Source organism: Xylanivirga thermophila (assembly GCF_004138105.1).
Taxonomy (GTDB): domain Bacteria; phylum Bacillota; class Clostridia; order Caldicoprobacterales; family Xylanivirgaceae; genus Xylanivirga; species Xylanivirga thermophila.
Genome location: NZ_RXHQ01000024.1, coordinates 1 through 42,634, shown reverse-complemented (window position 1 = coordinate 42,634; position 42,634 = coordinate 1). Strand labels below are relative to the sequence as shown.

Below are 42,634 nucleotides of genomic sequence, written 5' to 3'. Positions count from 1 at the left end.
GTCAAGGTTGGGTAGTATTTTCTCGTATACACTCGAAAATCTCCACCCTCCCCTTGACAAGAGGAAGTAAATGGATAAGTATGATTTTCTCAAAAAGTGTTGCATTTAATATTGCAATTTAGAAATATAACTTAACCTTTCATGTGAAGTATTTATTAACCACGGCTTAGAATTTTTTATAAAGCATAAATCCTCCGGTAGGTTGGGTTGAAGCCACTCATGCAAGGAATTTGATGCTTGCTTTAGTATTTTTTTAGCGTTGTTATCAGTATTGTAATAGTATACTAATGCTGGTTGTTCACATAAAGTTATTGTTCCAGGCCATTCGAACTGTTCTTTTACTTCTTTTAAAAATGGCTTTAATTTTTCGAGAACACTATCTATATTGTCTGATATATCTATATCACGTCTTACTACTAAAATGAATTCATCACAGATATCAAAAGCCAAATCAATTAAATCTCTATAGACTTTATTCTCAGGGTTATTCTCTATAAACATAAATATTCTCCCATAATAGTGATATATTCAATTATCCAGCATAGCAATAAAGGCAACCATGCCCGCAACTCTGCCCACTATATGCTCCAATATCTTTTGACCTGGTACATCCGCATTCTTTTCTTTGCCCTGCATCTTTTGCATGGGATGCTCTTTTACCGAACAATGCTTCAAGGTAGGCCCCGTCTATACAATGCCCCTTCTTCACCCCAGGTACTCCTTCAATGATGGGGCTGCTGCATGTATAAATTGTGACCCCGTATTTGTCTGCAATCTCCACTAATTGGCTTACTAATTCAATCTGTTGTTGCTGTGAAGGAAGTAAACAGGCAAACTTCGATTCTTTCATTCTTTGTTCTACTTTTTTATATAGGCAAAGGAAACTGATGGTACAGCGATTAACTCCAAAGGAAGAAATATCCCTGCATAAAGCCTCAAACACCTTCAGCCTTGCTCTTTCAAAGTTATCTGGTGTCGGTTCCTTCTCTCCCCTGATACTAAGAATAATAGGGTCAAATCTCCAGTTTATTTGCTGCGGTGAGTACCTTCGAGCCAGTTGCTCCATCTGTCTTAGTGCTACATTTGTATCAACAACATTTGGCTCCAGAAACCTAGAATACCCTGTGATTGTAAACTGAAAGTACAGATTATACAGCGACAAATATCCAGGGTTCTTAAGTACATTGGCAAACGACTTTGACCACAGGCATATGGAATGCACCCTTTCAGGAGACAGGTCCACCATGTATGTTGACTTATTGTAAGGATTTTTTACCATTACATATTTATTTTTCAAACTTTCCTGAAGCCAATCATAATAAAACGCAGGAATATCCGTTCTTCTGCTGCAACTTATTATCTCAAGCATCGGTTTTGAATAATGCCTCCATAAAAAATTTGTGTTAACGATGTGTGTAAAATATTTAATACTATTTTATATATCCGCCATGAAAAGACAATCTATATATTTCAATACCATCAAAGTATATTGCCTCATTCCCATTAAACTCAGAGATATCTCCCTGCCATGAACATTTATAAACAAACCCATCCTGTTCAAATAAAGCAGGTCCTCTGAATGGTTTTTCAACAGGAACTGCCTTTAATGCACTTTTCAAGCATTTACTGAATCCTGATGGAATTTCGTCAACGAGCATCTTCCCATAGTAATTCATTCCCCATATGGGCTTTTGATTTTCAAATACCACTTCTTCGCCAATGAAATCAGCACTCCCGAAGTAAGAGTCTATGTATAGTAAATCCCCTTCACTATAGTGTAAATCCTTTGAGTTCGGCCTTGAAGACGTAGAAAGAATCCCATCTCCAGCATATGTATTTATCTTTGCTCTGACCAGAAATTCTTTCAAAGCCAATTCTGTGCAGTTCATTGTTTTCATCACCCTTCCTGTTTATTCTCACTCTTTCTTATATAATTATGTATTTAGTAAATTCCCTTAACCTCCTGAAACTACTGCATTCATATAGATTTTAATGCGACAAAAACTAGTTTAGGTATTAGGCAAAAGGTACATAGGCTAAGGATTAATAATGTATTATATAGCCCCTTAACCCTTTTACCTTTCAAGGATTACTTTACAAAAATTCTAGCATTAAAATTTGACTTTCGCCTAACACTCCGTATAATTTGGAAAAATCTATTATTTGAAAGGATGAATTTTATGAGTAAAAGTTTAGTAATAAAGGATTTTAGGACGCTTAAAGTTTGGCAGAAGGCGAATGCTCTTGAACAAGAAATAGAAGCATTGGTTAAAGCATTTCCAAGCCATGAGCAGTATCGGCTTACTGACCAAATCATTAGAAGCAGTCGAAGTATTTCCGCAAACATAGCCGAAGGAAATACCCAACTGTTTATAAAGCGGGAATTATTCCATGCCAACGCTGCTCTTGGCAGTTGTGGCGAAACGAGAAACCATTTACTTACCGCATATCAGAACAACTATATAAGTGAAGAACAATACAAAATTTTAGATGAGAAATTCCTTGAAGTAATAAAAATGCTGTATGGCTATATAAAGATGTTAAAATCTTGTTTAGATAATGAATCAGTTACAATTGACCTCTAAATCTTTACATCCTCCATAATATTTTTCACCTGCAAACCTTTATTCCCTTGTATCATCACTAAAGGATATCGTAAAATGACTTACCAATATCGTCTAATTCTTTTCAAAAATATCTGCTGTCTTTTTCCTCCACTAATTCCCTATAAAATTCCCTGATAGACCTTTCTTATGAGACATCTAACTAGTTCGACATAACAAATATATTATAAAATTTATGATAATTCTGTCTCTAGAGATTCACTTTTAAAATCTGTATATATCAAGTTATCAGTCAGATTTTTGTCATATGAACTTCCAATTGAAAAAACTATATTATTACTTTGAATTGCATTGCTCAATCCTAATAAATACATGAAACATAATATTAAGTGTCCTTATATTTTTTTAGCAGACAAATACAATAGAAATTCTTTTATGTTTTGTCTTATATTAATATCATTATTATTATCCATACCTATTTAATCCTCACTATAATCTGGAAATTCGTCTCCAAATATTTCTGCCCACTTTTTTATGGCTTTCTTGTGATTCTTTTCATTTGTTTCTGCTGCAATTGCTTCATTCGCCTTGTCATAATCACTTTTTGCTTTGTTTGAAATTTTCAATTTTTCATCATAAGTAAGAGTGTTTAAATCTCCTTGAATTTCTTTTGGGTCATCAATAGAATACCAAATGTTATCTTTTATATATAATAAGATGTCTCTAAATCTTAAATCAATAAATTTACTTACGCTATCCACACTCTCAAAATATTGTAATAATAAGCATTCTAATACATATGATGGCATCAATGGCATTGTAGGTCTTCTATTCCAATACTTTACCAATCTTATAGTTTCCAACATTAAACCATTATGTTTTTGATTCAAAGTAGATACTTTATCTTTATCTTTACGTGGGTCTGTTTTTTGCCAGTTTCCTTTTCCATCTGGTATTATGTAATAATTTCGTCCATTGGATTCTACAGTTGTTATAAAACATGGTACAATATCAAAATTCCATTCATAAGATTTTAATTGAAGAGTGGCTGCTGCACCGCTCTTATGGGTTTCTGCTTTTTTATAATCGCTTAAATTTTTAAGTTCTTTAATAAATTTATTAATGACTTTTGTTGAATTTAGTACATTAGTATTTTCATTGCAACAACTCTTTTGGGGAGAATTATCATCATTCACATAAATTTTAATCACATTTCCAAAATCATCATAAGTACTGCCATCACCTTTTATTCCAATCATAATATCAATGTCATCTAAAGGTCTAATTTTTGTTTTTCTAGCAAATGAACCAAATGCAATATCAATGTCATGATATAAATTGAAAAAATCTTCATTAGAACCCAAACTATGTATATTATCTATAAGATTATCCCTGCTTTTTCTTGCAGTTTTGGTTTTGTCTGAATCCAAGTTGACCTTATCCCGAATAAACTCTTCAAATGCATTATTTACCGTGGTCGCCATATTTTCACCTCTTAAAATAGAAATAATACCATTATGTTCCATTCAACAATATTATACAATATTCACGTTTAATGTTCATCATTTTATTCATTTTTTACTGCATTTATTAGACATATCTTCTAATTTTATCTTTTTACTCATGTGTCTTAAATTTATTAACAACTTTTAATAAAATACGAGTCAGTCCTCTGTAATAATTGCTTTTTTATACTTATCTAAAATTTCGCCTTTTAACATTTCAATGAATTGTGTTGATTCTTTTTGATACTTTTTTCTTAAAAAGTAATATAAAAAATCTGGTATAGAAATATTGGTTTTTCTATAGTCAAATATTTTTCTTTGGATAACAATTGATTCTTTATAAAGATACTGATTATCTATATCATTTAGTTCCTTGGAAATATATGTATAAACCCTATTTATTCTGTCTTCCAATTCATCACAAATTTTTATTATTTCATTATTATGCTTAATTAACTTCATAATTTCAATGCTTACCGGTATAGCATATATTAGGTTAAAAATTGCATATCCAGAATAATACTTTACTAACATATAAACATACATACTTATTGCAGTGATAATAAGAAAATACAATACCTTATTATAATCTCTTCTAAGTTTACTTTCCCAGTGGCAGTTTTCATTTTGACAAAAGAGCCTAGCAATTTCAATAGGTAGATTTGATACATCACTATACCAATTATAAATAGTTCCTTTAGTATTAGGTTTAATTTTTTCATTAAATTCTTTATTATGCTTTATCTTTAAATCTATTGCGTATCTTTTCAACTTGTCTAGATTACTTATAATATCATCGTTAATTGGAAAGTCGAACAAACTTCTATCAATATATTCTTGATATTCTGCAGCCATTAACTTAATTGATGCACTTCTATCATTAAGAATTTGAGATATAACTATCCATATAACAGTTGCTAAATTATAATGATAATCAAAATTATTTTTAACAGCAGGTAAAAGTCCTAATATATAAATTGCAACTCCTATCCAAAATAGCAGAAGATTAATTATTTTTGCATTTGAATATAATTTTCTTTGAGCAAAAAAATACAATAAAAATTCTTCCTCATTTTGTTTTTTATTAATATCATTCAAACATATCACCAACCATTTACTTATTTCTTAAAAAAGCATCGACATCAGTTGCTAATGTGGTACTCTCCTCATCTAAATCAAGAAATCGTTCTTTAATTCTATTTAATTTTTGCAAGCAGGCATCGTAGTTAATGTTCGATATGAGATTTATGCTGCTATCCCTCATATCCGGAATTTTTTTGTTTTGTACAAGCGTTATAAAATGATTCAAAATGTTGATAAAATCATACTTATAATTATCATAAAAATAGTATTTCCTCTCAAAATCTATATGTGCTGATTCAACCGCATAAGATGATATCTTCACATTATAACTTTCTTTAAAAATATATTTAAATAATCTAATGCTATTTTTGAATTGTTCATACTTTGAACCAGTTTCATTAACAATTTCCTTATCAATTCGTGGATTTGTTATAATCCAGCCCCCATCTGCATCCCCCTTTGGTATAGTGTAAAATATCTCATTAGAACCAACTTTTCTAAAAATGCTTCCAGGTACAAAATCAATATATATATCTTTACTTTTAATATGTGCTGTAACAGCCTGTCCATCTTTTTCGCCAGGTTCACAATCATAAGGTTCTAAAACTTCATCAATAATACCCTTTAACCAATTCATTATCTTCCTTGGACTTACAGATTCAGGGTCGTTGTCTTTCTTATATTTATCAAAGTATTTAGGGTTAGGGTCAATAATACCAATTCCTTCGCCTATTTGAACTCCTCCTTGCTTAAACACCCCACCATTCGAATCAATAATAAGCATAATATCAAATTCATCCACATCAGATACTTTGGTCCCTTTAAAATAACTACCAAATGTTATATATTCTTGGCCATTTTCCTTATATAATTGAGGGCTATCTATTTTTTCTTTTATCTTCTGAATTACTCTATCTATAAGCCATTCTCTACTTTTAACTCTTGAACTAATATCCTTTAGTGACAAAGCCAAATTTTCTCTTATAAATCTATTAAACTCATTATTAATAGACATGTACTTATCACCCTTAAACAGAATTGTAAACGTTTCACTATATGAAAAAGACTGAACGTTTATAAAAAAGGTGTTCAGCCTTCATCAAAATATAAATCTTATCTCAAATGAATTCTCTAATCTATTTCAATGTTTCCTCATGTTCTTTCAAAATTCAGCCATCCTTCATCATCTAACTTTTATCTCTTTCCTTAACTCCTAATTATTCCAATATTCAAACTAATCTTGAAAATGTAATATTTCTATCTCCACAACGTTTTAGACAATTAATTATTAAAATATAATATAGTTTATCCTTCATGACATAGCGGACAACAAATTGCGCATCCATCAGCGTCGCTGTAAATCTCTTTTGCTTTCTTCTTAGCACCTACACAATTAGGAAAATAACCTAGATATGTTTTGTTTGAGATTTTCAGTTCATTTGCATGTTCCTCAGTATGTACTTCATGATGTAGACCCGGATTTCTGGTTTGGTCGTTATTAACATAATAGTATGGCATTATTCTGCCTCCTTTCTAAAAATTAATATATCCACATGAAGCAAACGAAAGTGAATCCACATATATGTCGTTAAGAATGTATATTCTACAATTTACTATATATCACAAGTATAAATTTGTCAATAAATCCATAATTTTATTTTTTCTTGGCTAAATTTCTACCACTTTTAGAGCAAACTATATATTCCCATGCTAAATTTCAATAATGTACTCTATTCCCTTTCTCCTTGTTCCTTAATCCTGCCTTCTGTGTAAACATCAAATAAACTCGTTCCATTGCAAATAAAGTCGTTCCGCTGAAAATAAAGATGTTCCTTCGGAACAGGATTAAGTGAATAGGTTTAAGGGATAAGGATGTTATCCAATAAAATAAATCAATCCTTCATAATCCACTTATCATGCGGATTACGAAGGATTTTATCTTTTTCTCCTTATCCCTTTCCCCTTATTCCTTATCCCTTCTACGGAACGCCTTTATTTACTTTTTTCTCTTCCAATTTTACCATTTAATTCTATCTAATCATCTATTTTATGGAACATCTTTATTTGCATCCATTTTATCCCATACACCAACCATGCGGGTTTGCGGAGTTGGGGAGGGAATGAGTTTATTTTATATTCACATGATGTTGTCAACATCAAATAAACCCTTTCCCCAGCAAATAAAGTTGTTCCCCGGCAAATAAAGTTGTTCTCTGGAACAGGGTCAGGAAGTAAGGTTTAAAGGTTTTTCTTCTTTTATTTTTTCTTATTTTAAAATCTTTCTATCCCTCTAATATGAGGCCTTTAGCCCCCTTTTCTTTCTCTTGTTTCCCTTAAATTTTCCCCTAAATCCTGCCCTTACGGAACGACTTTATTTTCTTTATTCCCTCCCATATTTTCCAGATTATGTATTAAAAAACGTCTTTTCAGGAAGCGACTTTATTTTCTTGTAGTTTATTACAATTCAGGTTCAAGGGCAGTAGTATCAAGGGGTTGAGGGGTATGATCTTGAGGGAACGACTTTATTTGATGGTCACAGATGTTGTCAACACCAAATAAACTCGTTCCAAAACGAAAATAATGTTGTTCTAAAGCCCTGTTTTTTGCAACTTTGGAAAGACTCTATTTGCAAAAAGGAAAGTTTTGCTTGGTTTGTATGTGTTGGAGTGCTTTAAGAAGAATATTATTTATAATGATTATGGTTTGTGTATAATGCGCTTAAATATTATTTCTGCTGCTTCTTTGGCAGAAATCTTGCTTACATCAATTTTCTCTGTATCCATTTCAACATAATTTTTTAATCTTGGTATACTTCTGTTAATAACGTCTTTAGTCCTTATTCCCAGTTCTACATCCTTTGTAATTCGTGAAATTAATGATTGTTCTGAACATACTAGAGAAAACTTATATAATATAGAATCGCGTTTGTCTAATCTAGATAATACATCATCAAGAACACCTTGTTTATGCATTACATATACCAACCCTTATAGATGTAATTAAGAGAGAGGCATCATCAAGAACACCTTGTTTATGCATTACCCAACAAAAAATAACATTTTCATACACCGAACATGAAATAAAATTATTTAAGAGATAACTAATATTATCTACTACCATCTTTTTGGTTTCATCATTCACGATAAAAGGTGACATATCCCAACACCAATCACCATCAAGAAAGACACAATTTGGCAATAGTTTTTGCAATTCTCTGCTTGTTGCTGTCTTTCCTACGCCCATAGTTCCATTTATAAAAATTAGATTTTTCATTTTCCACTCTCCAACACTTAAATAATCTCTAGTACACAATAAAATACTAATAGGTCATAATAATTTATAATACAGTTTAATTTTTATATAAGTACTCTTTGTGAGGTTACGGCTCACTTACTATCTCTTCAACTATATCCTTATTATCCTTTTCAGAAAATATCGTTTCTATATATGTAGATAAATGTCCCATTATAAGTGATATTTTCCAAGCCCAATCTTTAATAAGGTCTATTATAAAAAAGTTCATTATATAATTAAATGCAAAAACAAAAAATATAGAAGCATAGCAAGAAAATCACGTATAAGTTTTTGATGAAAAAATCAAATACAGTGGGATGCTTGCTATGACTAATTCTAATTAGTAATACAGGTACACGCAAATTTGAACATCTAAATTCCTATAAATACAGAAAAATATACGCTTGTTAGTTGTCAAGTCGAATAGCCCTTTTCCATTCTTTCAATTTTGAATAAGACTCTCTAGGTAAAATACCTATGATAATAAAACATACTGCCAGCCCTTGCAAAAATCCTAAAAATAATTCAGGTGCATTAAAAAAACGACTTAAAACAATGTAAATTGCTTGTGCAAAAATCCCTATGAATAGCTCTTTTCTCATATCAACATCTCCTTAAAATTGAATAAATTTATTTCCTTTCCTCCTTTCTTCCCTCAATATGGAATAATAAGCCAAAAGTTAATGATCTTCCTTGTATCCTCTATGCTTTTATGTGCTCTCCAAGTTACATATTTAGTAACCTCGTTATCGCTTGCCCAATTATTAAACATATCCTCAGCATCACTTATGGCTATCTTTCTTAAAATAAGTCTTTTTGTTTCAATATTTTGGGTACCTATACTATTCATTATTTTTTCTCATTCTATAATAGAATACTTTTACCTGGCAAATTTAACAGTCGTTCTTCTGAAACTGTTTATGTATCATCTGCCCTAATATGGCCTTTTTAAACTTTACAATAATACTCATCCCAAAAATTCACATTATATTACTAATATATACCATGCACCTTTATTTTACACCATATTATCTATAAAATCATCTGCTTTTTACAACTTACTACTTTTTAGCCAAATCTCTCGTTTTACAGCAAACAATTAAAGCCCTGCACCCCTATGAACTAGGGAGCAAGGCTTCTACCTATAAAGTGATTACCAAACTTTAATATAATTATTACCTTTTGTCATAATAGCAATCGGTCCTATGGGGCCTTTTTCAGGGCTTTTTTTATCTAGAAAATCAATGTCTAAGATTAAATCACTACCATCGGGATTTTCAAACTCAGCGTCCACAATACGTACCCGTTCCAGTGTCTTTGTTGAATGGATTTCTCCGATAATCTCCTCAAAACTATCCGGTAATTGGCATGAGAGATAAACCTCTTCACCTTTATCGATAATACGAAACTCTGGATCAAATTCTCTATCAACCAGCTTGTCTTTCTCTCTTTCGAAGGGCTCTGCTCCATTGAAGTATGCATTTTTGTTAATATACACAGGTTGCTCAACTAACTCAAATTCTTCAAGGTCACCATGTTTTTTATTAACATTTTCGATATACTCTTCTAGAGAAGTGGTATAATTTTTATAATGTGAGGTTCCAACATCTTCTAATCCATCTGCTCCTATAAAAATATTATTGTAGAAACGATCATCCCCACCATAAACAAATGCAAAGCCTGCAACTTTTGTACTGTGTGGAAGATGATATTGTGTAGAACGATTTAAGACTTTTTGCTGGTTCATCTTTCCAGCAATTAAATTATTTATATATGCTCCACCTTGTGATATATTATCTATTGCATATTCCGAAGCCATGATATTATGATCCACCATATATGGTCCATGGCTTACTTCCACAAATAAATCCCTGTTATTATTATAAAATAGGTTTTTGCTAACTCTTGTACCCTGTGCCTGCCAATCCAACCATAAACCTAATGAACAATCATGAATACGATTATTATGAATCTGTACATCAATAGCCGCATGCAATTTTATACCTGCTATTTCATGGCCATAGAACTCACGTTTTAGAGCAATGTTATAAATATGATTGTTATAGATTTCACTAAATACACATCCTAAATGGCCGACAATTGCATTTTGACCACAATCAGAAATAATATTATTTCTGATAATATGGGAACCAATCTTTTCCTTGGACCAACCATTACGCTCGGCACTAAAAACAGCTTCCAACTGATATTGATATCCAGGTTTATCCTTCCGAATGGAACGATAGTTGTGTCCCGTTGAACCTTCTTTACCAATACTTATAGCACTACATTTTGCATCATGAATGATATTATCTTCAATTATCCAACCTTTACTCCAATTTGCACCAATCAATCCCGGTTGATTAGCTGTAGGAGGTGCCCATGGTGTTGCTGCTTGTGCCATCTCAAAGCCCTTCACGGTAATATAATCTATACCTGTTTCCGTGGGATAAAAACAAGATCTGCGCACATTTATTTCAACAAATTCTTCATTGGGATTAGTACCTTGAAAATTTGCATAAATTGTTGTATTCTCAGCATCTACTTCTGCAAACCATACATATTTTGTCTGTTCAGGATTGTGGACAGGAACAATTTTTTGTGTCCAATGATCTAGCACTTCTGTCCTAACCTGTGGGTCAATCAATTCCTCATAACAACTAACCTCATAAAATGACATACCATTTAGATACACATCCCCTAAATGTTTCTTTTCATCCACTGTAACCAGCCAGTCTCCAAATATCTCTTCCTTATACGGATTGAATTCACTGAAAAAGGAGTTTGGTAACTCACATTTCCAAACATTCCCTTCTACCTTTTGCCAAGTTTGTACCTGCTCAGATCCTTTGATAACTACCTTTTCACCTTCTGCCGCTTGATAGATAATTCTTCTTTTATCACTTAATCCTTTATACCTAGGTTTTACCCATTCACGGTATACCCCTTCATGGACTATAATCGTGTCCCCAGCCATAGCAAGAGAGGCAGCTTTATTTATAGTTAGAAATGGATTTTGCAAAGTTCCTTGTCCTTGATCGGAACCGGTTTTTGCTACATGGTATTCCATTGTTTTTATAACCTCCTTCAAATTAGATTAACTTCATTATAGGAAATAGCAGCTGTTATTTCTATGCAAAAAGTAGTATACTTTAAGACAATATTAGTGTTTTAAAGGGGGAAAAGTCATGGTGTTTTTTGAAAAACATGGGGTAGATGAAAAAGAATTATTTCGATTTTTCTCATTGAAGAATTATCAATTTCCATTTCATTTTCATCGGGCATATGAATTAATTTATATCAATGATGGTGAGTTATCAGTATCCATTGACCAAAAAAAATATCTATTAAGAAAAAATGATTTAGCCTTTATATTTACAAATCAGATACATGAATTTAAGAGTGTTGATTTTTCGAAAATTACTATTATACTCTTTTCGCCTGAACTAATTGGAGATTTTTATAGAAGTTATAAGGGACTTATCCCCAATGATAATGTATTGCATTTAGAGAAGAATTTAGATTTTAAAAAGCTAAATTCCATCTATAGTCAGAAAAGCTTTCTGTATGCTATTTGTGATGACTTTATAAATCAAAAGTCATTTGCTTCTATTAAACAGTCAGCTCAAACCAAAACACTCTATAAAATTCTCCTTTACATAGAGCAAAATTATTCTAATGATTGCACACTAAAATCCGTTGCAAGACATCTAAAATACGACTATCCTTATTTATCAAAGTTGTTTGCTAATCAGATGAACATGACCTTTACTGCATACTTAAATAATTATCGGATTTCACAGGCGTGTTATCTATTAAAAAACACCAATCAATCCATTGGTAAAATTGCATTCAATTGTGGTTATAGTAACCTAAGAACCTTCCACCGAAATTTTAGGGAAATAATGAACATATCGCCTAAAGAATATCGAGAATTAGATTAATCAAGAAAACAATGAGGTTACAAAAATGGCTATTCAAACTATTCCTAAAAAATATTCAATATAAAAATACCCCTCCTTGTATACTTTTTGCTTAATTTTTTTACAAGAAAGAGTATTTCTGATCAGTATCTTATATAATTTTTTACAGATTTATCTTCAATTTAAAACTATGCACCTTTCTGTAGTAACCCTGAAAGTATGGATGTTCGCACAATTATCCCAATCATCTTTTCATTATCATCGGTCACTACTATGGGGTATTTAGCCTTGGTTGCCTTTTCAATAAGATCCTGTATATATACATCACCTTTAGTGGTATAATAATCATCTCTTAAAATATCTTCAAGGGAAGATCTTTTTTCCTTGGCAGCCTTTATACAATCATCTATAGTAACAATCCCTTTAAGTTTTCTATCCTTACCTATTACAAAGACACTTGATATATCGTTTGACTGCATCTCCTTTATGGCTACATTTACGCCATCCTTTAAAGATACTATAGCATTCGGCTTTTTCATGATATCCTTAGCCTGTACTATCTTGGTTCGATCTATATCCCGTACAAAATCCTCTATATATTCATTGGATGGATTTTCAAGTATCTCCTCTGGAGTACCAATTTGCACTATCTCTCCATCCCTCATTACGGCCACCCGATCTCCAAGCTTAAACGCTTCATTTATATCATGGGTAATAAAAATAATAGTCTTTTTTAGTCTATCCTGCAGGTCTAAAAGCTCTAACTGCATATCCCTTCTTATCAAAGGATCTAATGCGCTGAAGGGTTCGTCCATAAGTAATATATCAGGGTCATTTGCAAGGGCACGTGCCAATCCGACCCTCTGTTGCATACCACCACTTAATTCAGAAGGCATTTTTTCTTCCCAACCCTTTAACCCTACTTCTTCAATAGCCTCCATAGCTATTTGATATCTTTTCTCCTTATCTATACCCCTTATCTCAAGGCCGTACTCCACATTTCCCAATACCGTCCTATGGGTAAAAAGTCCAAATTGTTGGAATACCATAGCCATCTTTTTCTGTCTAAATTCTCTGAGCTGCTTTTTGTCATATTTTACAATATCCTCTCCATCAACTATTATCTGCCCTGATGTAGGCTTATTTAAGAGATTAAGACAACGTATCAACGTGGACTTGCCACTCCCCGATAGGCCTATTATTACAAATATCTCTCCTTCTTTAACAGAAAAGGATACATTGTTTACACCTACTGTCTGACCCGTCTTATTTAAAATATCCTGTTTGGTCCAGCCTTTTTTTAATCTATCAAGTGCCATCCCGGATCTGGAGCCAAATATCTTTACCAAATTTTTAACTTCTATTTTATATGCCATGTTGCACCTCCTTTACACTCATTATACATGCTTATATTTTTTAGATATGGTTTGGGTGATTCTGTCTATTATTATCGCAAGAAAAACAATACTTATTCCAGCATCAAATCCCATTGCAATATCCGTTCTATTGATAGCTATAAGTACCTTTTCACCCAATCCTTTAGCACCTATCATGGATGATATTACTACCATGGACATAGCTGCCATTGTAGTTTGATTTATACCTGTCATTATAGTAGGCATAGCTTGGGGAAGTTCTACTTTTGTGAGCACCTGCCACGAAGATGAGCCATATGAATATGCCGCTTCTCTCATCTCTTTAGGAACGCGTCTTATGGCCAAGTTGGTAAGCCTTATACATGGCGCTGTAGAATATATTATAGTAGCAAAAACTGCAGGCACCGTTCCTAAACCAAAGAATATCATAGCTGGTATTAGATGGACAAAACTTGGCATAGTTTGAGCCCCATCCAGCAATGGTTTCATAAATGCCTCTACCTTTGAATTGTAAGCCATGTGAATGCCTATTGGAATACCTATTATTATAGAAATTATTACACCGGTTAATACTATAGATAGGGTAAACATCATTTCATTCCATAATCCCAATGTTCCTATTAAAAATGTCATAATAGCATATATAAAACCTGACTTTAAGTCAATCATTCTCCATCCCAAAATAAATATAAGCAGAATGAATATAAACCACGGGATAAAAGTTAGGAATTTTTGTATATGTGATACGATCCAATTAACTCCTGTACCTAAACCATCAAAAAAGCCTTGGCAATGCCTTGTAAGCCAGTCTACAAACTTTTCCACATAAAATCCAAATCTAATACTAAACGCCTGTGGAAATTCCCTTATCCCCATATCTAACCATTTGTTACCTGAAACTATGGATGCATTTACCTTTTGAGCTATATCATCTGGAACCCACTTTGTCCATATATCTTTATGCTCCTGTAAAAACCATTTTGCCACTTCTTCCGGCTCAGCATCGTTATCCTGCATATAGGCAAGCATCTCACTAGTTAACTTAGTACTAGTTTTATAATTTTTCAAAAACTCTGCAACCTCCGGAGTTTTTTCAGGTAAATTCTTGTTTACAGCAATAGTAACCCTAACACCTGGAAATTCACATCTATATCCATTAGCCCATTTTTCTTCAGTATATGGTTCATCCTCCAAAAGAGTCATATCATATTTCCCAGTTATCCATGTAGGATCCCAATAATATCCCACCCATGGTTCTCCCTTCTCATAGGCGGAAACAATGGATGTATTAAGGGAAGTATCAGAACCTGGATTAAAATAGTCATATGTTTCATCCAATTTATACGTATCCATCTTTGTTCTAAGTATTTCATCGGAAGCCCAGTTTGGCGGTGCCCCATATATTCTACCCTTATTTGGCATATCGGGATCATTAAATACATCCCAGTATCTTGGTAAATCTTTTATGGATTTAAGATCAGGTGCAAGGGGCTCTATACCCCGTTCCTTATCTCCTTCTATGACATAGGTAGGCACGTACAGTCCTTGAGCATTGTCATCAAAATTGACTGATAATTCTATAATCTCCCCATTTTCTATACCTGGTTCATAAACATCTTTTATATTATCCGTCCAAGACTCCATACATATATCAATATCACCTTGTCTAATGCCCCTTATTACTATAGGAGATGAACCAGTCATAATATCCGTTTTATATCCATATCCATTCTCAATTATCGTAGCAGCTATTGCATTGTGAATCTTTATGCTATCCCAACCTGCATCAGCAAAAATAAGCTTTTCTTTTTTTTGACCTTCATTTGAATTGTTTTTATTATCATAAGCATATGCATTAACACTAAATAATATTATTCCAACCAATATCAATGATAAAACAATTTTCAATTTTTTGAATACTCTAATAACAAACCACTCCTTTTTATTTAAAATTTAATTTTAAACGCATCGAATTATTTTCAAATTTGAATGTAAATCATATGGCAGCAAAAAGGTAACAACTAATATTATACAATAATAATTAGTAGCTGTCAAATTTTGCGCATAGTATAATCAGGTATAAAAATAAGCCCTTTGGGCTTATTTTATACTACTAAAGTACTAAAATTCACATATTTTTATGTCCATTGCCAGCATTTAAAACAGTCATACCTGCTACTACCATAAGTAATCCTATAAAGAGCTTTATAGTAAAAGTTTCCCCTTCTATAAAAGCAACAGACAACATAGAACCAAATACGGGAATAAAGAGCCTATATATGCTTATCTCACCCGCCTTATTATATTTTAATAGTGTATACCATAATAAAAAAGCGCAAGAGGAAATAAATGCTGCATATACTAATAGCCCTATAGTGGTACTATTAAAGTTTAATCCTCCTCCGTGCATTCCTACCTTACCTACAATTAGTAACAATATTGAACCTGCAAACATTTGACTGCCAGTTAAAATAACGGGATCTATATCTTGAGATATTGATTTTACATATATGGTCGCTATAGTGCTAACAAGTGCTGATAATAATAAAAAACCTTCTCCCATAAATGTAAAACTACTATCAAAACCTTTTCCCATATTTATGGCCAATATACCACCAAACCCCAAAGCAAGACTTAAAATTTTTCTCATATTTATCCTGTCATCAGAATATACAAAATGAGCAGCCAACACCGTAAAAAAAGTCCCGCTGCCTTGCAATATGGCACTTTTTATGCCTGAGGTATTTGCTACTCCTATATAAAAGAAAAAATACTGTAACGAAGTTTGAAGCATACCCAGCGTTACTATTGGCTTTATATCTTTCTTCTTAATCCTTATGTCCATCCTCAATATAAGCTTGGCCACTAAAAAAACAAGCATAGAAGCTATAAAAAATCTTAATCCGGCAAAATATATCTTTGAATATATATCTTCAGGTGCTATCTGTAATTTTTCATAGCTGATCTTTACAACTGGAAATGCACTTCCCCAGAGCAGAGTACATATGATGGATATAATAAATACATTTAACTTTTTAGTAAAAAACTCCTCCAATTATTATCACCCTTCTAGTATAATTTTCTCACATCCCGACATATTCTATCATAATACAAGATATTTTTCTATGAACTACTTCCTATCTAATGCCATGCATCTTTCTAAACTGCATTGGTGTTATATTTTCATATTGCTTAAAAATAGAGCAAAAATAGCTAATATCATTATATCCGATCTTAATTGCTATATCCTTTACAGGCATAGATGTATCCTCTATTAGATACTGCTTTGCCTTCTGTATCCTCAAAAGAGTTAGATATTGAAATACTGTCATTCCCAAGCCATCCTTAAATATACGACATAAATGACATGGGGATATATCAACTGATGATGCAATATCATCTAGCGAAATGTCTTCATTATAATGGGCCTGCATATACTGTATGGTCGATGTAACATAATACTGCCCCTTACAATCTAAATCATCGGATAAAATGGCAGCCTTTTTAAGGGCTATTATAAAGTGATATATAACAGAAGAACACTCAACACTCTTTATGGAACTATTTGATAATAGCGATACATATATTTCATTAAATATACTGTCTAAATATTGATGGTTAGGAAAATTATATATCTCATATCTTCTAAAACCCACAGTCTTTAAAACATCTAATACTGCATCTCCATCAAATATTAACCATCTTGTCTCCCATGGCTGGCTAACAGGATAATATTCATGGGGTACATTTGGTGCCAATAAAAAGCCCATATTTTCACCCAATCTATACTCATTGCCTTCTATAACTAGCTTACCACAACCCGTAACTGTATAAAGCCAGTGATAACACGAAAAACCTCCATCCCGTACTATATGCTCTTGATTCTCCTGAGATCCTATTCCCTTAAGATAGAATGGCAGTTTGGCATCCTGTTCCGTAATAATCGGAAAAATAGTATTCAAAGAAACCACTCCTACATCAATATATTTATATTAAGATCAATATAATTCGATTGTATAGATGTTTATTAAATAATATAATATCAATATAGTTATATCATATCAAGAATATTTCAAGATTTAATAATGATTAAGGAGTGATAATATGAAATATCCCCCTATAAATTGTAAATATCCACATATGTTACACGGAGGAGATTATAATCCTGATCAATGGATTAAAAATCCGGAAATTTTAGATGAGGATATAAGATTGATGAAACTGGCCCATTGCAATGTAATGTCCGTTGGTATATTTGCATGGGATGCACTAGAGCCCGAAGAAGGAAAATTTCAATTTGAATGGCTGGATAATATACTAGATAAATTAGCAGACAATAATATATATGCAATCCTTGCTACTCCAAGTGGTGCACGTCCTCTATGGCTGGCGCAAAAATACCCTGAAGTCTTGAGGGTGCGGGCAAATAGGGTGCGAAATCTTCCTGGTGAACGTCATAATCATTGCTTTACCTCACCCATTTACAGAGAAAAAACTAGACTTATAAATAAAATGTTGGCAGATAGATATAAAGACCATCCAGCGCTCTTAGCATGGCATATATCCAATGAATATAGTGGCGAATGCCATTGTCCACTATGTCAAGACGCATTTAGAACATGGCTAAAACAAAAATATGGCAATGATCTTGACAAACTAAACTATGCTTGGTGGACTGCCTTCTGGGGACATACTTATACCGACTGGTCCCAAATACAATCTCCCGCCCCAAATGGGGACACTAAAATCCATGGACTTAATTTAGATTGGATGCGATTTGTAACCCATCAAACACTAGAATTCTATAAAAACGAGATTGCCCCCTTAAAGGAAATAACACCCAACATACCAGTTACTACAAATTTCATGGGTACTTTTGAAGGACTTAATTACTGGGAAATGGCTCCCTATATAGATGTAATCTCATGGGATAACTATCCTCAATGGCATGGCAATAGACCCGATTGGGAATTGGCAAGTGATGTTTCTTTTGTCCATGACATCAATCGTTCACTAAAGGGTGGCAAACCTTTTATGCTCATGGAAAGTACACCGAGTATGACAAACTGGCAACCAGTATCAAAGCTTAAAAGACCTGGTATGCACCTTCTATCATCTATCCACGCAATAGCCCATGGTTCAGACACAGTACAATATTTTCAATGGAGAAAGGGTAGAGGGGGCTCGGAAAAATTTCATGGAGCAGTAGTAGACCATTGCGGTCATGAAAACACACGTGTATTTAATGATGTTACAGAAGTGGGAAAGACGCTAGAAAAACTTGATGACATAGTAGGTACTACTGTAAAACCTGAAGTAGCTATAATCTATGATTGGGAGAATAGATGGGCTATAGATGATGCACTTGGTCCAAGGCGGGAGAAAAAAGATTACCTGCTCACATGTCAATCTCATTATAGGCCATTTTGGAATAGGGGTATTTCAGTAGATGTTATAGACATGGATGCCGACTTTTCTAACTATAAGCTGCTCATAGCACCAATGTTATATATGGTGCGTCCCGGTGTTGCAGAGCGTATCGAAAAGTTTGTAAAAGATGGTGGGACTTTTATCACTACCTATTGGAGTGGCATAGTAGATGAAAACGATTTATGCTTTTTAGGAGGGTTTCCAGGACCATTAAAAAAAGTTACAGGCATATGGTCAGAAGAAATAGATGCATTGTATGATGACGATGTAAATTTCATAGTACCTGAAAAGAATAGCACGCTTGAATTAAACGATGAATATGAAGCAAAAGAGCTATGCGACCTTATACATACTGAAACAGCTCATGTTTTGGCACGATATAAATCAGATTTTTACGCTGGAAGACCTGCCCTTACCGTAAATGAATATGGCAAAGGGAAAGCATACTATATCGCCTTTAGAAACAATAATGATTTTTTAGATGATTTTTATGAAATTCTTGTAGATAAATTAAGTATAAAAAAATCATTAGATACCAAGTTGCCCTTAGGCGTTACAGCTCAACTACGTACAGACGGAGAAAATAAATTTATATTCCTGCTCAATTTTGCGCCACAAAAAAATATTGTTGATTTAAAACAAGTAGAATTTTTAGATATATTATCAGGAGAAAAAGTAAGCAGGAAAATAGAATTACCCGGATATGGGTTGAGAATACTAAAAAAAGTATTATAGTATATTTTATATATAAAACATTATATCAGGAGGATAAATTATGAGAATAAAACAAAAATTTAATCATGACTGGTATTATATTGATAACTTCAAAGAAGAGTATACCAATAAAGATTCGGAAATGGATAGATTCTGTCCTGTCCTATTACCCCATGCAAACAAAGAATTACCCTACAGCTATTTTGATGAAAAAGAATATCAATTTATTTCATGTTACAAAAAAGACTTTACAATAGAAAAGGATGCTAAAGGCAAGACTATATTTATTGAATTTGAAGGTGTAATGGCTGCCTGCGAAGTATATGTAAATGGGAAATATGTAGGCGAACATAGAGGTGGATATGTTCCTGCAGTATTTGACATAACGCCATTTGTTCAGTATGAAAGTAAAAACACAATGGTAGTTAAAGTAGATTCTAGAGAACGGGAAGATATACCCCCGTTTGGAAATGTAATAGACTATCTGACCTTTGGTGGCATATATAGGGATGTATACCTATATATATTAGATACTATCCACATCAATAATGTGTTTTACAACTACAAGATAAAAGATGACAAAATAATATTGGAACCTATTGTATATATTACTTCAAACGAGGAGAAGGATATTGAGATTGTTTTATCCCTAGATAACAAGGAGTTCAGCTGGAATGTAACAGTCCAAAAAGGAAAAGAGCAAGAGTTAATCTTAAACTCTATAGAAATTACCAATATAGAAATGTGGGATATTAAAAACCCTGTACGATATTCAGCCTGTATGATATTAAAACATCAAGGGAAAACACTGGATAACTACGAAACTAAATTGGGCTTTAGAAATATACAAATAGACGAAACCGGATTTCATCTAAATGGTAGAAAGATAAAATTGAGGGGACTTAACCGCCATCAATCCTTCCCATACGTAGGATATGCAATGCCAAAAAGAGTGCAACAAAAAGATGCCGACATTCTTAAATATGAATTAGGGCTTAACATAGTCAGGACATCACACTATCCCCAATCGCCATATTTTTTGGATCGTTGTGATGAGATAGGACTTTTAGTCCTAGAAGAAATCCCTGGATGGCAACATATCAGTAAAAGGGAAGATTGGCGCAATTGTGTCCTATCCGATGTTGAAAAAATGATAGCAAGGGATCGTAACCATCCAGCAATCATAATGTGGGGAGTTAGGATCAATGAATCAGGGGATGACCATGAACTTTATACAAGGACAAATGCACTAGCCCGTAAACTAGATCCCACAAGACCCACAACTGGTATAAGATGCATTTGCAACAGTGAATTTTTAGAAGATGTCTATGCAATGAATGACTTTATATATGATGGTGGCGAAACAGTTTTAAGATCTCAACAGCAGGTAACAGGCCTTAATCATAAGGTACCGTATATAGTCACAGAATATAACGGACATATGTTCCCTACAAAACGATTTGACAATGAACATAGGTTAATAGAACATGCAATGCGCCATGCGATCATACAAAATGAAGCAGGACTTAGGAATGAAATTATGGGCGCTATAGGTTGGTGTGCATTTGACTACAATACCCATTGTGATTTTGGGTCAGGAGACAGAATATGCTATCACGGAGTTATGGATATGTTCAGAATCCCAAAATGGGCAAGCTATGTATATCTAAGTCAAGTAAGTCCTAAAGAAAAGTTAGTTTTACAACCCCTTAGTCATTGGACTATAGGTGATAGAAATCAAGGAGGAGTAAGCCCACTTATAGTACTAACAAACTGCGATCACATAGAAATAAAAGTAGAAGGCAAAAGTTTAGGAAAGTATTATCCAGACGATAATTTTAGAGGATTAGAGCATCCGCCAATTACAGTAGACTTCCAATTTGGTGAATGGGGAGTTGGATGGGGCGACTTAGAACTCCTCGGCTATGTAAATGACGAAATTGCCATAACGAGAAAGTTTGCAAAAAACCCCTATTTATCACGCATTGATGTAAAAGCAGATGATACCTTACTATACAACGATGAGATGGATGCTACACGCATTGTATGTAAGTTAGTAGACCAATATGGCAATATTTTGCCATACTTAAATGAAGTATTATATCTGGAAACCCAGGGTGATATAGAAATTATAGGTCCCAAGACAGTTGCTACCATGGGAGGATGCATAGGTTTCTGGATAAAAACAACTGGTAAAAAAGCAAATACTGAGGCTACTGTCACTATTAGATGTGATCGTTGCAAAGAAGAGAATATAAAAATCCAACTAAGGTCCATGAAATAATTAGAAAAAGAGAGCCCAATGCATAAGCATTTGTGGCTCTCTTTAAATGTATATTATATAAATATTATTTTATTTGTTCTACCGAATCTCTATATATAATTTTTCCTTTAATTGATACTCTACCATACTTTTTATTAGAATCTTGAACTTTGCTCATAATAATCTTAATAGCAGTTTCAGCCATTTCCTTCATATTAACTTCTACCGTTGTTAGCTTAAGATCAGATAATGTAGAAAAAATATCATTGTCAAATCCCACTATTGAACAATCTTCCGGGATCCTATATCCCTGCTCATTTAATTTTTTAGCTAAATTATATGCTATACGATCACAATTGCATACAAAAGCTGTAGGCAAATTTTTTGGGATACTTAAGTCTATCAACTTGCCATCATTATCCCTATCACTGATAATATATTCTTTGTCTAATTGCATACCATGCTCTAATAAAGATTTATAATAGCCTAGGAATCTGTCCTGTATACTGCTTGTAGCATATATATTACCTACGAAAGCTATTTTTGTGTGGCCTTTATTTATTAAATAATTTGTTATCTCATATGCACTATAAAAATTATCAGATATTACACAATCAAACTCACCATGTTCATCATAAAAATCTAAAAATACTACAGGCACATCTACTTCTTTTAAAATCTCTATATACGCTTTGCTAATCTGCCCTAAAATGATAAGTCCATCTACTTTCATCTCATTATACATTTTAGGCAGCATTAATTCTCTCTCTTCAGCATAGGTCAATATATGCAGCATGCCGAAATATTGATAATTTTCTAGTATTTTAGATATATGGTGATAAAATTTAAAATAAAAAGATTGCACATCGTTTGTAAATTTTTCTGCAACAACTACACCTATATTATAGTTATAACCTTTTCTTATGGATTTAGCTGCTGTATTATACCGGTAACCCATTTCGTTCGCAGTTTTCTTTATCTTGGTCCTTAGTTCTTCACTGACTCCTTCCTTGTCATTTAAAGCCTTTGATACAGTTACATTACTAACGCCCAATCTGTCTGCAATATCTTTCATTGTAACTCTTTGGCTCACCTTATCACCTTCTAATATTTACTCCATATTTGCAAGCATAATAAATACCAAACTATATAACAATTATATCATAATATTAAATATGCTACTGGTTTAACTCTTTTAGCAGAATATTAAGCATATCATCTGTAAATTGACCATTGCTGAACATAACTATATTTCTAAGGGGCATCCCTTTTATCATCTCCGCCATTCCACTTGAAATTTGACCATCAGAGATTCCCAAAGGACTATCTTTAATAAACTCTTCTAGTATTTTTTGCCCTTTTGGACTAGCCATAATATCCTCTACAGTACTATTCCTTGTATAAATCTTCTTTATTTTCTCAGTGGAGCTTATATATACAACAGCCTTTAAGGGTGTACACCTTGAAGATCCGCCAACCAATATTTCAAACTCACCATCTTCCACATACCAATCTTTTATATCTTCATTGTAGTAGGCAAAAGCTCTCTTCCCCAAAGTAAATGTGACTGTCTTTTCCTCACCTGGCTTAAGACTTATCTTTTCAAATCCCTTTAACTCCTTTATAGGCCTGACTACGCTACTTTCAATATCCTTTACATAGAGCTGAACAATCTCTTTGCCAGTAACACTACCAGTATTTTTTATCTTGATGTTTACAGTTAATTCTTCAGTATCCAATATGGAATCCCTATCTATCCATATATCAGTATAATCAAAGCTAGTATAGCTCAATCCATATCCAAATGGAAACAATGTCTCCATCTTTTTTGCTTCATAGTATCTATAACCTACAAAAAGTCCTTCCTTATACTCTACTTTTGTCCCATCTCCTGGGAAGTTCAAATATGAAGGATTATCACTTAACTTAACAGGGAATGTTTCGGCTAGTTTACCGCAAGGATTGGCAATACCAAATAGCAAGTCTGCAACTGCTCCTCCAAATGCCTGGCCACCTAAATAACCTTCCAATACTCCTTTAACCCGATCTAGCCAAGGCATTTCAATGGGTGACCCGTTACTAAGGATCACTATAATATTTTTATTGACTTCGGCCACTTCCTCAATTAGCTGTCTATGTCCCTCGGGTATTCTGATATGCCGTCTATCAAAGGCCTCTGACTCATAGCTCTCTGGTAGTCCTGCAAATACGACTGCCACATCTGCTTTTTGAGCAATCTCTTTTGCCTCTTTTATTAAAGTCTCATCGACAATATCGCTATTAGAACTAAATGCCTTACCTGAAAACAAACCACTTTCTCCATCTAATCTATAGCCATCAGCATATAAAACTCCCATATTAGCTCCTGCTAACTTTTTTATCTCTCCCAACGCACTATCTACTCTCGTAGGATTGACGTGGGAACTTCCTCCACCTTGATATCTTGGATATTTAGCAAAACTGCCTATTACTGCTAGTGTACCTTCCTTTTTCAAAGGAAGAATTTCATCCTCATTTTTCAAAAGGACCATACACTCCCTAGCTACTTCCCTTGCCAATTGATGATGTACATCCTCATCATATGTGGCACCTTCCCTCTTATTATCAATTGCCTTAAATATAATTCTAAGTAGCCTTTCGACCGCTTCATCTAACACCGATTCAGATAATACGCCCTTTTTTACTGCATCTATAATCTTCCTATCTCCTGTTCCACCACTAGAAGGCATCTCAAGTTCTAACCCTGATATTAATGCATCTACTCGATCATTGACTGCACCCCAATCAGATACTACGAAGCCTTCATATCCCCACTCTTCCCTCAAAATATCTGTCAATAAATATCTATTCTCAGAACAATACTTACCATTGACCTTATTGTATGCACACATAACAGTCCAAGGTTTTGCCTGCTTTACTGTACCTTCAAAGCTAGATAGATATATTTCTCGTAGCGTTCTTTCATCAATTTTAGCATCAATTATCAAGCGTTTATGCTCTTGATTATTCGCTGTAAAATGCTTTAATGAAGTCCCTACACCTTGGCTTTGAACACCCTTTATATGACTTGCGGCTAATTCACTAGACAGATAAGGATCCTCAGAAAAATACTCGAAATTTCTACCACAAAGTGGAGATCTCTTAATATTAACAGCCGGACCTAATAAAATTGAAACACCTTGCGCTTGACATTCCTCACCTAAAGCCTCCCCCACCTTTTCAAGCAATGATCTATCCCATGAACAGGCCAAAGTAGCACCTGAAGGAAAACAAGTTGCAGGAACACTTACATTTAACCCAAGGTGATCTGTCTCATCTGCCTGCTTTCTAAGGCCATGTGGACCATCAGCCATCATAATAGAAGGAACATTTAATCTTTTAATACATTTTGTATGCCAGAAATCAAGGCCAGAACATAAACTTGCCTTTTCTTCAAGCGTCATCTCCTTAATAATACCTTTAAAATCCCCCTTCATTTCAATACCTCCTACTATTTTTGTACATATTACAATTACAGTATATTTATTTTTTGTATTATCATATTAACTAATAATCAGCCTATTGATAGATCCCATTTGTCGTAAATTTTAGGCACATCCCCAATTAATCTCTTAGTATAATCAGCTTTAGGGTTTAAAATGACATCATCTGCAGTGCCATTTTCAACAAATATACCTTTTTCCATAATATATACCCAATCTGAAACATAATATGCAAGTCCTATATCATGGGTAATGAATATTATGGTCATATCGATTTTATCACGCAATTTTAAGAGCATATCAAGAATAGTTGCACGAGAACATGCATCTATCATTGATGTTGGCTCATCCGCTATTAGAATTTGGGGTTTTAATAAAAAAACTCTAGCAATCATTAACCTCTGCATCTGTCCACCTGAAAGCTCAAATGGATATTTATTAGTTAATTCTTCAAATTTCAGATTCACGAAACTACAAGCTTCTTTCATAAGCTCTATTTTTTCATTATATGAAATGCCCTTATTTCCTTTCATGTTTATACAATCTAATAAAACAGTATCGATTTTTCTAAAAATGTTAAAAGAAGAAAAAGGATCTTGAAAAACAGCTTGAATCTGCTTCCAGTATTCTTTCTTATTACGTCTAGTACTAATATCCCGTGGAGCACCTTTATAAAAGATTTCGCCTTCCGTCAAGCTAATAAGACCTAAAATCATCTTTGCAAGAGTGGTCTTACCACTTCCACTCTCACCTACAATAGATATAATTTCGCCTTTTTTAAAATTAAAATCCACTCTATCTACAGCAACTGTCTTTTTGTCACCAAAACCAAATATTTTGGTTACCCCTCTTCCACTTAAAAACATATCGTCTGCTGCCATCAAGCCTCAACCTCCCTTAACTGCCCTCTTGTCAATAGGCATCTGTACATGCGTCCATCATCTTCATAAACTTCAGCGATTTTATTAACCCTACATTCTGGTAAAACATATTTGCAACGATCTGCAAAGCGACAACCTTTAGGTGGATTTTTTAAGTTTGGGGGTGTGCCGGGAATCGCTCTCAATTTAACATCCCTCATACCTTGCTCTGGTATAATTATAGAATTCATCAAACCTTTAGAATATGGATGAAGGGGATCGAATACCACTTCTTTCGCAGTCCCTTTTTCAACTATTTCTCCTGCATACATTACCATAATATCATCAGTTACATTATAAAGAAGCGGGAGCTCATGTGTTATAAAGATTAGCGATTTTATAAATCCTTTTTCCATCATATCTTTTATCATCTTTATAACCATTTTTTGCGATGTAACATCTAGGGCAGAAGATGGCTCATCTGCAATCAATATTTTAGGTGATAATATTGTTGATATTGCAATAACAGTACGCTGCTTCATTCCTCCAGACAATTCAACGGCATACTTTTGCAATACTTCTTCAGATAATTTCAAGGCTTCAAATCTTTCACGAGCTAGATCATATATATCTTTTTTGGACATGCTCGAATCATGTGCATTAACAACATCTTCAATAAAATGTATGATCTTTTGTGTTGGATTTAACGCATTCATTGCAGCTTGTGGTATATAGGCAATTTCAGTACCAAGTATGGTTTTTCTTACTTCATCCGGATCCATATCAGTGATAACTTTATCACCTATTTGAATCGTCCCACTTACATAATGAAGTGGTGGAAAATAGTATCCCATCAAACTTAAGGCAAGGGTGGATTTACCACATCCAGACTCCCCTGCAATCCCCAAAGATTTGCCTTCCTCAAGCTGTAATGATACACCATCTACTGCATATACATCTTCTTTAAATCTAGTTATATATTTAGTTTTCAAATTATCTACCTTCAATATTGTACTACTCATATCCAACTACCTCCTAATCTCTCAACTGGGGATTAAATATCTGATCTAGACCTGTATTCATCAGATTAAGCGAAAATGTAATTAGAGCTATTGATAAAATTACGGGAATAAATGCCCACCATGCTCCAGATAATGGTGCTTGAAACTGCATTGCCCAATTTAGCATAAGACCTAAAGTAGCTATTTCAGTGGTACTAGGTCCTAATCCTATCATAGATAGTTGTGCTTCCGAAAGAATCCCTGAAGCAATCTGCAAAATATATGCCATAACAACATAAGATGCCACATAGGGAAGTATATCTGTCAAAATGATTTTAAATAAACTATGTCCTGATAACCTTGATAAATTAACATGATCACGGTTTCTAAGGGAAATTGTCTGTGATCTGACAGAACGAGCTGTCCATGGCCAGGATGTAATGCCTATAACTAATGCCGTAGTCATAACATCCCTACCCTTTTCTCCTACGCTTACCGATATTAATACTAAAATTACAAATGAGGGTATAACGGTAAATAGATTAGTAATAAAGGTTAAAACATTATCTAGAAATCCACCAACATACCCTGCTAGAAGACCTATAACCAATCCGAGTATGGTCGCTATGCTGCCTGCAACAAATCCAATTTTAAGAGAATTCCCTATAGCTGAGGTTAACTCTATAAATACATCCCTTCCAAAATTATCAGTTCCTAAGACAAATGTTTTTTTATTTACAATATCCTTTGTATTGACATAGGAATTATTTGATATTTGTTTAATAACATTTAATTCCCCTGTTTCTGCATCTTTTTTAGTTATCATATAACCTTCATCATTTAATATGTTTTCTACTTTTTTAAATAATCTAGGAAACTTTTTCTTATATGCTATGGTAGCGCCTTCTATTTTGGTATCGGGGTCATAATACTTCAGCCATAATTTTACAATATCCCGGGATGTTTTTAGGTTATTAAGTTCTTCTTTGCTTATCTTTGTGCAATATTTAGTTAGCCATTCCAACATTAAATTTTGCTCCTCTTTTGTAACATGTTTTGCTAATCTATTAGATACCACATCCATTTTAAGGTCATAATCTTTTGTCTCTACTACATCAACAACAGATATATAGGTTCCTGGCTTATAAAATAAACCTCCTGTCATTTCAAGGGGATTAGTCATTGAAAATATCGGAAACAGTATTGCCAATAGAAACATAGTCATAAATATTATAAATCCCGTAACAAACTTTGATGATTTAAATACCAATTTCAATTGATGTCCCATTTTGCACCTCCTATGAATCCTGCTGTGCCGCTTTTATCCTTGGATCAAGAAATCCATATAGTATTTCAAGGACGAGATTAGCCAATAGCACACCTATGGTAATAATTAACGTACATCCTGAGATTAATGGGTAATCTTGGCCTGTAATAGCCGATAACATTTTTGTTCCCAACCCAGGATAGCTAAAAATAGTTTCAGCAACCAAAGCTCCGCCTACCATAGTTCCAAGAGAAAGTACAAGCCCAGTTATTTGAGGAAGAATAGCATTTCGAAAGACATATTTTACTATAGTCTTATCTTTTATTCCCATGAATCGGCTATATTTTACGTAGTCTGCATTGAGCTCATAGATGGACATAGATCTCATACCTATTGCCTGCCCCCCGATAGTGATTAATACAATAGACCAAAATGGCAATTGATAATGGTGTATTACCGATAAGATAAAGTGAAGGGAAAAACTCGGAATCAAATCATATCCATAACCACCACTGGTAGGACATATACCCCAATACACACCAAATAATAGCAAAAGAATAATCGCCATCCCAAAAGCGGGAATATTACTTATGAATAAAAAGAAAGGCAAAATCCCCTTATCAAAAGGGCCTTTTCTATAGGCTGCAACTGCACCTAAAATGTTACCAAGCAGCCAGCCCACTATTATTGCAGGAAGTTGAAGGGCTATTGTCCACCCTATAGCTGAGCGTATAACTTCTGAAACCTTTTTAGGAAAAAAAATAAAAGAAGTGCCCATATCCCCTCTTAATAAATTCTTTATATAAATAAAAAATTGTGTAGTCATAGGTTTGTCTAATCCAAATTGTCTGTTATATTCCTCTATAACAGCCTTTATTGCACTTTGATCTGTCATTCCTTGAATAGTACCACTTGCAATTCTTGCTACCGGATTTCCTGGTATTAAACGTGGTAATAAAAAGTTTAATATCAATGCAATTACAAATGTAAGTACATACCATCCTATTTTCTTACCTAAATACTTCATATACCCCTTCAAGATTATCACCTCGTATCCCTTATATTAAAAACCTCTACAGCAATCATATGTGAGATAAATATGAATATGATGACCACGAATTGATAAAATACTCCTAATATCGTGGCCATCAAATAGTAACAAATTAATCTTCAAATTTAATGTCCATCAGCTATTATCTACTATTTTACATTCTTTAAATTATACAATGCTGCGATGCCATAACCATCTGTGCAATCAGTTGGGGGAATATTAGTCCCATCATCTTTTTCAGGAAAACCGGTCCATACAGACTCATTTACAGTATGGAATGTACCAGGCCTATACATCAATGCAAAACATGGCACATCTGTCAAATAGATCTTATTTAGTTCAGTATATAGCTCTTTTAGCTTACCTTCATCTGTTACCGTGGGAATCGCATCAATAATTTCATCTGCTCGTTTATTAGAATAACGGCTATAATTATAATATACCCTATCCGCATCTTTGTTTTTGCCACCATCGCTATATAATGTTTGATAGCAACGGGTCCATGGATTGGATATACTTGCACCTGCATAGGTGTTCATAATTATATCAAAATTACCAGTCTGTAAATCCTCTGTCCATACCGTAGCCTCTGGAAAATATGTGGTAATCTCAATACCAATTTCTTCCCCTGCTGCAGCTACCATTTCTAAAGCTGCATTCCAGTCAGTCCAGCCGGCAGGACATTCAACTTTAAATGAAAGTTTTTTGCCATCTAGTTCACGATACCCGTCTCCATCTGTATCCTTTATATTTGCTTCATCTAATAATGCCTTTGCTTCATCTATCTGATTGCCCTTCCATTGAAGCTCTTTTAATTCTTCTTTATTAATCAATCCTTGTTCGACATCCGTTGGATTCATCAAAGATGGTGGTACTTCACTCATAAGTGGTGTATATCCACTCATTGCCGTCTTTGCAATCTTATCATAGTCAGTTGCCATAGCGATAGCTTTTCTAACTGCCACATTATCAAGACCTGGTTTTGTAACATTGATAATAGCTGTTGGGAGAGCTACGCACTCATAGTAAGGAGGTTCATCAATATAAGTTGATACGGGTAGATCTTGCTCCTCCCACATCTTCCATATTTCAGGCATAAATTGCTGTGATACATCGACTTCTCCTTGTTGAAATGCTACTGAACCTGCATTATTATCTGAAAAGACATTATGTGCAATATATTTTGGAGCAGGCAATTTACCCCACATTGACTCAGCCTGTCCCCAGTAGTTATCATCCCTTATAAGAACTATTTTAGTTTCATCTGTAAAATAAAGTTTATATGGACCAGAGCCTATAAAATCCTCGTTTTTATCTGTCTTTACCTTGTCTGGATCCTTATCATTTTTTTCTATAAGTTTTGTCATCTGATGTTCCGGAAGGATATACATCTTCGGCAAGACTTCTAAGATTTTAAGTGGGTTATAGTTTTCAGAATTGGCTGTAATAACAACTGTTTCATCATCTGGCGCTTCTACCGACTCAATATAGTCCCACATTGAAGCCTGACCAGTTTTCATATCTCTGTGAACTTCAAATGTGAATTTAACATCTTTTGCAGTTAAAGGAGTTCCATCGCTCCATTTTGCATCTGCATTCATCTTAACTGTAAATACCTTATCTTCTTGTTTATATTCTTTGGCTAGAAGTGGATATAATTCTCCATCGAGTTGATTATACATAAATAGAGTTTCCCATACTAGAGTACGAGCAGCATCATTTTGTGCATTCATCATTGCATTGTTAGAATTAGACGATAATGGATTAAAATCATTAACAGCACCCCATTGCTGACCAGAAAAATAGAGAGTCTCATTTCGAGGTGTTTGACCAGATTCTGCACTAGATTCTTCTTGCTCTGATTCCTGGCCATCTTCTTCATTGCTTTTGTCTTCTTGCTCTACATTTTCAGAATTGGATGGAGTTTGTTCGTCTACTTTTTTATCTCCATCACCACACGCAGTTAAAACAGAAGTCAGTAACATAACAGCAATAAACACGGCTAACATTTTGCTTAATGACCTTTTCATTTAATGTTGCCCCCTTTTTTTATTATATAGCTCCATTATTTTACCTTCTAATAAAATTTGTATTAAGAAAAATGATGAAGCTAAAATTAACAAATCAGCTGGGCCAAATATTTATGATTTAGTTTAAAATTATTTTTGTGTTATATTAATATGTATATTATTTAAATTAAAAAATATAATAATTTCCTATCTTTTTTTAATGTTTAAACATCTTGAACTGAGCTCATTATAGCAGGAAAAGCTTAATCTTTACAACAATTTTTGTTATTATAGATTTTACATAGAATCGAAATAAATCAAGTTAACGTTTACCTATAATCTAGTATATACTTACTTTAAATATTTGTCAAAATAACTTCTATCCAAGTTTGGCTAAAAAAATATGAATCAGGTCAAATATTTCCAAAAAATTAAAATAAAGCATCATATCTACTAAAAGCATGGAAGTACTATCACTCTTTAATATCCTAATAATATATATTTAGGAGAGCATTATACGCGCTCTCCTAAAAGATGAATTTATCAACTGTATTTTTGGCCTAAGTAAAGACATTTTAGTCATTCTCCAGCGTTTCAATAATTACCTTTAAGTCTTTTAACGCATCTATATATGCATATCGTCCACCTTCATACTCACCTTTTTGAAGTAGTGGCATATCCATATCTTGCAGTTTTTTGATCTTATCACCTGTGTCCTTTATATTAAATGCTATATGATGTATACCTTCCCCCTTATTATCCAAAAATTCCCTCCAAGTTGAAGGATGTTCATCAGGTTGAATTAATTCAATCTCTAATAACTCTCCGACCTTAAAGAAAGCAAGATATGCCCTTGCAACACACGGCTCCCCCTTATACGTGGCCTTAGTTTTATCAATGGTATCTGTTAATATAATCTCAGGTTGAGGCAGACCCAAAAACTGGGCATATTTTTTAGACGTTTCCTTTATATCCTTTACTATTATACCTATTTGAGTCACCATATTCGTACCTAATACACCTTTATCCATATTTGTATCTCCTCTCTGTATAATCAATTTAGGGTATTAAATTTTAATATTTCTTGTTAAAAACAATATTAAAATTGTTAAATAAGAAACTATCGTATTTTTTTGACTGAATCCCTATATACGATTTTCCCTTTAACCAATACCCTATCATTTTCCCGATCCGGATTTTCAATCTTCCGCATAATGAATTTAGTGGCATTTCGAGACATTTCCTCCATATTAGTTTCTACAGTTGTCAATTTAGGATTAGATAGCATAGAAAAAATATCATTATCAAAACCCACCACTGAGCAATCATCCGGTACTATGTAACCTAACTTTTTTAATTGGTTTATTAGATTATATGCTACCCTATCGCAATTACATACAAAAGCTGTTGGCATATCACTAGGCATTACTAAGTCAATGAGCTTTCCATCCTTATCACGATCATTTACAATATAATCCTCCCTTAAATATATCCCGTGCTCCAATAAAGACTTATAATACCCTAAAAATCTGTCTTGTATGCTGCTAGTTGAATATATATTCCCTACAAATGCAATGTTTTTATGACCATTGCTTATTAAATAATTTGTTATATCATAGGAACTATAAAAGTTATCTGCAATTACAGAATCAAAATTATTATGCTCATCATAAAAGTCCAGAAAAATTGTAGGTATTTCTATATCTTTCAAAATTTCTATATACGATTTACTAATCTGTCCTAGTATGATTAAGCCATCTATTTTCATTTCATTATACATTTTAGGCAATTGCAAGTTTTTTTCTTCATTATAGCTTAATATATGAAGCATACCTAGATATCCATATTCTTCTAAAGCTTTACAAATATTTTGATAAAATTTTAAGTAAAATGATTGTAGATCATCTGTAAACCTTTCAGCTACTACTATACCTATATTATACGAATAACCTTTTTTAATGGATTTTGCAGCTGTATTATATCTATATCCCATTTCATTAGCTATATATTTAATTTTAGTTCTAAGTTCTTCGCTAACTCCTTCTCTATCATTTAAAGCCTTGGATACAGTTACATTGCTTACACCTATTCTATCTGCAATGTCTTTCATTGTAACATTTTGTTTCATTATATCACTTCCTATTTTTAAATCTAAATCTTTAAAGCCAATATTAACTCAGATAGAATTTTTACTCTAGCTGCATTTTAATAAAGCCAGTTCAAAGCTTTAGAGTTGTTAACCTTCGTATAAGCTATATTATCAATCAAGCTGATAAATGTTTGACAAACCCGCTAAAACTTCGTATAATTATTTTATAACCTAAACGTTTAGGTTATAAAATAATTATACGTGCTTTATTTTTACTTGTCAATATTATATGCATCCACCAAATTCCATAACTACTTAAATAGTACAAAGGTAATGGTTAACGTCATACTTATCTATGTACAAATGTTCACTATCATATTTTTATATACTACCTCAAAATTTCACCCTTTGCTTTTATCAGTTTTTGATACTAATATCTAGAATCTTTAATAATTCTTCTTTTAGTCTCATAATCTACATATACCAATCCAAACCGTTCAGAATATCCATTAGTCCATTCAAAATTATCCAACAATGATCATGTGCAAGCATCACATTATGTGCTATTTGCAAATTTGACCTCTTTGACATGATATTTCCTGGGGCATGTACTCCGGTAACATATACTAAGCCTATAAAGCACTGTGACTCATTAAATATAATAAAATACTTTGCCCTATCACCAAGTTTTTTTGCCACAATTTCAGCATAGTCTGCAAACCATTTTGGACTGTCAGGATTTAGCCACCCCCCATGTTTAAAGAGTTCGTAAGGCAAATCCCAATGAAATAAAGTAACATAAGGGGCGATATCCTTTTCCAATAAAGCATCTATTCTATTTATAAGAAGTTTTATTTTTTAAATACTCCAAATTTTTTGAAATCAACTCACATCGCTGCTTTACACAATCTGATGAGCGCAGAGGATCTTGTGGCGTATTAAAAGTATAATCCATTAAACGATCAATGGTAGTAGTAGCAACATGAATACGAGTATCCGACGAAGCATAGTATATATATACATCACCATTCTCACGTACAATGGCACCATTGCTAAAAACCACATTAGAGACATCTCCTATCCGTTCCTCACCATGTGGTGCTAAAAACAAGCCAGATGGTGCAGCGATTAATCTAGACGGATCATTTAAATCAGTTGCAAATACATAAAGTACGTACCGAAGCCCTGCCGCTGTATTTCGAACTCCATGCGCAATATGAATCCAACCCTTTGGAGTTTTGATAGGTACAATACCTGCACCATTTTTTATCTCTGCTATGGTGTGATATTGCCTTGGACTTATAACTATCTCTTCTGATTCTATAACGGGATTTTTTATATCATCACATAAGCCAAAGCATATACCTCCACCAGAGCCTGCCTGTATAAAATCATCCTGTGGCCGGGTATAAAAACCATACCTTCCTTCTATAAATTCAGGATGAAGAACTACATTGCGCTGTTGAGGCGACCTAGTTTTTAGATTGGGTAAACGTTCCCAATTCTTAAGGTCCTTAGTTCGTACAATTCCAGCTTCTGCTATCGCCGAAGAAATATCTGTACTTGCAGTGTCTTTACTCTCAGAACAGAATACACCATAAATCCAACCATCTTCATGCTTCGTAAGACGCATATCATATACATTTACCTCATCCAGTTCAGTATCTGGTAGAACTATAGGATAATCCCAAAACCGGAAGTTATCGACACCTGTATCACTTTCTGCTACTGCAAAAAAAGATTTTCTATCATTACCTTCTACACGCACCACTAAACAAAATTTATTGTTTAATTCAATTGCGCCGGCATTAAGCGTTGCGTTTATTCCTAATCGTTCCATAAAATAAGGATTCGTTTTCGGATTTAAATCATATTTCCAGAAAAGTGGTGTGTGTTTGCGTGTAATTACAGGATATTTCCAACGATCATATATTCCATTATACTCTTCTATTTTCTCATTATTTCTGATAAGAAGTTTCTCATGCTTTTCAATTTCTCTTTTATAGATCTGTTCGAATTTTTTCATATCGTTTCATTACCTCCATACACATTCTACCATTATGATATGGACACTTCCATGGTTCTACAATAGGTCTTTTGTTCACTGGTTCTCCATTATCATTAACATCCCAATACCACTCAGAGCCCTCACGTTTATCGATAATATATGTCTTTATATACTTCCATAAAGATACCGTAATATCTAAATAGGCTTCATCTTTGGTCTTCTGATAGGCATTTAGAAATCCCACAACACTTTCTGCTTGTACCCACCATATACGAGTTGTATCGACAATACCATTAATACTCTGGTTATTCAATGCACCATCTTTATAAGCATATTGAAGCACTTTATCTGCCATTTCCAATGTCATCAGCTCAATTTTAGCAGTTAATTGTTCATTGTCTAACAGCTCGCACGCACGATCTAACAACCACGAAGCCTCAATATCATGTCCATATGAATATACATCCGCAATAGAGTTCATCTTTTTGTCAAAGTAAACACCTAAAATATGAGTTTGCGGATTATATACCTTATTTAAACATTGTTCCACAGCATTCGTTAAGCATTCTCCTACATGGTTGTCATTAGATATACGATAGAGTTCAGTATATGCCTCAATAATATGAAGCAAAGTGTTCATAGTTTTAGCAGCATGAAACCCATCTTCAGATAGCTTTTCATTATCAATAGGTTTCCACTTACGATCAAATGCCTCTACATATCCACAATCATCTATGCATCTAGTTTCAATTATATTAAAAATCTGATTGGCAAGTTCTAATGCACTTGAATTTTTAGATGCAGCATAATAGGAAGACAACCCATAGATGGCAAAAGCCTGATTATATGTATGTTTCATCTCATCACAAGGGATTCCATCCATATTTAACATCCAATAAACTCCGCCATATTTCTCGTCTATACAATATTTTATCAAAAAATCAAATGCATGATCTGCTAATTTCAATGCCTCTTTCTGCCCTGTAATTAAATATATATTAGAGTAAAACCATAGAATACGGCTATTTAGAATTACTCCCTTGTTCGCATTTTTGTCTATATGCAAATCAAAATCTACATATCCATAAAAGCCTCCTCGTGGGTCTCTAAGTCGACTCCAAAAAGGCATAATATGATTAAGGAGTTCTACCTCCATTTCATTACGCAATAAATTCAATCTCTCCATAAGCATCTCCTTTCGCCTTTGAATTATTAATATAAAAAGGGGACAACTACGAAGCTGCCCCTATAATCCCTAATCTTTACCTTTCCATGCATTCAATCGCTCTAAAAAATAGCTCAAGATTAAATCCCCAGAATATGGAAGCCATTCATGGGAATACTCAGGAAAATAAACAATGCTCTTATCAGAAGTAATCCCATTATATGCTGCCATTTGTGAAAAAGGCGGACATACATTATCCATTAATGCAGTCATCCAAAGCACATCACACCTAATATCCTTCACTCGATTTTTTAAATCTATATATCCCAAACGCTCAAAAAAGAACTCCTCGCGCAAATGCATGGGGTCGCGCTGCCGAAAATACCATGTAATCTCTTCATAACTGGGACAACTAAAATTATTTTTATAGATACCTCTAAAATCACATAAAAACGGATACATAACTGCTGCAGCCTTCAATTGTGGAACTAAGCTAGCACAGGCAATAGCCAAAGCTCCTCCTTGAGAAGCGCCTGTCGCAAAGATGTTGTTTTCATCTACAAAATCCATGCTCATTAAAATACGTACGCATTGGGCAGTATCCAAAAATACATTGCGATAGAACAAATTATCTGGGTTTTCACTTTCTAAACCTCGTATAATATGCCCACTTTGGGTATTACCTTTATATATACCATTATCAATACTTGTACCTCCTTGCCCACGAACATCCATAGCAAGGACACAAAATCCCTCTGATATATAACCCAGCTTTCCAAACCATTCTCCACTGTTTACCCAATAGCCATGGAATTGTACAATTGCTGGTATTTTACCTTGAATATTTTTAGGCTTTAAAAACTGACAATGTATCTTTGCTCCACCTACACCGGTAAAATATAGATCATAAGCCTCGCAACTTTTTGCGTTAAAATCGCTTTTTACTAATTCATATTCTAAAGAAACTTTATCTAAATCTGCCTTTGCTCTTTTCCAGTATTCATCATAATCCTTAGGAGCATCTCCAATGCCTCTATAATCCTTTAAATGCTCGGTTTGACATGCATATAGCTTTTTATCTACCATTTTATATTCTTCCATCAGTACCATCCAATCCAATCAGCTCATTGTGTACTTTAATAAATTTAATTGTATCATCAATTGTAGTATAGGCTAAAGATACATAGGTATCTGCTGCTCCATAATAAATTGCAATTCGCCCAGTTGCAGAATCATATAATGTTGCGCATGGGAATATTACATTTGGAACAAAACCCCGTTCTTCATACCATTCTTCCGGCGTAAGCATTAAACTCCCCGAACGATATTTTACAATTGCTGGATTATCAATGTCGAGAATCGCTGCCCCCATGGAATAGACATAACCATTACAAGTTCCTGTTACTCCATGATAAAAAATCAACCATCCTTCATCTGTTTCAATTGGTGCAGGTCCACAGCCGATTTTTATCGATTGCCACCAACCTTTACCGCCTTTTTGCATTACAATACGATGCTCTCCCCAATATTTTAAGTCCGGACTTTTACTCAACATAATATCACCAAATGGTGTATGCCCACTATCACTTGGACGAGACAACATCACATATTTTCCATTAATTTTTCTTGGAAATAGTACACTATTACGATTAAATGGCAAAAAAGGATTTTCTAATCTTATAAAGGTTTTAAAATCTTCCGTCCTTGCTAGACCTATAGATGCACCATCAAAGTCCCCACACCAGATAATATAATAGCTATCCTCTATTTTTATCAATCTAGGGTCATAGGCATAAAGTGGTTGATATGGGATACCCTGTTCATCGATAAAATGTATTTTTTCCTTATCAAATGTCCAATTAATAGCATCAGAGCTATGACCTAAATAGAGATGAGGTTTCCCATTTATTGTCTCTCCGCGAAACACACCAATAAACTCATCTTCAAAAGAAATTACAGCACTATTAAAGATTCTTGCTACTCCTTCAATAGGGTTACGTCCTATAATTGGATTCCCCTTATGACGCCAAATCGGCTGATTTAATCCAATAGGCTTTTCTTGCCAAGGGATGTTTGGTAGAATACTCCCGATTATTTTACTCATATTATCTAAACCTCCAAACCGATTTTAACTCCTATTCTTTTACAGACCCTACAACTAAACCATTGTAAATATACTTTTGCAAAGCTATAAAAACAACCAAAGTAGGAATAATAATAACAATAACCCCGGCTGAAATAATCTGCCAATTTGCCCCATAAGGACCTTTAAACTTAAACAGAGTAGTAGATACCGTAAGTAAACTGTCCTTTGGTGTATATAAAAAAGGTATGTAAAAATCATTATATATACCTATACCCTTTGTAATTAAAACAGTCACAGCTGCAGGTGACAAAAGTGGAAATATAATTTCGAAAAAAATTTGCAAATAATTTGCCCCATCAATAATAGCAGACTCATCCAATGACTCAGAAATATTATCTAAAAATTGTAAGAATATATATATGGACATAATATCTGTCCCTAAGTACAATACAATCGGCGCCAATCTTGTATTAAATAACCCTAAAGCATGCACAATTTGAAATGTTGCAACCTGCGTAGTTATAGATGGTATCATAACAGCAATTAAAAACAATCCATTTACAAAGGAGCTAATCTTAGACTTAAATCTGCTAAAAATAAACGCTGCCATAGATCCACATAATATAGATCCAGCCAAAGAAAATGCCATTATAATAATTGTGTTCTTAAAACCATTTAACATCTTACCTTTAATAAACACAGTTTTAAAGTTTTCAAAATTTAAAAAGTTTTTAGGTAATTCCAATACACTAGTAGACATATATTCATCTCGTGTCTTAAAGGCAGCAAAGAATATGGTCACAACAGGAATCAAGACCACCAATACTAAAAAAATAAGTACTGCATATTTAATAATGCCACATGCGATATCCTTAGAACTAATCTTTTTATTTTTTCCCATCTGACTCATATTCTCTCCCTCCCTTTTATCTTTTTAGAAACGACTTTTTGCACAACTGCAGCTAAAATACAAATTGCAAGTAAAATTATTCCTAGTGCAGACGCAAGACCTACTCTATGATTTTTGAATGCATAATTCACAGTTTGAATTACAAAAGTCATGCTCCCATTACCGCCACCAGTCATAATATATGGAATTTCAAAAACTGATAGTGCGCCAGTAATAGCTAAGAAAAGTTGCAAACCAAGTATGGTTGATATGCCAGGAATAATTATATGCCTAAATTGTTGGTATTTATTAGCACCATCTACCTTCGCTGCTTCTATTATTTCAGGCGATATAGACTGCATAGCAGCAGAAAACATTACAATATTATATCCCATATATCTCCAGACAGAAACAAATGATAACGAAATATTTATCCATTTAGGATCTCGTAACCAGTATTGAATAAGTCCATCTAAGCCTAAAAAACTTAGTACGGTATCTAGAGTATTACCAGGTTGAAAAAAGAAAATGAATATAAAACTTATTGCCACACTATTTATCAAAGAAGGAAAGAAATAAACCCCTTTAAAGAAGTTTTTCCCCCAAAGGTCAAAACTTATTAAATAGGCAATCACTACAGCTAAACCAACCTGTATAAAAGAAGCTATAAAATAATAAATGCTTACTATAAATGGCTCAAAATATTTAGCATCGCTAAAGACGGTCTTATAGTTTTTTAAGCCGACAAAATTCTTCTCCAGACTAATTCCATCCCAATCCGTAAAACTATAACTAACCATAGAAAACGCGGGGAGATATGTAAATACTGTTAACAATAAAACTGGTATAAATAGAAAAGCGATCGTAATCACTATTTTTTGTTTTTTATAGGGCAAAGACGAAAATGAAAATCGTCTTCTACTTGACTCCATATCCATTAAAGACACCCCTTTTTTGTAATTATAGTTGAAGAGCGACAAAAGATCCCTCAACAGTTGATATTTTGCCGCCCTTCTTAGTATCTTAGATATTTATTCTAAGGAATCAATGCCTTTTGACCAATTATCATTCAACTGCTTCATGTAGTCATCAAAAGTTAAATCGCTATTATCCAAACCTATTTCAATTATAGTTTGAACCCAAGTACCATCATAGATATTGATCAAAGCCTCTTTTTGTACTTTGTCCATATCTTCTGCCTGCTTAGTAGTTCCCATAACTGGCTCTACTAACTCAATATTATCAGTGCCACTTAGATAATCAGGTAGTTCAGATCCTACTATTGAGGAGATCATATTGGAATCGTTTGGATATTCCCTGACGAAGAACTTTACAAATTCTTTTGCAAGTTCAATATTTTTGCTATGCTTGCTAACACCCATACCATAGTCTGACCCAATCTGAACTAATGCCTTCCCATCATGACGGACAGGTACTGGCATAAATTTAATGTTTTCAGGATTATCAGATAGATCTTGTATTTGACCAACCGCCCAAGTACCAAGACACATCACTCCAATTTTACCATCAGCCATTGCCTGTTTTGAATACTCCCAGTCACAAGTAATAGGATCTTCTTCACAATACCCATTTGCTACTATATCATATAATATTTTGAGCGAAGTATAAGTAGCCGAACCTTCTGTAAACTCATTCTTATTATAAATCATCTTATTCATATAATCTGGATCACCAGATAAACCAATCTGTAAAGCATTAGAAAAGTTTGTAAGTGCCCAATCAGCTACATAGTTAGTATAATATGGGATTGCATCTGTATTCTCTTTTATTGCTTTAAGCATATCATTAAATTCTTCTATAGTAGTCGGAACTTCATCTACACCAGCATCTTTCAATACTTTCTCGTTGTAGACAAAACCATTTGCATTTGCACCTGTTGATAAACCATAAATAGTACCATCAACATTGAAATTATCTAAGAAGTTAAATTCCTCTTTAAGCTCATCTTCAGTCCCTAATGGCTCATAAAAATCTGCAAACTGATTTTTTGTGATATTGTCTGGCATCATAAGAACATCACCATAATCATTTGTGGCCATCCTAGTAGATAATGTACCCTGATAATCAGTGATTGACTCAAACTCAATCTTTGTACCGGGATGCTCTGACTGAAATTTTTCTTTATAACCATCAAAAATTTCGGTCATATCCGTTCTATGAGTCAATACTGTAATAGATCCTGATAATTTAGAATCCTTTTCACTATCTTCCTCAACTTTAGATTGTTGCTCTGAACTCCCAACTTCTTTTTTAGAGTCATCTGAACATCCAACAAATAATGTCAAAGAAAGCAGACCCACCAAAAGACATGCAATTATTTTTTTTGACCTCATATTCTTACCTCCATTTACTTAATTTTAGGTTAACGATTACCTAAGTTTTAGTATATTCTAGTTCGAATTTTTTGTCAAGCTAATTTATCTAATTGATAGCGTCAATTTACTGTAGGGAAAAGAAGAATAGATAACATCCTGGGATATTTTTACTTAAAGTTACAGTTCCCATATATTCAGATGACTGTTTGGTATTATAGTTTTATCTACACCATTAACAC

Annotated in this window: 35 protein-coding genes and 2 pseudogenes; 4 read left to right on the top strand and 33 right to left on the bottom strand. The window is 33.6% G+C overall.

Features of this window, described 5'->3' with window-relative positions; translation table 11 throughout:
* Nucleotides 1–105: 105 nt before the first annotated feature.
* From EJN67_RS10475 to EJN67_RS10465, 3 genes are all read right to left on the bottom strand, one after another.
* Nucleotides 106–501, bottom strand: coding sequence for a stage III sporulation protein AH (locus tag EJN67_RS10475; protein ID WP_129724256.1), 396 nt, complete (start codon nucleotides 499–501; stop codon nucleotides 106–108).
* 31 nt (nucleotides 502–532) lie between these two features.
* Nucleotides 533–1,369, bottom strand: coding sequence for a DUF1848 domain-containing protein (locus tag EJN67_RS10470; protein WP_129724255.1), 837 nt, complete (start codon nucleotides 1,367–1,369; stop codon nucleotides 533–535).
* Between the two features lie 61 nt (nucleotides 1,370–1,430).
* Nucleotides 1,431–1,889, bottom strand: coding sequence for a DUF5680 domain-containing protein (locus EJN67_RS10465; protein ID WP_129724254.1), 459 nt, complete (start codon nucleotides 1,887–1,889; stop codon nucleotides 1,431–1,433).
* Between the two features lie 291 nt (nucleotides 1,890–2,180).
* On the opposite strand from EJN67_RS10465, the gene EJN67_RS10460 reads away from it, so the two are divergent.
* Entirely contained in the window at nucleotides 2,181–2,585 is a 405-nt protein-coding gene (locus tag EJN67_RS10460; protein WP_114219388.1) for a four helix bundle protein, read from the top strand.
* A 458-nt stretch (nucleotides 2,586–3,043) separates the two neighbouring features.
* On the opposite strand, the gene EJN67_RS10455 is transcribed toward EJN67_RS10460, so the two are convergent.
* From EJN67_RS10455 to EJN67_RS10420, 8 genes and pseudogenes are all read right to left on the bottom strand, one after another.
* On the bottom strand, nucleotides 3,044–4,048 hold the full coding sequence (locus tag EJN67_RS10455; RefSeq protein ID WP_114219389.1) for a nucleotidyltransferase: 1,005 nt from the start codon (nucleotides 4,046–4,048) through the stop codon (nucleotides 3,044–3,046).
* 180 nt (nucleotides 4,049–4,228) lie between these two features.
* Nucleotides 4,229–5,167, bottom strand: a complete 939-nt coding sequence (locus EJN67_RS10450; RefSeq protein ID WP_114219390.1) for an S-4TM family putative pore-forming effector — start codon at nucleotides 5,165–5,167, stop codon at nucleotides 4,229–4,231.
* A gap of 16 nt (nucleotides 5,168–5,183) precedes the next feature.
* Nucleotides 5,184–6,167 carry a hypothetical protein gene (locus tag EJN67_RS10445; RefSeq protein WP_114219391.1) on the bottom strand — a complete coding sequence of 328 codons (984 nt, stop codon included), beginning with the start codon at nucleotides 6,165–6,167 and terminating at the stop codon, nucleotides 5,184–5,186.
* A 290-nt stretch (nucleotides 6,168–6,457) separates the two neighbouring features.
* Nucleotides 6,458–6,670, bottom strand: coding sequence for a hypothetical protein (locus tag EJN67_RS10440; protein WP_243641285.1), 213 nt, complete (start codon nucleotides 6,668–6,670; stop codon nucleotides 6,458–6,460).
* A 1,178-nt stretch (nucleotides 6,671–7,848) separates the two neighbouring features.
* A pseudogene (locus EJN67_RS10435) lies at nucleotides 7,849–8,425 on the bottom strand (AAA family ATPase).
* A gap of 428 nt (nucleotides 8,426–8,853) precedes the next feature.
* Complete coding sequence (locus EJN67_RS10430; protein ID WP_129724253.1) at nucleotides 8,854–9,048, bottom strand: hypothetical protein; 195 nt, start codon at nucleotides 9,046–9,048, stop codon at nucleotides 8,854–8,856.
* Between the two features lie 53 nt (nucleotides 9,049–9,101).
* Nucleotides 9,102–9,296, bottom strand: coding sequence for a GNAT family N-acetyltransferase (locus EJN67_RS10425; protein WP_129724252.1), 195 nt, complete (start codon nucleotides 9,294–9,296; stop codon nucleotides 9,102–9,104).
* A 303-nt stretch (nucleotides 9,297–9,599) separates the two neighbouring features.
* Nucleotides 9,600–11,516: a right-handed parallel beta-helix repeat-containing protein gene (locus EJN67_RS10420; protein ID WP_129724251.1), complete on the bottom strand. Its 1,917-nt coding sequence runs from the start codon at nucleotides 11,514–11,516 to the stop codon at nucleotides 9,600–9,602.
* Nucleotides 11,517–11,634: 118 nt separating this feature from the next.
* Between EJN67_RS10420 and EJN67_RS10415 the strand changes: the two genes are divergently transcribed.
* Nucleotides 11,635–12,390: an AraC family transcriptional regulator gene (locus EJN67_RS10415; RefSeq protein ID WP_129724250.1), complete on the top strand. Its 756-nt coding sequence runs from the start codon at nucleotides 11,635–11,637 to the stop codon at nucleotides 12,388–12,390.
* Nucleotides 12,391–12,557: 167 nt separating this feature from the next.
* On the opposite strand, the gene EJN67_RS10410 is transcribed toward EJN67_RS10415, so the two are convergent.
* The 4 genes from EJN67_RS10410 to EJN67_RS10390 all read right to left on the bottom strand — a co-directional run bounded on the left by EJN67_RS10410 (nucleotide 12,558) and on the right by EJN67_RS10390 (nucleotide 17,707).
* Nucleotides 12,558–13,745 carry a quaternary amine ABC transporter ATP-binding protein gene (locus tag EJN67_RS10410; protein WP_129724249.1) on the bottom strand — a complete coding sequence of 396 codons (1,188 nt, stop codon included), beginning with the start codon at nucleotides 13,743–13,745 and terminating at the stop codon, nucleotides 12,558–12,560.
* Nucleotides 13,746–13,766: 21 nt separating this feature from the next.
* Entirely contained in the window at nucleotides 13,767–15,653 is a 1,887-nt protein-coding gene (locus EJN67_RS14265) for a glycine betaine ABC transporter substrate-binding protein (RefSeq protein WP_243641284.1), read from the bottom strand.
* 220 nt (nucleotides 15,654–15,873) lie between these two features.
* On the bottom strand, nucleotides 15,874–16,800 hold the full coding sequence (locus tag EJN67_RS10395; protein WP_129724248.1) for a DMT family transporter: 927 nt from the start codon (nucleotides 16,798–16,800) through the stop codon (nucleotides 15,874–15,876).
* Nucleotides 16,801–16,882: 82 nt separating this feature from the next.
* On the bottom strand, nucleotides 16,883–17,707 hold the full coding sequence (locus tag EJN67_RS10390) for an AraC family transcriptional regulator (RefSeq protein WP_129724247.1): 825 nt from the start codon (nucleotides 17,705–17,707) through the stop codon (nucleotides 16,883–16,885).
* A 142-nt stretch (nucleotides 17,708–17,849) separates the two neighbouring features.
* On the opposite strand from EJN67_RS10390, the gene EJN67_RS10385 reads away from it, so the two are divergent.
* Both EJN67_RS10385 and EJN67_RS10380 read left to right on the top strand, forming a co-directional pair.
* Entirely contained in the window at nucleotides 17,850–19,910 is a 2,061-nt protein-coding gene (locus tag EJN67_RS10385; protein WP_129724246.1) for a beta-galactosidase, read from the top strand.
* Nucleotides 19,911–19,950: 40 nt separating this feature from the next.
* Nucleotides 19,951–22,173, top strand: a complete 2,223-nt coding sequence (locus tag EJN67_RS10380; RefSeq protein ID WP_129724245.1) for a glycoside hydrolase family 2 protein — start codon at nucleotides 19,951–19,953, stop codon at nucleotides 22,171–22,173.
* Nucleotides 22,174–22,237: 64 nt separating this feature from the next.
* Here EJN67_RS10380 and EJN67_RS10375 read toward each other — a convergent pair whose 3' ends face one another.
* The 18 genes and pseudogenes from EJN67_RS10375 to EJN67_RS10290 form a co-directional block, all read right to left on the bottom strand.
* Entirely contained in the window at nucleotides 22,238–23,245 is a 1,008-nt protein-coding gene (locus EJN67_RS10375; RefSeq protein WP_129724244.1) for a LacI family DNA-binding transcriptional regulator, read from the bottom strand.
* Between the two features lie 85 nt (nucleotides 23,246–23,330).
* Nucleotides 23,331–25,628, bottom strand: a complete 2,298-nt coding sequence (locus EJN67_RS10370; RefSeq protein WP_129724243.1) for a glycoside hydrolase family 3 C-terminal domain-containing protein — start codon at nucleotides 25,626–25,628, stop codon at nucleotides 23,331–23,333.
* A 77-nt stretch (nucleotides 25,629–25,705) separates the two neighbouring features.
* Nucleotides 25,706–26,515: an ABC transporter ATP-binding protein gene (locus EJN67_RS10365; RefSeq protein WP_129724242.1), complete on the bottom strand. Its 810-nt coding sequence runs from the start codon at nucleotides 26,513–26,515 to the stop codon at nucleotides 25,706–25,708.
* On the bottom strand, nucleotides 26,515–27,516 hold the full coding sequence (locus tag EJN67_RS10360; RefSeq protein WP_129724241.1) for an ABC transporter ATP-binding protein: 1,002 nt from the start codon (nucleotides 27,514–27,516) through the stop codon (nucleotides 26,515–26,517). The genes EJN67_RS10365 and EJN67_RS10360 overlap by 1 nt, the downstream gene beginning before the upstream one ends.
* Nucleotides 27,517–27,529: 13 nt before the next feature.
* On the bottom strand, nucleotides 27,530–28,783 hold the full coding sequence (locus EJN67_RS10355; RefSeq protein ID WP_129724240.1) for an ABC transporter permease: 1,254 nt from the start codon (nucleotides 28,781–28,783) through the stop codon (nucleotides 27,530–27,532).
* 10 nt (nucleotides 28,784–28,793) lie between these two features.
* A complete protein-coding gene (locus tag EJN67_RS10350; RefSeq protein ID WP_129724239.1) occupies nucleotides 28,794–29,801 on the bottom strand; it encodes an ABC transporter permease in 1,008 nt (335 codons plus the stop codon).
* A gap of 161 nt (nucleotides 29,802–29,962) precedes the next feature.
* On the bottom strand, nucleotides 29,963–31,843 hold the full coding sequence (locus EJN67_RS10345) for an ABC transporter substrate-binding protein (RefSeq protein ID WP_129724238.1): 1,881 nt from the start codon (nucleotides 31,841–31,843) through the stop codon (nucleotides 29,963–29,965).
* A gap of 554 nt (nucleotides 31,844–32,397) precedes the next feature.
* Nucleotides 32,398–32,853 carry a VOC family protein gene (locus tag EJN67_RS10340; RefSeq protein WP_129724237.1) on the bottom strand — a complete coding sequence of 152 codons (456 nt, stop codon included), beginning with the start codon at nucleotides 32,851–32,853 and terminating at the stop codon, nucleotides 32,398–32,400.
* Nucleotides 32,854–32,942: 89 nt separating this feature from the next.
* Nucleotides 32,943–33,950 (bottom strand): substrate-binding domain-containing protein, encoded by a 1,008-nt coding sequence (locus EJN67_RS10335; protein ID WP_129724236.1) that lies wholly within the window; start codon nucleotides 33,948–33,950, stop codon nucleotides 32,943–32,945.
* Nucleotides 33,951–34,341: 391 nt separating this feature from the next.
* Nucleotides 34,342–34,443, bottom strand: coding sequence for a family 1 glycosylhydrolase (locus EJN67_RS14465; protein WP_341538806.1), 102 nt, complete (start codon nucleotides 34,441–34,443; stop codon nucleotides 34,342–34,344).
* 66 nt (nucleotides 34,444–34,509) lie between these two features.
* A pseudogene (locus EJN67_RS14460) lies at nucleotides 34,510–34,688 on the bottom strand (family 1 glycosylhydrolase); the annotation flags it as partial.
* A gap of 58 nt (nucleotides 34,689–34,746) precedes the next feature.
* Nucleotides 34,747–35,937: a glycoside hydrolase family 130 protein gene (locus tag EJN67_RS10320; RefSeq protein ID WP_129724234.1), complete on the bottom strand. Its 1,191-nt coding sequence runs from the start codon at nucleotides 35,935–35,937 to the stop codon at nucleotides 34,747–34,749.
* Nucleotides 35,912–37,105, bottom strand: a complete 1,194-nt coding sequence (locus EJN67_RS10315; RefSeq protein ID WP_129724233.1) for an AGE family epimerase/isomerase — start codon at nucleotides 37,103–37,105, stop codon at nucleotides 35,912–35,914. The genes EJN67_RS10320 and EJN67_RS10315 overlap by 26 nt, the downstream gene beginning before the upstream one ends.
* Before the next feature lie 69 nt (nucleotides 37,106–37,174).
* Entirely contained in the window at nucleotides 37,175–38,185 is a 1,011-nt protein-coding gene (locus EJN67_RS10310; protein ID WP_165000838.1) for an acetylxylan esterase, read from the bottom strand.
* A complete protein-coding gene (locus EJN67_RS10305; RefSeq protein ID WP_129724232.1) occupies nucleotides 38,172–39,188 on the bottom strand; it encodes a glycoside hydrolase family 130 protein in 1,017 nt (338 codons plus the stop codon). Before EJN67_RS10305 ends, EJN67_RS10310 begins: the two co-directional genes overlap by 14 nt.
* Before the next feature lie 31 nt (nucleotides 39,189–39,219).
* A complete protein-coding gene (locus tag EJN67_RS10300; RefSeq protein WP_394347517.1) occupies nucleotides 39,220–40,080 on the bottom strand; it encodes a carbohydrate ABC transporter permease in 861 nt (286 codons plus the stop codon).
* Nucleotides 40,077–40,997: a carbohydrate ABC transporter permease gene (locus EJN67_RS10295; RefSeq protein WP_129724231.1), complete on the bottom strand. Its 921-nt coding sequence runs from the start codon at nucleotides 40,995–40,997 to the stop codon at nucleotides 40,077–40,079. Before EJN67_RS10295 ends, EJN67_RS10300 begins: the two co-directional genes overlap by 4 nt.
* 93 nt (nucleotides 40,998–41,090) lie before the next feature.
* Entirely contained in the window at nucleotides 41,091–42,413 is a 1,323-nt protein-coding gene (locus EJN67_RS10290) for an ABC transporter substrate-binding protein (protein WP_129724230.1), read from the bottom strand.
* Nucleotides 42,414–42,634: the final 221 nt, after the last annotated feature.

What these genes read in the sequence shown, in the direction of transcription:
- EJN67_RS10475 (WP_129724256.1), bottom strand. Translation starts at nt 501, where the DNA reads ATGTTTATAGAGAATAACCCTGAGAATAAAGTCTATAGAGATTTAATT.
- EJN67_RS10470 (WP_129724255.1), bottom strand. Translation starts at nt 1,369, where the DNA reads ATGCTTGAGATAATAAGTTGCAGCAGAAGAACGGATATTCCTGCGTTT.
- EJN67_RS10465 (WP_129724254.1), bottom strand. Translation starts at nt 1,889, where the DNA reads ATGAACTGCACAGAATTGGCTTTGAAAGAATTTCTGGTCAGAGCAAAG.
- EJN67_RS10460 (WP_114219388.1), top strand. Translation starts at nt 2,181, where the DNA reads ATGAGTAAAAGTTTAGTAATAAAGGATTTTAGGACGCTTAAAGTTTGG.
- EJN67_RS10455 (WP_114219389.1), bottom strand. Translation starts at nt 4,048, where the DNA reads ATGGCGACCACGGTAAATAATGCATTTGAAGAGTTTATTCGGGATAAG.
- EJN67_RS10445 (WP_114219391.1), bottom strand. Translation starts at nt 6,167, where the DNA reads ATGTCTATTAATAATGAGTTTAATAGATTTATAAGAGAAAATTTGGCT.
- EJN67_RS10440 (WP_243641285.1), bottom strand. Translation starts at nt 6,670, where the DNA reads ATGCCATACTATTATGTTAATAACGACCAAACCAGAAATCCGGGTCTA.
- EJN67_RS10430 (WP_129724253.1), bottom strand. Translation starts at nt 9,048, where the DNA reads ATGAGAAAAGAGCTATTCATAGGGATTTTTGCACAAGCAATTTACATT.
- EJN67_RS10425 (WP_129724252.1), bottom strand. Translation starts at nt 9,296, where the DNA reads ATGAATAGTATAGGTACCCAAAATATTGAAACAAAAAGACTTATTTTA.
- EJN67_RS10420 (WP_129724251.1), bottom strand. Translation starts at nt 11,516, where the DNA reads ATGGAATACCATGTAGCAAAAACCGGTTCCGATCAAGGACAAGGAACT.
- EJN67_RS10415 (WP_129724250.1), top strand. Translation starts at nt 11,635, where the DNA reads ATGGTGTTTTTTGAAAAACATGGGGTAGATGAAAAAGAATTATTTCGA.
- EJN67_RS10410 (WP_129724249.1), bottom strand. Translation starts at nt 13,745, where the DNA reads ATGGCATATAAAATAGAAGTTAAAAATTTGGTAAAGATATTTGGCTCC.
- EJN67_RS10385 (WP_129724246.1), top strand. Translation starts at nt 17,850, where the DNA reads ATGAAATATCCCCCTATAAATTGTAAATATCCACATATGTTACACGGA.
- EJN67_RS10380 (WP_129724245.1), top strand. Translation starts at nt 19,951, where the DNA reads ATGAGAATAAAACAAAAATTTAATCATGACTGGTATTATATTGATAAC.
- EJN67_RS10370 (WP_129724243.1), bottom strand. Translation starts at nt 25,628, where the DNA reads ATGAAGGGGGATTTTAAAGGTATTATTAAGGAGATGACGCTTGAAGAA.
- EJN67_RS10365 (WP_129724242.1), bottom strand. Translation starts at nt 26,515, where the DNA reads ATGGCAGCAGACGATATGTTTTTAAGTGGAAGAGGGGTAACCAAAATA.
- EJN67_RS10360 (WP_129724241.1), bottom strand. Translation starts at nt 27,516, where the DNA reads ATGAGTAGTACAATATTGAAGGTAGATAATTTGAAAACTAAATATATA.
- EJN67_RS10355 (WP_129724240.1), bottom strand. Translation starts at nt 28,783, where the DNA reads ATGGGACATCAATTGAAATTGGTATTTAAATCATCAAAGTTTGTTACG.
- EJN67_RS10345 (WP_129724238.1), bottom strand. Translation starts at nt 31,843, where the DNA reads ATGAAAAGGTCATTAAGCAAAATGTTAGCCGTGTTTATTGCTGTTATG.
- EJN67_RS10340 (WP_129724237.1), bottom strand. Translation starts at nt 32,853, where the DNA reads ATGGATAAAGGTGTATTAGGTACGAATATGGTGACTCAAATAGGTATA.
- EJN67_RS10335 (WP_129724236.1), bottom strand. Translation starts at nt 33,950, where the DNA reads ATGAAACAAAATGTTACAATGAAAGACATTGCAGATAGAATAGGTGTA.
- EJN67_RS10320 (WP_129724234.1), bottom strand. Translation starts at nt 35,937, where the DNA reads ATGAAAAAATTCGAACAGATCTATAAAAGAGAAATTGAAAAGCATGAG.
- EJN67_RS10315 (WP_129724233.1), bottom strand. Translation starts at nt 37,105, where the DNA reads ATGGAGAGATTGAATTTATTGCGTAATGAAATGGAGGTAGAACTCCTT.
- EJN67_RS10310 (WP_165000838.1), bottom strand. Translation starts at nt 38,185, where the DNA reads ATGGAAGAATATAAAATGGTAGATAAAAAGCTATATGCATGTCAAACC.
- EJN67_RS10305 (WP_129724232.1), bottom strand. Translation starts at nt 39,188, where the DNA reads ATGAGTAAAATAATCGGGAGTATTCTACCAAACATCCCTTGGCAAGAA.
- EJN67_RS10300 (WP_394347517.1), bottom strand. Translation starts at nt 40,080, where the DNA reads ATGAGTCAGATGGGAAAAAATAAAAAGATTAGTTCTAAGGATATCGCA.
- EJN67_RS10295 (WP_129724231.1), bottom strand. Translation starts at nt 40,997, where the DNA reads ATGGATATGGAGTCAAGTAGAAGACGATTTTCATTTTCGTCTTTGCCC.
- EJN67_RS10290 (WP_129724230.1), bottom strand. Translation starts at nt 42,413, where the DNA reads ATGAGGTCAAAAAAAATAATTGCATGTCTTTTGGTGGGTCTGCTTTCT.